At 70.6% G+C, this 42,236-nt stretch carries 36 protein-coding genes and 4 pseudogenes (1 of these 40 cut by a window edge); 13 read left to right on the forward strand and 27 right to left on the reverse strand.

Annotation, left to right across the window (positions count from 1 at the left end; genetic code table 11):
- On the reverse strand, positions 1-306 hold the 5' portion of the coding sequence (locus ACFVYE_RS13650; RefSeq protein ID WP_383978759.1) for a DUF4157 domain-containing protein. Its footprint begins 1,149 nt before the window's first position; the window shows 306 of its 1,455 coding nt (coding positions 1-306); its start codon is at positions 304-306; its stop codon lies off the left edge, out of view.
- A gap of 696 nt (positions 307-1,002) precedes the next feature.
- Here ACFVYE_RS13650 and ACFVYE_RS13655 point away from each other — a divergent pair.
- Together ACFVYE_RS13655 and ACFVYE_RS13660 are read left to right on the forward strand one after the other, a co-directional pair.
- A pseudogene (locus tag ACFVYE_RS13655) lies at positions 1,003-1,326 on the forward strand (IS5/IS1182 family transposase); the annotation flags it as partial.
- Positions 1,327-1,597: 271 nt separating this feature from the next.
- Positions 1,598-2,626 carry a hypothetical protein gene (locus tag ACFVYE_RS13660; RefSeq protein WP_383978762.1) on the forward strand — a complete coding sequence of 343 codons (1,029 nt, stop codon included), beginning with the start codon at positions 1,598-1,600 and terminating at the stop codon, positions 2,624-2,626.
- A 43-nt stretch (positions 2,627-2,669) separates the two neighbouring features.
- Here the strand turns inward: ACFVYE_RS13660 and ACFVYE_RS13665 are convergent.
- Positions 2,670-2,984: pseudogene (locus ACFVYE_RS13665) on the reverse strand (transposase); the annotation flags it as partial.
- Positions 2,985-3,142: 158 nt separating this feature from the next.
- Here ACFVYE_RS13665 and ACFVYE_RS13670 point away from each other — a divergent pair.
- Positions 3,143-3,907, forward strand: coding sequence for a hypothetical protein (locus ACFVYE_RS13670; RefSeq protein ID WP_383976380.1), 765 nt, complete (start codon positions 3,143-3,145; stop codon positions 3,905-3,907).
- Positions 3,908-3,926: 19 nt separating this feature from the next.
- Here the strand turns inward: ACFVYE_RS13670 and ACFVYE_RS13675 are convergent.
- Positions 3,927-4,572 (reverse strand): annotated as a pseudogene (locus tag ACFVYE_RS13675) (ParA family protein); the annotation flags it as partial.
- A gap of 252 nt (positions 4,573-4,824) precedes the next feature.
- Positions 4,825-4,998: pseudogene (locus ACFVYE_RS13680) on the reverse strand (transposase); the annotation flags it as partial.
- Positions 4,999-5,211: 213 nt separating this feature from the next.
- On the opposite strand from ACFVYE_RS13680, the gene ACFVYE_RS13685 reads away from it, so the two are divergent.
- Positions 5,212-6,441, forward strand: a complete 1,230-nt coding sequence (locus tag ACFVYE_RS13685; protein ID WP_389605660.1) for a glycosyltransferase — start codon at positions 5,212-5,214, stop codon at positions 6,439-6,441.
- A 190-nt stretch (positions 6,442-6,631) separates the two neighbouring features.
- Positions 6,632-8,785, forward strand: coding sequence for an RNA polymerase recycling motor ATPase HelR (helR, locus tag ACFVYE_RS13690; protein ID WP_389605568.1), 2,154 nt, complete (start codon positions 6,632-6,634; stop codon positions 8,783-8,785).
- A gap of 136 nt (positions 8,786-8,921) precedes the next feature.
- Here the strand turns inward: helR and ACFVYE_RS13695 are convergent, their stop codons facing one another.
- From ACFVYE_RS13695 to ACFVYE_RS13740, 10 genes are all read right to left on the reverse strand, one after another.
- Complete coding sequence (locus ACFVYE_RS13695) at positions 8,922-9,434, reverse strand: GNAT family N-acetyltransferase (RefSeq protein WP_383976376.1); 513 nt, start codon at positions 9,432-9,434, stop codon at positions 8,922-8,924.
- Positions 9,435-9,512: 78 nt separating this feature from the next.
- The gene (locus ACFVYE_RS13700; RefSeq protein ID WP_389605571.1) at positions 9,513-10,205 is read right to left on the reverse strand and encodes an ABC transporter ATP-binding protein; all 693 of its coding nucleotides are present in this window, start codon (positions 10,203-10,205) and stop codon (positions 9,513-9,515) included.
- Positions 10,198-11,115: an ABC transporter ATP-binding protein gene (locus ACFVYE_RS13705; protein ID WP_383976382.1), complete on the reverse strand. Its 918-nt coding sequence runs from the start codon at positions 11,113-11,115 to the stop codon at positions 10,198-10,200. Before ACFVYE_RS13705 ends, ACFVYE_RS13700 begins: the two co-directional genes overlap by 8 nt.
- Positions 11,116-11,192: 77 nt before the next feature.
- Positions 11,193-12,050, reverse strand: coding sequence for an ABC transporter permease (locus tag ACFVYE_RS13710; RefSeq protein ID WP_383976372.1), 858 nt, complete (start codon positions 12,048-12,050; stop codon positions 11,193-11,195).
- A complete protein-coding gene (locus tag ACFVYE_RS13715; protein WP_383976381.1) occupies positions 12,043-13,008 on the reverse strand; it encodes an ABC transporter permease in 966 nt (321 codons plus the stop codon). The genes ACFVYE_RS13710 and ACFVYE_RS13715 overlap by 8 nt, the downstream gene beginning before the upstream one ends.
- A 23-nt stretch (positions 13,009-13,031) precedes the next feature.
- The gene (locus tag ACFVYE_RS13720) at positions 13,032-14,636 is read right to left on the reverse strand and encodes an ABC transporter substrate-binding protein (RefSeq protein ID WP_389605573.1); all 1,605 of its coding nucleotides are present in this window, start codon (positions 14,634-14,636) and stop codon (positions 13,032-13,034) included.
- Positions 14,637-14,810: 174 nt separating this feature from the next.
- Positions 14,811-15,941, reverse strand: a complete 1,131-nt coding sequence (locus ACFVYE_RS13725) for an acyl-CoA dehydrogenase family protein (RefSeq protein ID WP_389605575.1) — start codon at positions 15,939-15,941, stop codon at positions 14,811-14,813.
- The gene (locus ACFVYE_RS13730) at positions 15,938-17,125 is read right to left on the reverse strand and encodes an acyl-CoA dehydrogenase family protein (RefSeq protein ID WP_389605577.1); all 1,188 of its coding nucleotides are present in this window, start codon (positions 17,123-17,125) and stop codon (positions 15,938-15,940) included. The genes ACFVYE_RS13725 and ACFVYE_RS13730 overlap by 4 nt, the downstream gene beginning before the upstream one ends.
- Positions 17,122-18,090 carry an NADPH:quinone oxidoreductase family protein gene (locus ACFVYE_RS13735; RefSeq protein WP_383979489.1) on the reverse strand — a complete coding sequence of 323 codons (969 nt, stop codon included), beginning with the start codon at positions 18,088-18,090 and terminating at the stop codon, positions 17,122-17,124. Before ACFVYE_RS13735 ends, ACFVYE_RS13730 begins: the two co-directional genes overlap by 4 nt.
- A 226-nt stretch (positions 18,091-18,316) precedes the next feature.
- Positions 18,317-21,001, reverse strand: coding sequence for a beta-N-acetylglucosaminidase domain-containing protein (locus tag ACFVYE_RS13740; RefSeq protein WP_389605580.1), 2,685 nt, complete (start codon positions 20,999-21,001; stop codon positions 18,317-18,319).
- 227 nt (positions 21,002-21,228) lie between these two features.
- On the opposite strand from ACFVYE_RS13740, the gene ACFVYE_RS13745 reads away from it, so the two are divergent.
- The 3 genes from ACFVYE_RS13745 to ACFVYE_RS13755 are packed head-to-tail and all read left to right on the forward strand — an operon-like array spanning position 21,229 to position 23,778.
- Positions 21,229-22,623: a rhodanese-like domain-containing protein gene (locus tag ACFVYE_RS13745; RefSeq protein WP_389605582.1), complete on the forward strand. Its 1,395-nt coding sequence runs from the start codon at positions 21,229-21,231 to the stop codon at positions 22,621-22,623.
- Positions 22,624-22,675: 52 nt separating this feature from the next.
- Entirely contained in the window at positions 22,676-23,035 is a 360-nt protein-coding gene (locus ACFVYE_RS13750) for a rhodanese-like domain-containing protein (RefSeq protein ID WP_383975791.1), read from the forward strand.
- Positions 23,032-23,778 carry a sulfite exporter TauE/SafE family protein gene (locus tag ACFVYE_RS13755; RefSeq protein ID WP_389605584.1) on the forward strand — a complete coding sequence of 249 codons (747 nt, stop codon included), beginning with the start codon at positions 23,032-23,034 and terminating at the stop codon, positions 23,776-23,778. Before ACFVYE_RS13750 ends, ACFVYE_RS13755 begins: the two co-directional genes overlap by 4 nt.
- A gap of 43 nt (positions 23,779-23,821) precedes the next feature.
- Here ACFVYE_RS13755 and ACFVYE_RS13760 read toward each other — a convergent pair whose 3' ends face one another.
- Positions 23,822-24,100 (reverse strand): metal-sensitive transcriptional regulator, encoded by a 279-nt coding sequence (locus ACFVYE_RS13760; RefSeq protein WP_389605586.1) that lies wholly within the window; start codon positions 24,098-24,100, stop codon positions 23,822-23,824.
- 100 nt (positions 24,101-24,200) lie between these two features.
- On the opposite strand from ACFVYE_RS13760, the gene ACFVYE_RS13765 reads away from it, so the two are divergent.
- Positions 24,201-24,773, forward strand: coding sequence for a rhodanese-like domain-containing protein (locus ACFVYE_RS13765; protein WP_383975783.1), 573 nt, complete (start codon positions 24,201-24,203; stop codon positions 24,771-24,773).
- A 104-nt stretch (positions 24,774-24,877) separates the two neighbouring features.
- Here the strand turns inward: ACFVYE_RS13765 and ACFVYE_RS13770 are convergent, their stop codons facing one another.
- The gene (locus ACFVYE_RS13770) at positions 24,878-26,173 is read right to left on the reverse strand and encodes an alpha/beta fold hydrolase (RefSeq protein ID WP_383975781.1); all 1,296 of its coding nucleotides are present in this window, start codon (positions 26,171-26,173) and stop codon (positions 24,878-24,880) included.
- Positions 26,174-26,279: 106 nt separating this feature from the next.
- On the opposite strand from ACFVYE_RS13770, the gene ACFVYE_RS13775 reads away from it, so the two are divergent.
- Positions 26,280-27,443 carry an ABC transporter ATP-binding protein gene (locus tag ACFVYE_RS13775; protein ID WP_383975779.1) on the forward strand — a complete coding sequence of 388 codons (1,164 nt, stop codon included), beginning with the start codon at positions 26,280-26,282 and terminating at the stop codon, positions 27,441-27,443.
- A 45-nt stretch (positions 27,444-27,488) separates the two neighbouring features.
- Here the strand turns inward: ACFVYE_RS13775 and ACFVYE_RS13780 are convergent, their stop codons facing one another.
- The 7 genes from ACFVYE_RS13780 to ACFVYE_RS13810 all read right to left on the reverse strand — a co-directional run bounded on the left by ACFVYE_RS13780 (position 27,489) and on the right by ACFVYE_RS13810 (position 35,799).
- A complete protein-coding gene (locus ACFVYE_RS13780; protein ID WP_383975777.1) occupies positions 27,489-27,764 on the reverse strand; it encodes a DUF2087 domain-containing protein in 276 nt (91 codons plus the stop codon).
- 116 nt (positions 27,765-27,880) lie between these two features.
- Complete coding sequence (locus ACFVYE_RS13785; RefSeq protein ID WP_383975775.1) at positions 27,881-28,906, reverse strand: hypothetical protein; 1,026 nt, start codon at positions 28,904-28,906, stop codon at positions 27,881-27,883.
- A 32-nt stretch (positions 28,907-28,938) separates the two neighbouring features.
- The gene (locus ACFVYE_RS13790) at positions 28,939-30,222 is read right to left on the reverse strand and encodes a transporter (protein ID WP_389605590.1); all 1,284 of its coding nucleotides are present in this window, start codon (positions 30,220-30,222) and stop codon (positions 28,939-28,941) included.
- A 4-nt stretch (positions 30,223-30,226) separates the two neighbouring features.
- Positions 30,227-30,814: a hypothetical protein gene (locus ACFVYE_RS13795; protein WP_383975771.1), complete on the reverse strand. Its 588-nt coding sequence runs from the start codon at positions 30,812-30,814 to the stop codon at positions 30,227-30,229.
- Positions 30,811-32,940 carry a hydantoinase/oxoprolinase family protein gene (locus tag ACFVYE_RS13800; protein WP_389605592.1) on the reverse strand — a complete coding sequence of 710 codons (2,130 nt, stop codon included), beginning with the start codon at positions 32,938-32,940 and terminating at the stop codon, positions 30,811-30,813. The genes ACFVYE_RS13795 and ACFVYE_RS13800 overlap by 4 nt, the downstream gene beginning before the upstream one ends.
- A gap of 100 nt (positions 32,941-33,040) precedes the next feature.
- Complete coding sequence (locus ACFVYE_RS13805; RefSeq protein WP_389605594.1) at positions 33,041-34,651, reverse strand: FAD-dependent oxidoreductase; 1,611 nt, start codon at positions 34,649-34,651, stop codon at positions 33,041-33,043.
- Between the two features lie 38 nt (positions 34,652-34,689).
- Complete coding sequence (locus ACFVYE_RS13810) at positions 34,690-35,799, reverse strand: LacI family DNA-binding transcriptional regulator (RefSeq protein WP_383977299.1); 1,110 nt, start codon at positions 35,797-35,799, stop codon at positions 34,690-34,692.
- Positions 35,800-35,998: 199 nt separating this feature from the next.
- Between ACFVYE_RS13810 and ACFVYE_RS13815 the strand changes: the two genes are divergently transcribed.
- A complete protein-coding gene (locus tag ACFVYE_RS13815; RefSeq protein ID WP_383977296.1) occupies positions 35,999-36,973 on the forward strand; it encodes an acetylxylan esterase in 975 nt (324 codons plus the stop codon).
- Between the two features lie 15 nt (positions 36,974-36,988).
- Here the strand turns inward: ACFVYE_RS13815 and ACFVYE_RS13820 are convergent, their stop codons facing one another.
- From ACFVYE_RS13820 to ACFVYE_RS13835, 4 genes are all read right to left on the reverse strand, one after another.
- A complete protein-coding gene (locus tag ACFVYE_RS13820; protein WP_389605597.1) occupies positions 36,989-37,942 on the reverse strand; it encodes an ABC transporter substrate-binding protein in 954 nt (317 codons plus the stop codon).
- Positions 37,939-38,616 carry an ABC transporter permease gene (locus ACFVYE_RS13825; protein ID WP_383977305.1) on the reverse strand — a complete coding sequence of 226 codons (678 nt, stop codon included), beginning with the start codon at positions 38,614-38,616 and terminating at the stop codon, positions 37,939-37,941. Before ACFVYE_RS13825 ends, ACFVYE_RS13820 begins: the two co-directional genes overlap by 4 nt.
- Positions 38,613-39,290, reverse strand: a complete 678-nt coding sequence (locus ACFVYE_RS13830) for an ABC transporter permease (RefSeq protein ID WP_383977292.1) — start codon at positions 39,288-39,290, stop codon at positions 38,613-38,615. The genes ACFVYE_RS13825 and ACFVYE_RS13830 overlap by 4 nt, the downstream gene beginning before the upstream one ends.
- 133 nt (positions 39,291-39,423) lie before the next feature.
- The gene (locus tag ACFVYE_RS13835) at positions 39,424-39,900 is read right to left on the reverse strand and encodes a winged helix-turn-helix transcriptional regulator (protein ID WP_383977289.1); all 477 of its coding nucleotides are present in this window, start codon (positions 39,898-39,900) and stop codon (positions 39,424-39,426) included.
- A 118-nt stretch (positions 39,901-40,018) separates the two neighbouring features.
- Here ACFVYE_RS13835 and ACFVYE_RS13840 point away from each other — a divergent pair, with 118 nt between their 5' ends.
- Positions 40,019-41,257 (forward strand): MFS transporter, encoded by a 1,239-nt coding sequence (locus ACFVYE_RS13840; RefSeq protein WP_383977286.1) that lies wholly within the window; start codon positions 40,019-40,021, stop codon positions 41,255-41,257.
- A gap of 122 nt (positions 41,258-41,379) precedes the next feature.
- Complete coding sequence (locus ACFVYE_RS13845) at positions 41,380-42,111, forward strand: flavodoxin family protein (RefSeq protein ID WP_383977283.1); 732 nt, start codon at positions 41,380-41,382, stop codon at positions 42,109-42,111.
- Positions 42,112-42,236 lie beyond the last annotated feature (125 nt).

The raw sequence follows: 42,236 nt of genomic DNA on the forward strand, positions 1-42,236 counted from the left end.
GCCGAGGCGGGATTCCATTTCCTGGCGCAGCGGTTCGTCCAGCGGCTTGCCCGGCGCGCGCAGCACGTCGTGCACGGCAGAGCGCTGCACCGGCTCCGCCGTGGGCTGTTGGTGGCCGCAGCCCGCGCCGTGCTGGTGCCGGTCCCGCTGGAGCATACGGACGACGGCCGCGTTGCCGATGGTGCGCTGCAGCTCGAGAAGCGCATCGGGCACCCGACTGCTCGGGGCCTCCCCCGGCCGCGCGACCGCACTCTGGGCGGGGCGCTGCGGCTGCTTTTCGTTCTTTTTCAGCTCTTGCGCGTGCATGGACTTCCGCTCGTAGGGCTGGCAGTTTCGCTGTGCTCTCCCTACCTACCTGGTGCAGCGGTCGCGGGTAAGGGATGCACGGGGCACGATGCGGTAGCCCGTACGGGCAGCGCGTCCGCCTGGCGGGTATCGGCGGGGGCTGCCCGGGGCGTGGGTACTACCAGCGCGCTCCGGGCCCGCTTCAGCTGGCGTGCCCGCTGCAGCGCCGCCTCCGCCTGCCGCTGACGGGGAGACGCACAGCCGGTCGGTGAGGTGCGAGACGGCCGAATCGGCGCGCGCGGAGTGGAGTTGGGCGTAGTGGTCGAGGGCGAGGTGGACGTGCGCGCATGCCTCGTCGGGGTGCCCGGCGTCGAGGAGCAGTCCGGCGAGGCGGGCCTGGGTGAGCGCATACGGGCGGCGCCTGCCGGGGTGCGTCGGCGGGCCGCGTCGCGCAGGGCGCTCAGCGCCTGCCGGCCGTCGCCGAGAGCCTGCAGGGTCCGGGCCCGTTGGTAGTCGAGTCCTGCCCGGGGATAGGCGGAGAAGAGGCCCGGAGGGCTGGCGAGCCTCTCCATACTCGGCCCGGTACTCCCGACGGTGCCGCAGATGTAAGACCTCGGTTCGGTCGAACCGAGGTCGGTCGGCTTTGCTTACGTGCCCAACATGCCCAACACCCATCGGATATCTGTCAGGCACGGGCCGCCAGGCCTACTTGCCCAAGCCATAGCGGACACCACCTGCTCAGCCACCACGATCCGCAACCGCCGTGACGAGTGGATCCGGCTGGGCTTCTTCGCCCGGCTTCGGCACATAGCCCTGGAGGCATACGACCGCATCGTCGGCCTCGTCCTGGACCGGATCGCCATCGACGGCTCGATCACCAAAGCGCCCGGAGGCGGAGAAGCCGTCGGAAGCTCACCGGTCGGCCGAGGCAAACAGGGCCTCAAACGCTCCGGAATGACAGACGGTTACGGAATCCCGCTGGGCCGGGTCCTGGCCGGAGCGAACCGCCATGACTCGCCACTGCTCGCCCCGACCCTGGACCTGAATGAGGCTCCCGAACTGAAGAACGCCGCGACCGCGAGGAGCACCAAGGGCTTTGCCCAGTTCACGGCGAACAGGGTAGGGCGATCAGGTCTGCCAGAGGAACGTTGCCGCTCCCTGTCGCGCCCCAGGTCGTTACCCACCATGCCCGGCCCGGTCCCGGAACGTGCACTTCTCGGCCTCCGCGATGGGTAGGATCACGCCGCACACTGAGCGGGCGGTTCGAGCCGCGCCGCGCACGGCACAGACCGAAACATCGGGGGTGCACGGCATGAGTACGAACGGCAATGGTTACTGGGGTCCGACGGGCGGACCCGGACCCGGCCCCGGTGGACAGCCGGGCCCAGGTCCCGGCCATCAGCCCTACCCCGGGGCCGGACACCACCCGTACCCCGGCGGTCCCGGCGTGGGGCCCTACCCGCCGCAGCCCGCGCCCGTGCCGCCGCAGGGGTACCCGGGACATCCGCAGAGCTGGGGCCCGTACCCGCCACAGCCGCACGGCGGTGGCCCGCAGCCGCCGCTCCCCCGCCCGCCCCGGCCGCCGCTGACGCGCAGGCAGCGGATCCTCAAGTGCGTCTACAACCCGTTCTACGCCGCCCAGCGGGCCTTCCGCCCCTCGCGCCCGGACGCCGTCGAGGACCTGACGGTGCGTAAGATCCAGATGTGGCGGACCGGGCTCGGCATCGCCGCCTGGCTCGTGCTGGTCATGTCGTACAAGCCGGTCGACACCGCCAAGGGCGTCGAGACCGTCGCGGGCGACAAGTTCGACCAGAGCTGGATCAGCACACTCGTCCTTGTGTGCGCCTTCCCGTTCGTGATCGCCCTGTTCGCGTTCGGCGCGCAGGGTGCGCTGCGCGGGCTCTACCTGCGTCGGTCCCTGAAGTCCTTCGGGGCGGTGGCGGCTCTGATGGGGTCCATGGCCACGTTTCCCCTCGCCGTCGCGCCCGATCCGGAGACCGCCGGCTTCCGTGACGCCATCGGGACCCCCGGCATGGTCGTCCTCATCACCCTCTGCGCGTGGTCGCTGGGCTTCGCCCTGTACGGGATCGTGCTCTGCCTCATGCACGTGTTCCGCACCGCCGACATCCACGAGGTGCTGCCGCCGATCCTCGCCACCTTGCTGGTGTGGGTGATGGCCGCCCTCGACGTGATCAACAACGAGAACGCAGAGGTTCCCGTCCTTGCCCAGATGGTGTTCCTGCTCGGCGCTCCGGTGTCGGTGACGGTGTTGTCGTGCTGGGAGCTGTACCGGCTGCGGAAGTACCACAACCTGACCGTGCGACAGGCCCTCGGCCGCTAGGTCATCTCCGTGTCGCCAGGAGCTCGCGCAGATAGACGTGGGGTCATGGTCGTCGGGTGGGGCGGTCGTCCCAGCGGTGAGTGGTCCAGGCGCGGCGGATGGTGCTACGCACGGTGGTGGTGTCAGACAGGGGGCCAGGGTCGTCCAACAGGTCCAGGGTCGGGGCGAGCAGTGGCGAGTCATGGCAGTTCGCTCCGGCCAGGACCCGGCCCAGCGGGATTCCGTAACCGTCTGTCATTCCGGAGCGTTTGAGGCCCTGTTTGCCTCGGTCGACCGGTGAGCTTCCGGCGGCTTCTCCGCCTCCGGGCGCTTTGGTGATCGAGCCGTCGATGGCGATCTGGTCCAGGACGAGGCCGACGTGATCACCAGGCCCTGTGCCTGCTCTGCTCCCGAGTGCCCCACCACGCCTGTCTGCGCGAGCTCTAAGTGATCAACGACCAGGATGGCCGACGGCACTGTGGATAGGCGCCACAAGTCGGCGCCGGGAGTGTCGATACGGCCCGATACCCTCCCGGTATGAGCGACACCGCGGAGACCGTGGACATCCCGGAGTACCTGGACACCGAGCTGGTCGCGGGCGAAGAACTGGCCCGTGAACCGGCCTTCTGGCTTGCCCACCTGCTGGTGACGATGGGCGACCTCTCCGCCGATGCAGATGAGTACGACGTCACCCCGGCGGCCTTCGAGGCGATGCTGGAGCGCCTCGGCGATGCCGAGCAGCCGTGGCCCGTGTTCCGCATGCCCTTCGGCGGCGGACACATGGCCTTCGCCGTCTACGCCAACTTCGAGGACGAGAACACCGTCGAATTCGCCGTACGCCACCCGGCATGGGGCCGCCTCGGGCATCTGGGGCAGTGCGGCCCCGAGTCGGCCGGGCCCGGCCTGTCCTGGGCGGAGTTGACCGCCATCGCCGCGAGCGTGCCGGAGAACGCGTCGGACACCGAGGGCCTCGTCGATCCGGCACAGCGCCTGCTGCTCCTGCTGCCCATGCTCGGGGACGCGGCCACGCCAGAGGAGGCGTGGGGTGTCGTGGCGCGGGCCCTCTCCCGTTGCGGAATACCAAATGACGTGGCCCCCCGGTTCGCGCGGGAACTGCTCGGAACCGACGCGGATGACCAGCATGTGGAACCGTCCTGGACGGTGGCCGAGGACAATCCGGTGCCCGTCTGCTCCTCTCGCTACAGCCCGCGCCAGGTCCCGATCGCCCTTGGAATCACCCTCGATCAGGCCCAGGCGCTGGCCGACGCGCTTCGCGGCGACAGCCGGACGGCACTGATCTGAAAGTGAGCGTGTCTGGGTTCTGCTCCTTCAGGTCTCCGATGGCGCCGACCACCCGCGGATCCTTTATGTCCATCCACGACTGGAGAGACGAGGTGGCGTTGTAGCCGCGCCGGGCGTCGTAGTGGTTCACGACGATGCCGAGATAGTCGAGTTCCAGGTGCATGTCGTTCCGCAGGTCCTCGATCTGCGAGGTGAGGACCCCATATGCGTCGGCGGAGCTGTCTTCGGCCTGGACGACGACGAGTTACACCGGAGCTGCCCGGGGCCTCTCCTTGGCGGCGTCCGTAGTAGGCGGCAGCGTCCGTGCTCATGCCCAGGCCGGGTGGGCAGTCGATGAGGATCGCGTCGTAGTCGCCCTCAACCGCGGACAGCGCCCTCTCGGGGGCGGCTTCCCGGGCCCGTACGCCGGACAGCTTGACGTCCAGGAGGAACGCGTCGGTGCATGCGGGCAGGAGGTGGAGGCGGCCCCCGAACCGGGGGTCTTCGATCGGGACGATGAAGTCGCGGAGTTGGCCCTTGGATTCTCCGGACATGTGCTTGGTGAGGCTGTCGCCCTCGAGCGGGAGCGGTTCGTGGCCGAGCTGCTTCGTGAGGTGCCCTTGGGGGTCGAAGTCGACCAGGAGGACGCGTAGTCCAAGACCGGGCAGGTCTTCGTAGTCGAGGGGGAGTTGGCCTCTGGGGCCATGGTGTTCACTTCTCCGCGGCGGGAGATGAAGGACTGATCCCACGTCTACGCAGTTCAAGATGGTTGGGCCCGTTTTATGGCGGTGGACCGGCAACGGACCGGTGTCCGCACCCCCTCTTTCGCGCGGACGTGAGACCCGTCCACGCACGCGCGGGGCCAGTCGATCGCGCCGGCGGCTTTCATTTCGGCGAGCAGGATGCGGTGCAGCCGGTCGAAGACCCCCCGCCCGCTGCCACCGCTCCAGGCGGCGCCAGCAGGTCTGCCCGGAGCCGAACCCCGGCTCGGGCGGCAGAAGTTGCCAGGCGATGTCGTTGTGCAGGACGTAACGGACGCCTGAAGGCAGAGCCGGTCCGGCGCCGGCCGGGATCCCGGAGCCTTGTCCGGCCCCCTTCGGCCCATGGGAGATTCTTCTGAGCCGACGTAGCGCCGTACGCGGCGCGCCACCGCTTCACGAGGAGGTTGTCCGTCCACAGCGGACGATCAAGGGAAAGGAGGAGTACCCACTCCTTTCCACTCTCAACATATAGCGCATGGGGGGCCTTGCGGCAAGGCCCCGGTCATGCCGCAGAATCGTCGGCCGAGGCCAGAACCTACGGAAACGGGAGAGTCACAAGTGCGGGTGTTGTTGTCTACGTATGGGTCGCGCGGGGACGTCGAACCGCTGGTGGGACTCGCGGTGCAGTTGCGGGCACTCGGCGCGGAGGTGCGGGTGTGCGCGCCGCCGGACGAGGACTTCGCACAGCGGTTGGCCGGTGTCGGCGTGCCGCTGGTACCGGTCGGCCCGTCGGCGCGCGCGCTGACGAAGGCTGCGCCGCCGTCGTCATCCCTGCCCCAGCGCGCGGCCGAGGTGATCGCCGCCCAGTTCGACGCGGTCACCGCGGCGGCCGAGGGATGTGATGTGCTGGTGGCGACCGGCATGATGCCGGCCGCAGCCGGCGCGCGGTCGGTGGCCGAGAAACTGGGCATCCCCTCTGTGTCCGTGACCTTCCAGCAGCTCACCCTGCCGTCGCCGCACCACTCGCCGCTGGCGTATCCGGGCCGGCCGTTCCCGCCGGAGGTGACCGACAACCGGGTGCTGTGGGACCTGGACGCCCAGAGCATCAACGCGCTGTTCGGTGAGGCGCTCAACATCAACCGTGCCTCGATCGGCCTGCCCCCGGTGGACAACGTCCGCGACTACGTCATCGGCGACCGGCCGTGGCTGGCGACGGACCCGGCCCTGGACCCGTGGCAGGAGACGCCGGACCTCCACGTCGTGCAGACCGGCGCGTGGATCCTGCCGGACGAACGCCCACTCCCGGACGAGCTGGTGGCGTTCCTGGAAGCAGGCGAACCACCGGTGTACGTGGGCTTCGGCAGCATGCCCATGCGCGCCTCGAAAGACATCGCCCAGGTGGCTGTCGAGGCGGTCCGCGCGCAGGGCCGCCGCGTACTCGCCTCCCGCGGCTGGGCCGACCTGGCCCTGATCGACGACCAGGACGACTGCTTCGTCATCGGCGAGGTCAACCAGCAGGCACTGTTCGGCCGGGTGGCCGCCGTCGTGCACCACGGCGGTGCGGGCACCACGACGACGGCCACCCGGGCCGGCGCGCCCCAGGTCGTGGTACCCCAGGCGGCGGACCAGCCGTACTGGGCCGGCCGGGTGACCGACCTGGGCATCGGCACCGCACACGACGGTCCGACTCCGACCTTCGAGTCCCTGTCAGCCGCGCTCAGTACGGCCCTGACCCCCGAGACCCGCGCACGGGCGACCGCCGTGGCCGGCACGATCCGCACCGACGGTGCGAGCGTGGCCGCCAAGCTTCTGCTCGACGCAATCAGCCGAGAAAGGCCGTCCATGTCCGTGTGAACCACGCGAGATCGTCGAGCCAGGACCCAGAACACGAGAACCTGCAAACTCTGGCGACCTGAACCGGCAACGGCCACGGGGTCCACGTCAGGCGGAGCGCTGCTCGTCCTGGCCGCCCGGTTCGTCGCGCCGGTCCAAACGCCTCGCTGCGCGCAATGGTTGCAAGCGGCCCCAGATCGGAGCTGATGACGTGAACCCCCTGACCACCAGCGCGTTCGACCTTCCCGACCACCTCTCCCCCAAGGCCGACCCGACGCTGATCGCCGGGGATGAGCAGCATTTCGCGGCCATCGCGGAGTGCCTCGAGCAGTCGATCGCCGAACTGTCCGACCGCCTCGATGCCGAGCGCAGGGCGCCCGGCGGCATCGGCCGGCAGGCGATGGACCGGGACATGGAGATCCACCGGCTGACCGCTCGCCTGCGCGCACTGCGTCGCTTCGGTCTGGACCTGTGCCTCGGACACATGGTCGGCGCGGACAGCCCCGAGCCCGTGTACGTCGGACGATTCGGCCTGACGGACAGCGCGGGTCGTCGGCTGCTGCTCGACTGGCGCTCTCCCGCGGCCGAGCCATTCTTCGGAGCCACCCACGGCAACCCGATGGGTCTGGCAAGCCGCCGCAGGTATCGCTGGACCGACGGCCGGATCAACGACTACTGGGACGAGGTGTTCACCTCGGACGGGTTTGTCGGGCACGCCGCGCTCGACGATCAGTCCGCCTTCATCGCCAGCCTGGGCAGCAACCGGTCGCCACGGATGCGAGACGTGCTCGGCACCATCCAGGCCGACCAGGACGCCATCATCCGCGCGGGGTCCCGCGGCGCTCTCGTCGTCGACGGCGGCCCGGGCACGGGGAAGACCGTCGTCGCTCTGCACCGCTCCGCCTACCTCCTCCACTCCGACCCCCGCCTCGGTCACCGTCGGGGCGGTGTGCTGTTCGTCGGTCCGCACCGGCCCTACCTGGCCTACGTCGCCGACGTCCTCCCCAGCCTCGGCGAGGAGGGCGTGCAGACCTGCACCCTGCGGGACCTCGTCGCCGAGGGAGCCGCGGCAGCGATCGAGTCCGACCCGGACGTGGCCCTCCTGAAGTCGTCCGCGAACCTGGTGAAGGCGATCGAGGCGGCCGTCAGGTTCTACGAGGAGCCGCCCACCACGGGGATGACGATCACAACCCAGTGGTCCGACATCTGGCTGAGCGCCGACGATTGGGCCGTGGCATTCGAGGCAGCAGGACCCGGTGCTCCGCACAACGAGGCGCGCGACCAGATCTGGGAGGAGCTGCTCACGATCCTGGTGGACAAGCACGACGGCGACGCCCCGGCCGAGCTGCTCCGCAAGTCGCTGCTGCAGAACAGGGAGCTGCTCACGACCTTCGACCGCGCGTGGCCGCTGCTGGAAGCGGCCGACCTCGTCGGAGACCTGTGGTCGGTTCCCGCCTACCTGCGGAAGTGCGCTCCCTGGCTCAGCCCCGGTGACGTGTCGCAGCTGCAACGCGGGGACGCCCAGGCCTGGACGGTGTCCGACCTGCCGCTCCTGGACGCGGCACGGCAGCGGCTCGGCGACCCGGAGGCGTCGCGACGCAAGCGTCGGCACGACGCCGCTGTCGCCGCCGAACGCGCGCGCAGGGCCGACGTCATCGACGGCCTGCTGCAGAACATCCTGATCGACGAGAGCGAAGGCGCGGTGGGGATGCTGCACGGACGGGACCTGCAGGACACCCTGGTCGACGAGACCGCACTGCCCAGCGTCGAACCGGACCTGCTCGCCGGCCCGTTCGCGCACATCGTCGTGGACGAGGCTCAGGAACTGACCGACGCAGAGTGGCAGATGCTGCTGCTCCGGTGCCCGTCCCGGAGCTTCACCATCGTCGGGGATCGTGCCCAGGCCAGGCACGGGTTCACGGAGTCGTGGCAGGAGCGGCTCGAGCGGATCGGGTTCGACCGGATCAACCTGGCCTCCCTGAGCATCAACTACCGGACGCCGGAAGAAATCATGGCGGAAGCCGAGCCGGTCATCCGGGCCGTGCTCCCGGACGCCAACGTGCCGACCTCCATCCGCAGCAGCGACGTCCCCGTCGTACACGGATCCGCTTCGGATCTGAGCTCGATCCTCGACACCTGGCTCGCCGCACATGCGGACGGGATCGCCTGCGTCATCGGCGATCCCACATTCCGGACGACGTCCCGCGTCCGGTCGCTGACCCCGGAGCTGTCCAAGGGGCTCGAGTTCGACCTGGTCGTCCTCATCGACCCGGAGGCGTTCGGCAAGGGCATCGAAGGAGCGGTCGACCGCTATGTCGCGATGACCCGAGCGACCCGGCAACTCGTCATCCTCACGAGGCGTTGAGCACCATGCGGTACGTGCGGTGGCGTCCAGCAGCCGCATCGCCTTTCGCGAGCCGGGCCATGCCCGGTGCCGTGGTGCCGTGGTTGCGCGGCGCGATCCCGACCGGGCGGTGGCTCTTCGCCGCTCCCCCGTCAGGTCAGTCGGCGTCGACGAAGCCCATCGTCCGGTTCATGGCGATCGCGCTTGCGTTCGCCGGATGGTGGAATGTGCGGACCGTGCGCGCTCCGCACATTCTGGCGAAGCCCATCCCGAACGTCTTCATGGCAATGGACACGCCGCGCCCTCGGTACTCGGCCTTCACTCCGGTCATCTCGTTGAAGACGAAGTCCCCATGGTCGGAGGTCGCCGCCATGCCGATCCAGGCTTCGCCGTCCAGCGCGATCACGACACCGCGCGGATCATACGAAGGGACCTCCAGCCGACGCTCGGTGTATTCGTCGAACGAGTAGAACTCGCCCCGCTCCGGGATGTCGGCGGCGCACTCCTTGTTCAGCTCGTACAGGGCGCGACGATGTTCAGGGGTGTCTCCCAATTCGGCAAGTGTGGTCAGCCGGATGCGGTCGGCGCGACACCTCGTCACGTACTCCTCAAATCGGCCGGCGTCGAACGCACTGACATCAAGTTCCAGCTTTACCCACTGATCAACCATGCTTCCCCTCCACCTGGATCCGCCGAATGCGGGGCGTGCCCCAGCACCCCCATTGTCGAATGCGCGAACGGCATGGGTTCATCCGGTCGGGCTCATGGACTCCTGGTCTGCGGCACGCCCGGAGATTCCCTGCCAGCCGACTGTACGGTCGCACCAGCGTTCCAGCAGCACCCGGTCGTGGCCGACGGCCAGCAGCCCGGCCCCGGACTCGCGTCGGTAGGCCTCGACCACCGCCACCAGAGCGGCCGTCGTCGACGCGTCGAGCATCGCGGTCATCTCGTCACAGATCAGCCAGTGCGGCCGCAGGACCAGCGCCCTGGCCAGACAGGCGCGCTGCAACTGGCCGTCGCTCACCTCGTGGGGACGCCGGTTCAGCAGTTCGGCCGTGAGACCGACAGCCGGTGCCAGCTCGGCCACCCGGTCCGTCACCTCCGCGCGCCGGCCGGTCGCCCGCAGCGGCTGGGCGATGAGTTCGCGCAGGCTGAGCCGGGGGTCGGCCGAGAGCCGGGGCTGTTGGAAGACGACACCGACCGCGGTGCGCTGCGCCCGCGGGGCGCTGTGCCGCCAGCCCCGTACCGGTCGGCCGTCGAGTACGACCGTGCCCGCGTCGGGGCGGTGCAACAGGGCGGCGACCTTGGCCAGGGTGGATTTGCCGCAGCCGCTCGGGCCGAGCAGTCCGACGGACTCCCCCGGCGCGATCGTCAGGGATGCATCGCGGACGACGGGGTCGCGGGGGTCGTATCCGGCGGTTATACGGGTGAGTTCAAGCATGGGCGGACTCCTCCGCGCCTGCCCGCACACCGTGGTGGCAGGCGAGACGGCCGTCGAACGGGGGCGGTTGGGAACACCGGTCGTCGGCGCGGCTGCAGCGGGCCGCGAACGCGCACCCGTCGGGGAGGGCTCCGAGCTCCGGCGGCATTCCCGGGATGGGGGCGAAGGCGCGCTCCGGCAGGGCGTCGAGGAGGCCGCGCGCGTACGGATGGCGTGGTCCCTGCTCTCCGAAGAACCGGTCGGCATCGGCGAGTTCGACGATGCGGCCCGCGTACATCACGGCGACCCGGTCGGCGATCCGCTCGGCCGCCGCCAGATCGTGGGTGATGATCAGCAGCGCCCTGCCCCCGTCGGTGTGGCGGCGCAGTTCGTCGACGGTTCGCTCGACCAGGTCGCGGTCGAGTCCGGTGGTCGGCTCGTCGGCCAGGAGGAGGGGTGCGTCGCCGATCAGGGCGAGCGCGGTCGCGGCGCGCTGGGCGAGACCGCCGGAGAGCTCGTGCGGATACCGGTCCAGGTGGCCGGCCGGGAAGGCGGCGCGCGCGGCGGCTTGCTCCGCCGCGGCACGCAGCACGGGCTTTCGGATGCCGGTCAGCTCACGCAGGGTCTCCTCCAGTTGGGCGCGCACCGTCCGGACCGGGGTGAGGTGGGCTGCGGGGCTCTGCGGTACGAGTCCGATGCGGCGGCCTCGTACCGTGCGGGCGAGGGTCCGTTCATCGGCGGTGAGGAGATCGGTCCCGTCACCGAGCACCGCCGAACCCTCGGTCTGTGCATTGCCGGGCAGCAGCCCCAGCAGCGCTGAGGCGAGTACGGATTTGCCGCAGCCGCTCTCGCCGACCAGGGCCAGGCATTCCCCCGCCGCGAGGTCGAAGCGTGCGTCGCTGACGGCCGCGATGTGCCGCCCGCCGCGCATCCGGAAGCGGACGGAGAGCCCACGGATGGAGAGGACCGGGGTCGGCGGGTGCGGGGTTCGCGGGTCCGGGATGGGCTTCACAGCATCAGCTCCGATCGGCGGCGGGGGTTGATCCGTTCCCGCCAGGCGCCGGCGAGGCCCGCCAGAGCTAGGGTCGGGATGATCAGGAACAGGCCGGGGAAGAGCGTCGGCCACCAGTCCCCGGCAAGCAGCGAACCGCGCGCCGTCTGCACGAGATTGCCGAGGCTCGCCTGGTGGGTGGGGAGTCCGAGCCCCAGGAAGGAGAGCGCGGACTCGTGCCACATGGCGTGCGGCACCATGAGCACCGCGGCGAGGCCCGCCTGCGGAAGCACTGCGGGCAGCAGATGCCGGACGATGACCCGCCCGCGCGAGGCGCCGCCGGAGATCGCCGCGTCGATGAACGGGCGCGAGCGCAGCGACAGCACTTCGGAGCGGACGATCCGGGCCGTCGAGAGCCAGTGGGTGAGGGCGACGGACACGATCACGGGGCCGACGCCGGGCCGGAACATGGCGACGACGAAGATGCCGAGCAGCAGATGCGGTACGGACGAGAAGGTGTCCACGAGCCGCATGACGATCCGGTCGGTCCAGCCCCCGAACGCGGCGGCGAGCGCACCGACGGCGGTCCCGATGACGGTGGCGGTGAGCCCGGCGACGATGCCGACGAGCAGCGAGACGCGGAGCCCGTAGACGCAGCGCAGCAGCAGGTCACGGCCGACATCGTCGGTGCCGAACGGGTGCTCCCAGGAGGGTGGTCGGAGTTTGGCCGCGAGGTCGACGGCCTGCTGGTCGAGCTGGACCAGCGGCGGTACGAGGAGTACCGCGAGCAGCACCGCGGCGACGATCCCGGCGGAGCTGACCTCGCGGATACGGCGGGTCGTGCGGCGGGCGGGTGCGAGGACGAGTTCAGCCATCGAAGCCCACCCTCGGGTCGGCGATCGCGTACAGCAGATCGGAGAGAAGGTTGCCGAGGACGACCGCCGCGGTGGCGAGCACCGTGAGCGCCGCGAGCAGCGGGAAGTCGACGGAGGTGGCGGCCTGCACGGTGGCAGCGGCGATGCCGGGCCAGCTGAAGACCGTCTCGACGAGCAGGGCGCCGGTGATGAGTTCGGGGACGCGGGAGCCGATGAGGGTGAGCATCGGCAGCATCCCGGAGCGCAGTGCGTGGCCGAGCAGCACGGTGCGTTCGCGCAGTCCACGGGCGCGTGCGCCGCGCACCGGGTCCTCGTCCAGTGCGTCGGCGACGCCCTGGCGTACGTAGAGGAAGAACCACGGCAGCTGGGAGATCCCGAGCACGGCCGCCGGGAGCACCAGATGGGTGGCGGCCTGGCCGAAGGTGACCGTGTCGCTGGCCGCGTCGGTGAGGCCGCCGGCCGGGAGCACATCAAGTTTCAGGGCGAAGAACCAGATGGCGAGCAGGCCGAGCCAGAAGGCCGGTGCGGCTTCGAGCGTGTACGCGGCGGAGCTGACGCACCGGTCGAGCAGGCCGCCGGGCCTGCGCGCGGCCAGCACACCGAGTCCCGTACCCAGGACGACGGCGACGGCGAAGGCGCTCGCGGCGAGCAGCACGGACCAGCCCAGGCGTTCGCCGATGACATCGGCGACCGGCTGGCGCATCACGCTGGAGTCGCCGAGGTCGCCGCTCAGCGCGGAGGTCAGCCAGTTCCACCAGCGGGTCACAAGGGGCTGGTCGACGCCGAGGTTGACCCGCAGCTGGTCGAGGTTCTCCTGCGAGGCGGTGAGACCGGCGGTGCCCGCGTACGCCTTGACCGGGTCGAAGGGGGAGGCGGCGGCGACGGCGAAGACACCGAACGTCACGGCGGCCAGGACGGGGACGGCGAGCAGCGCCCGCCGTCCCGCCATCCTGCCCATCGGCCCCCAGGGGAGGCGGTGGTTCACTTCTGCGGCGTCCAGTCCTCGACGTTCCACCACGGGCCGGATGCCAGACCGTGGTCGTGCGGTTCCACCTGGGTGGTGAGCGCGCCGAAACGGTCCTTCACCACGTAGAGATGGTCGATGTGGGTGAGGAAGGTGTAGCCGGGGTTCTTCACCAGTTCGCGCTGGACGGTGTCGTAGGCGGCCTTGCGCTCGGCCTCGTCGCCGCTCCTGCGGCCCGCTTCGAGGGCCTGGTCCACGGCCTTGTTGTCGTACCACGCCATGTTGTTGAAGCCGTCGCCCGCGAGCGAGGACTTCAGCAGGGTGTACTGGTCGAAGTCGGGGTCGGCGGGCGATCCGCCGCCCGCGAGGACCGCGTCCTGCTTCATGCGGGGCTCGATGACCTCCCAGGTCCCGGCCTCGGTGGTGATGTCGATGCCGGCCTTCTTCGCGTCGGAGGCGTAGGCGAGTGCGTGGTCCTGGCGGAGCTTGTCGCCGGTGAGGTACCAGAGCGGGAACGCGGCGCGTACGCCGTCCTTGGCGCGGATGCCGTCCTTGCCGGGCTTCCACCCCGCGTCGTCGAGGATCTTCTTCGCGGCGCCGAGGTCGTGGGTGCGTTCGGTGCCCTTGGCGAACCACTCGCTGTCGGTGGGGACGGGACCGTAGGCGGCCCTGCCCTCGCCGTTGAGTATGGAGTCGACCATGGCCTGCCGGTCGACCGCGACATCGAGGGCGCGCCGGATCGCGGTGTCGCCCGCGACCTTGTTGTGGGTGGGCAGGGTCACGGTGCGGTAGTCGTACGTCGTGGCGGCGTACGTGCGCGTACCGCTGTCGCGGGCGAAACCCTTGGCCAGGTTGGGGGGCAGGATCGCGCCGTCGAGCTCCCCGGAGCGCAGCCGGGTGGCGCGTACGTCGTCGTCCTTGATGATCGCCATGGTGAACTTCTTCACCTTCGGTGCACCGCCCCAGTAGTCGGGGTTGGCCTTGAAGCTCAGCTTCTCGCCCTTGGACCACTTGGTGAGAACGTATGGTCCGGTGCCGATGGGGTGGGTGGTGAAGGCGCCGGTGTTGACGTCCTGCCTGCCCGCGGCGTGTTCGGGGGCGATGGGCAGGACGGTGCGCTGGGCGAAGGGCGCGTAGGGGTACTTGAGCGTGAAGACGACGGTGTCGTCGCCCGTCGCTTCGACGCTCTTCACCGCGTCGAGTTCGGTCCGGGACGCGTTGTTGGTCTTCTCGTCCAGGATGGTGCGGTAGGTGAAGACAACGTCCTTGGCGCCGAACGGCTTCCCGTCGCTGAACTTCACGCCGCGGCGGAGCTTGTACGTGTACGTCAGTCCGTCGTCGCTCACCTCGGGCAGGGCGGTGGCGAGCGCGGGCCGCAGCTTCATGTTCCCGTCGAGGGCGAGCAGCCCGTCGAAGATCTTGGAGTTGCCGTCCTTGCCGTAGCCGAGGAGGGGGCTGAGGCTGTCGGGCTCGTAGGCGATACCGACCACCGCCGGGTCCCCGGCACCCGAACCGGAGTTGCTGCCGTCCGAGCCACCCGGTTGGGAACAGGCTGCCGCGGTCAACGACAGCACGGTCGCCAGTGTCGCGGCGACCGCTCCCCGTATCGATCGGGCCGTCATACTCTGCACATCCCTTATTGAAGATCCACTGTTATTGCGAGCCAGTCGCAATTAAACAACAGGTAAAGGGATGCCCGGTACCCCGCCGGACGGGGAAACGACGGAGCGGAGGTGCGTGAACACGCACCTCCGCTCCCAAGTCCCGCTGTGTCGCGTGCCGTTCCCTGCGTCCGGTTACGGCGCCGGCAGTTCCACGAGTTCGGCAATGGCCTCGCGATGGTGTCCGGCCGTGCCGTACGCGATCGAGTCGGCCTTGGCGCGCTTGAGGTACAGGTGCGCCGGGTGCTCCCAGGTCATGCCGATGCCGCCGTGCAGCTGGATGCACTCCTCCGCCGCGTGCACCGCGACCTTCGAGCAGTACGCCTGCGCGACGGCCACCGCCAACGGCGTGTCGGGGCTGCCGGTCGCGAGGGCGTCCGCGGCGTTTCGCGCGGCGGCGCGGGCCGACACGACCTCCAGCCAGAGCTGTGCCATGCGGTGCTTGAGGGACTGGAACGAGCCGACGGGCCGGTTGAACTGGTGCCGTTCGCGGGTGTGGCGGACCGTCTCGGTCAGGCACCACTCGGCGAGTCCGAGCTGTTCGGAGGCGAGCAGTCCAGCGCCCGCCAGCAGCCCTCGGCGCACGGCGGAGACCGCGGACGCACCGTCGGCCAGGCGGGTTCCGGCGGCTCCGGCGAGGTTGACGATGGCGAGCGGGCGGGTCAGGTCGAGCGGGACGAGCGGCTCGACGGTGACACCGGCGGAGCCGGTCTCCACCGCGTACAGACCGTCGGTCGTCGGCACCAGCAGCACATCGGCCGCGGCCGCGTCGGCGACGCCGGTCACCATCCCCTCCACCGCGCCGGCCACGACACCGGCCGGCTGCGCGGCGTCGGGCGCCGGGGCGGAGAACGGCACGGCGAGGACCGCGATCCTGCGTCCGGTGGCGAGGTCGCCGAGGAGTTCGGCGACCGGTCCGTCCTGTGCCGCAAGCGCGAGGAGCGTCTCGGTGGCGACGACCGCACTCGTCAGATACGGCGCGGGGGCGACGCTGCGGCCCAGCTCCTCCAGCACCACCGCGGCCTCCCGGTGGCCTGCACCCTGCCCGCCCAGCTTCTCCGGCACCAGCAGCCCTGCGGTGCCGATGCCGGCGGCGAGGGCCTTCCAGAGCTGCGGGTCGTACGGCGTGTCGGACTCGACGCGGGCGAGCACCGTCGGCGCGTCGCACCGGGCGGCGAGCAGCGAACGCACCGCTGCCCGCAGATCGTCCTCGGCCTCCGAATACAGCAGATCGGGTGCCTGGGTCTCTTCGGTCGGTGCGGTCATCGGGCCAGGTCCTTCCAGGCGACGTCCTTGTCGTTGCGCGGCTCGACGGGCAGGCCGAGGACGCGCTCGGCAACGATGTTGAGCAGCACCTCGCTGGTGCCGCCCTCGATGGAGTTGCCCTTGGAGCGGAGGTAGCGGTAGCCGGCGTCACGTCCGGTGAAGTCGACGAGATCCGGGCGGCGCATGGTCCAGTCGCTGTACAACAGGCCTTCCTGACCGAGGAGTTCGACTTCCAGCCCGCTGATCTCCTGGTTGAGGCGGGCGAAGGCGAGCTTCATGCCGGAGCCTTCGGGACCGGGCTGTCCGGCGACGAGCTGCTGGCGCAGCCGGGTGCCGGTGAGCCTGGCCACCTCGGCCTCGACCCAGAGGGTCAACAGGCGCTGATGGAGGTCGTGGGTGCGCAGTTCGGGACGCTCGCGCCAGGTGCGGGCGACCGGGCCGATCATGCCGCCCTCGCGCGGGATACGTGCTCCGCCGATGGAGACCCGCTCGTTCATCAGGGTGGTCTGGGCGACCTTCCAGCCTTCGCCGACCGGTCCGAGGCGCCTGCTGTCCGGGATGCGTACGCCGGTCAGGAAGACCTCGTTGAACTCGGCCTCGCCGGTGATCTGGCGCAGCGGCCTGACCTCGACGCCGGGGTCGGTCATGTCGCAGATGAAGTAGCTGATGCCGCGGTGCTTGGGCTGGTCCGGGTCGGTGCGGGCGATGAGGATCGCCCAGCGGGCCAGATGGGCGCTGGACGTCCAGACCTTCTGTCCGTCGACCACCCAGTCCTCGCCGTCGCGGACGGCGCGGGTGCCGAGTGCGGCGAGGTCGGAGCCGGCGCCCGGTTCGCTGAAGAGCTGGCACCAGACCTCCTCGCCGACCCACAACGGCCGCAGGAAGCGCTGCTTCTGCTCGTCCGTGCCGTAGCCGAGGATGGTGGGGGCCGCCATGCCGAGGCCGATGCCGATCCGGCGCGGATCGTTGTCGGGAGCGCCCGCGGCGGCGAGTTCGGCGTCGACGACGGTCTGCAGGGAGCGCGGCGCGTCGAGGCCGCCGAGGCCGGCCGGGTAGTGCACCCAGGCGAGTCCGGCGTCGAAGCGGGCCTTGAGGAAGTCGGTGCGGTCGGTGGTGGCCGGGGGGTGTGCGGCCAGCAGGTCCTGGGTGCGGCGGCGGAGCTCGGCCGCGTCGGGGGTTGTCATCGGGCGGCTCCTGCCGGGAGGACGACGATCCGGCCGGTGCTGATGCCGTCGGCGACCCGCTGGACGGCGACCGCGGCCCCGGCCAGCTCGACCCGCTCGCTGATCAGCGGCTTGATGAGGCCCTGAGCCGCGAGCCGGGTGAGTTCGTCGTGGCAGGCGCGGACCGCGGCCGGGTCCTTGGTGTTGTACAGGCCCCAGTGGAGTCCGAGGATCGAGTAGTTCTTGACGAGGGCGTGGTTCAGCGCCGGGGTGGGGATGACGCCGCTCGCGAAGCCTACGACGATCACCCGGCCCTCGAAGGCGATGCACTTCACGGACTTGGCGTACGCGTCGCCACCGACCGGGTCGTACACCACGTCGGCGCCGCGTCCGCCGGTGGCTTCCTTGACCGCGGCGACGATGTCCTCGCTGTGGCGGTCGATGACCAGGTCGCAGCCGAGCTCTGTGGCGATCTTCGCTTTCCCGGCGCCGCCGACGACACCGATGACGGTGGCTCCGGCCGCTTTGCCGAGCTGGACGGCCGCGCTGCCGACACCGCCCGCCGCGGCGTGGACCAGGAGGGTCTCGCCCGCCTGGAGGTGCGCCCTGCGGTGCAGGCCGAACCAGCCGGTCTGGTAGCCGATGTGCAGGGCAGCGGCCTCGGCGTCGTCGAGGGCGTCCGGGGCGGGCAGGAGGGCCGCCTCGTCCGCGACGACGTACTCGGCGAATCCGCCGTTCGGCAGGGCGGGGGTGGCGAGCACCCTTTGTCCGTCCGCCGTCCTGCCGCAGATCTCCACGCCGGGTGTGAACGGCAGCGGCGGCCGCACCTGGTACTGGCCGCGGCAGAGCAGCGCGTCGGGGAAGTTGATGTTCGCCGCGAGCACCTCGATGAGCACCTGCCCGGCGCCGCTTGTGGGCCGGTCGGTCTCTTCGAGCCGCATCACCTCGCTCGGCTCGCCGTTCCGGTGCACTCGCCATGCCTGCATGAGGGGCCTCCACAACACTGTCGGCATTACCACTGCTCCAGCGCATACTAAGCGGTCGCTTGCCCCTCTGGGAACAACCTGCCGGTGCCGGCTTCGGCCTGAGGCGGACATGGCTGTGCCAGGTCCGGCCCGAACAACTTCGGGCCGGACCTGGCGTGGGACGGGTCCACGGGCCCGACCGGGGAGGTGGACGGCGCAATCCCGCCCGCACTCCGCCCGTCAGGCCTCAGTCCCGGCCGGCCACCACCACTTCGGCGATCTGCGGCGCCGCCGACCCCGCGCTCCAGACCAGGCGTACCGCGTCGGCCGTACGGCCCGCGGTGGGTACCTCGGTGTACGGGCCGACGAGCGCGCCGACGGTCTGCCATGTTCCGTCGGTGCCCCGCAGCTGGATGTCGGCTCGGCCCGCCGACCCGGCCGGCTGCAGGACGGTGACGGACCGCACGGGACGCGCGGCGACGAGCCCCACCTCCAGCGACTCCCCGGCCTCCGGAGCGCGTGCCGCCCGGTAGACGGTGCCGGGGTCTCCGTCGGACGCCGCCCGCAGCGAGGATCCGGTCGCGGCGGGCGGTCCGCCGGTCACTGCCCCGTCCTCGGTCACGACGCCGAACTCCCTTACGACGAGCCAGTTGTCCTGGCCCGCGGTCGCCCGTGCCCGCACATAGCGGGCCTTGGTTCCGGCGGGCACGGCCGCGGTGACCTCCGGCTTCCCGGAGAAGGCGGTGAGCTGCTGCCAGCTCTGCCCGTCGGCCGAGTACTCGAGCACCCCTTCATGGAGGTAGTCGTCGGTACTGCCCGGCTTTGCCATGGCGAGGGTGATGCCGCCGATGTCCCGCGCCCGGCCCAGGTCCACGGTGATCTGGTCACCTGCGGCGGGGGCGCCGTCGCTCCAGAAGTAGGTGGAGTCGTCGCCGTCCAGCATCCGCGCGAGCGTGTTGCTCTGGTACGTGCCCAGGCTGGTCGATGCCGAGGGCCGCCCGCTCACCCCGAGGATCCGGTCGTGCTCGGCGTTCGCCGCGTCGATGAACCGGTCCAGCACCCCGTCGCCGACGGCGACCGGCACCTTGCGGCCGTCGAGGCCGGTGTATGTGAAGGACTTCGCCGCGGTGACCTGTGCGGGCAGCTGCTGCCGGAGCTCCCAGGCCTGCGCCCCCTTTCCGGCTCGGGCCGCCTCGACCATGCGCAGGGCGGTGCGGGCGGCGGTCGCCCAGGACTCGGTCGCATCCAGCCAGGGGCCGGAGTCGGCGATGAAGCCGCGGTCCGGGAGGCTGCTGCGCAACCGGTCGGGCGCGGAGCCGAGCGCTCCGAGCACCGAGGAAAGCCGGGCGGCGTCACCGGACTTCCAGTACCCGGCGAACTCCGCCGCCAGTTCGGGGGCCTGGTCCTTGTTGAGTGCCGAGCTGTAGTTGACGTCGGCGAAGGCCCGCAGCGCCTTCTCGGTGCGGGGGTCGCCGCCCGCGTACTCCTTCAGTCCCTCGCCCCATGAGGCCCGGGGGTCGTACGCGGCGTCGTTCCAGGCGTAGTCGGAAACGGTATGGAGCGCGATCTTCGAGGCGTACGGCTGGATCATCGGGTTGGCGGTGATCCCGGCCAGCTTGCCGGGCAGGCCCTTCTCCCGTCCGTTGAACGGGCCGAGCAGCAGCCGGTTGGTCGCATAGTCGTTGACCGGGTAGTTGTCCCACGTCAGGATCGGGTGGTTGAAGACCGTGCGGGCGGCGTCGGCCTGTGCGACGGTCATGGTCGGCGCGACGACACCGACACCGGTCCATTCGACGAGGACATCGGGGTCGAGCTGCTCGGACAGCGCCTTCTTGTACGGCGAAGCGGAGACGTCGTAGTACTCGGTGGGGACCATCTGGAGCGGCTGGGCGCCCGGGTGGGTGGAGATGAACTCCTTGTTGACCCGGTTGAGCAGATAGGCCTGCGCCGCGCCTGCCGCACCGCCGCCGGTCCCCCACTTCGCCTTGTCCTCGGCGCAGTTCCAGTTGGTGTAGCTGATGTCGTCGAGCGGCACGGCGAAGGTCCGTACACCGATGTCCCAGATCGTCTGGAACTTGTCGACCAGCGCCTTGGCATCGGCGTCCGAGCTGTAACAGACGGAGAGGCCGGGCGAGAGCGCATATGTGAACTCCACATGCCGCTGGACGGCCCGGTCGGTGAGCTCCTTGATCTGGGCCAACCGGTCGGCGGGGTAGGCGTCGCGCCACTTCGCGCGGAGATACGGGTCGTCCTTGGGCGAGTACACGTAGATGTTCATCTTGTGCTCGCCGTAGTAGTCGAGCTGGTCGAGCCTGGCCTCGTGCGACCACGGGGTGCCGTAGAAGCCCTCGATGACGCCGCGCAGTGCGGTGCCGGGCCAGTCGCGTACCGCGAGTCCGGCGACCTCGGCACCCGGATGCTTCGCCCGCGGCAGGACCTGACGCAGGGTCTGCGCGGCGTAGTACGTGCCGGTGGTGTCCTTGCCGGCGAGGACGATGCGACCGGCGCCGATACCGAGGACATAGCCGTCGGCGGGCAGCGCGGACGGGCCGTCGAGGTGCTGGGCGGCGAGCGCGGCGGAGTCACCGACATGGACGGTCAGCCCGCTCCTGCCGGGTCTGTCGCTGCGTACGACGCGCTGTGCACCGGCCCGGCGCAGCGCGGTCTCCACCACCTCGAGGGATGGCTCGTCAAAAGTCGCGCCCGCCACCAGGGTGACGGTGGGGCTGATGGTGATCCGGTCGGATCGGCTCTTCACGGACTGCGGGGTCGGCGTGATGGCAGGGGTCCGCCGACCCGCCGCGGCCTTTGCCGGGGTGGTGGTGCGGGTGCTGTCGGCTGCCTGGGCGGGCGGCACGGCGGTCAGCAGACCGCCGGCGAGCAGGGTCGCCGCCGCGCCTAGCGCGGTGAGACGGGGTGGGCGAGGCGTCACTGGTCCTCCATTGATCACTCAAGTCACCGGAGTCGCACAACACAACAACACCGAATTCAACATCGTGTCGCCTGCATGTCAATGGTCTGGACAACATCAACACGTGGACCTGGGGTTTTGTCAGTGCCACCCACGTCTCACGCTCAGTCGAAATACCCCCTGGGGTATCAATGTTACTCTGAACGACAGATACCCCCCTGGGTAAACCGAACGGAAGGAGCCGTGTCGTGTTCTTCGTCGACACCATGGAGACAGCGGGCCTCGGCAACCGCAGTTATCTGGCGGGCGGTAAGCGGGCCGCCGTGGTCGTGGATCCGCCGCGCGACATCGACCGGGTCATCACCGCGGCCGCCCGGCGCGGTGTGCGGATCGCCCTGGTGGTGGAGACGCATCTGCACAACGACTATGTGACCGGTGGCCTGGACCTGGCGCGCGTCACCGGGGCGCGGTATCTGGTGCCCGCAGCCGCGGAGGTCTCCTTCAGCCGGGTGCCGGTGGCCGACGGTGACACGGCACCGGTCGACGACGGGCTCACCCTGCGCGCGCTCGCCACTCCCGGGCACACCCCGCACCACACGTCCTATGTGCTGGAGGAGAACGGTCGCGCCGTCGCCGCCTTCACCGGCGGCTCGCTGCTGATCGGCAGTGTGGGCCGGCCCGATCTGGTGGAGCCGCGGCTCACCGCCGAACTGGCCCGCGCCCAGCATGCCTCCGTGCACCGGCTCGCCGATGAGCTGGAAGACGCCGTCCCCGTTCTGCCGACGCATGGCTTCGGCAGCTTCTGTTCCTCCTCCCAGTCCGCGGGCGCAGCCACGACCGTCGGCGACGAGCGGAAGCGGAACGACGCGCTGATCAAGGACGTGGACACCTTTGTCGCCGAACTGCTCGCCGGTCTGGACGACGTACCCGCCTACTACGCGCACATGGGGCCGGCCAATGCGGCGGGCCCCGATCCGATCGATCTGACCCCGCCCGGCGCGGCCGATGCCGCGGAGATCTCCCGGCGGCTGGCCGCGGGCGAGTGGGTGGTGGATCTGCGCAGCCGGGTGGCGTTCGCCGAGGGGCATGTCGCCGGATCGTTCAACTTCGAGGGCGAGGGACAGCTCGCGACGTATCTGGCCTGGCTGATCCCTTGGGGGAAGCCGGTCACCCTGCTGGCGGGCACGGTCGCCGATGTCGCGCATGCGCAGCGGGAGCTGTCCCGTGTCGGTATGGGCCGGCCGGTGGCCGCGGCCACCGGCGGTCCCGAGGACTGGGTACGCGAGCCGGCAGAGCTGCGGTCGTTCCGCAGGTCCGACTTCGCGGGTCTGGCGGCCGCCCGGGCGCGCGGCGAGGACTTGGTGGTTCTCGATGTGCGCAGGGACGCCGAGCACAGCGGCGGTGCCGTCACGGGGGCGGTGCACATTCCCGTCCACGAATTGCCCAGGCGACTGGACGAAGTGCCGCCGGGCGTCGTGTGGGTGCACTGCGCGGGCGGGATGCGGGCGGCGATCGCGGCGTCACTGCTGGATGCGGCAGGACGGGATGTGGTGGCCGTCGACGACGGTTTCGGTGCGGCGGTACAGGCCGGTCTGAGCCTGACCGTCCCTGCTTCCACCGCTTCCCCGGCTTCCGCGGTCTGACCGCACGACGTCCCTACGCCGCGCCCGAGGAGTGTTTTCCTTGTCTTCCCTGATGTCCTTCTTCCATCGCGGCCCCGGCCGCGTCACCCCGGCCGAGGCCGCCCGGCGGACCGCCGAAGGTGCGGCGGTTCTGCTGGATGTGCGTGAATCGTCCGAGTGGTACGCCGGGCACGCGCCGGGTGCGATCCATCTGCCGCTGAGCCGGCTCGCCGAGGGCGCATCGCTGCCGGACTCGGCGACGGGCCGTCCGGTGGTGGTGATCTGTCGCTCCGGCAACCGGTCCCGGCAGGCGGCCCGGATCCTCGCCGACGGTGGCTCACAGGCCGTCGACGTCGTGGGCGGCATGATCGCCTGGGCCGCCGCGGGCCTGCCTGTGCGCGACCGGCACGGAGCTGCGGGCGCCGTCGCATGACCACGCTGATCCTGGCGTCGGCCGCCGGGGCGGTGGTGGGTCTGGCGCTCGGCGGGCTGGGCGGCGGCGGAAGCGTTCTCGCCGTCCCCGCGCTGATCTATCTGCTCGGCTTCACCCCGGCCGCCGCCACCACCGCCGGCTTGCTCATCGTCGTCATCACGTCCCTCACCGGGCTGGTCGCCCATGCCAGGGAAGGCAAGGTCCGCTGGCGTACGGGAGGGCTCTTCGCGGCAGCCGGAATCGTTCCGGCCGCGGTCGCCGGGGCGCTGTCGGTGCGGATTCCGTCCGGGGTGCTCACTGCGGCGTTCGCCGGGCTCGCGGCGTTCGCCGCGGTACGGATGCTCCGCCCCCGGTCCGAGCCCGCGTCACAGGACCCCGTGCCCGCCGGGCGGGCCGCGCGGACGGGCGCCGGGCTCGGTGCCGTGACCGGTTTTCTCGGCGTGGGCGGCGGGTTTCTCGCGGTGCCCGCCCTGGTCACCGTGCTGGCCGTCCCGATGACCGCGGCGGTCGGTACCAGCCTGCTGGTCATCACGGTGAACTCCACGGCCGCCCTGGCCACCCGCCTCGCCACGCCCACCGCACTGGACTGGGCGGCGATCGCCCCGTTCACGGCGGCGGCGGTGCTCGGGGCCTGGGACGGGCAGCGCCTGGCCGCGAGGGTTTCCACAGCCGCGTTGCAACGGATCTTCGGCGCGGTACTGCTGGCCGTGGCCGTGTTCATGCTCGTCGACGCCGTGGTGTGAGCCACGGCATCACCCCCGGCCACCAGCCCCCGCGCCTTCTGGCTCAGGCCAGCGAGAGAAAGAGTTTCTCCAGTCGCGCCCGCATCCGGTCGCGGTCCGCGGGCTCACTGCCGCCATCGGCCATGCAGTGCTGCAGGCCCGTCGCGATGATCGCGAAACCGGCCCGGTCGAGCGCCCGGGAAACGGCCGCTATCTGTGTGATGACGTCCTCGCAGTCCCGGCCCTCCTCGATCATCCTGATGATCCCGGCGAGCTGGCCCTGTGCGCGGCGAAGCCGGTTGAGGACCGACTTCAGTTCGTCGGCCGCCATGTCGAGTTCCACAACACCCTCCTCCTGATACCCCGAGGGGTATTCTAACCTGAATGGGGAAGGAAGGACCGAGTCCCTCCTCAGCCCCGGTGAACGAAAGGAAACACTGCTCGTGACCAGCCCCGTCTCCCTCTCCCCCGCCCAGGCCGCGGCCCGTCTCGCGGAGTTCACCGTCATCGATGTGCGGGCCCCCGGCGAGTACGCCTCCGGGCACGTTCCCGGTGCTCTGAACATCCCGCTGGACCGCCTCCACGAGGCCGTGCCCGCGCTGAAGTCCGCCGCGGCCCGCGGATCGCTTCTCGTGGTGTGCGCCTCCGGCGTCCGCTCCACCCGGGCCTGCGACATTCTCGCAGCGGCCGACATCGACGCCGTGACCCTGTCCGGCGGCACCTCGGCCTGGGAGGGCGAGGGCCGCGACCTCGACCGTCCCGCCGGCACCCGGGCAACCTGGCCGATGGAGCGTCAGGTCCGGCTCGCCGCCGGTTCGCTCGTGGTGGCCGGCCTGCTCGCCGGGATGCGCTTCCCGGCCGCGCGCTGGATCTCCGCCGGCGTCGGCTCCGGGCTCGTCTTCTCCGCCGTGACCAACACGTGCGGCATGGCGGCGGCCCTGTCGAAGCTTCCGCACAACCGGGCCCCGCACTCGGCCGCGAACCTGGACGCGACGCTGGATGCCCTCCAGAGCTGAGCCGCCCCGCAACGGGACGAGCCCCCCGTACGGTAAGAGCCCTCCGTAGCGGAAGGAGCCGGTCACGCACCCGCGCGACCGGCTCCTCCCGTTGCGGGAACGGATCAGACGTCCTCCCGGACCAGGGCAAGCAGCCGGTCCAGTACGCGCGGTCCTCCCGCACGCAGCCCGTCGTGCTCGAACTCGTTGGTCACCCAGGTACGCAGACCGCGGATCGACTCCGCCGTGCTCAGCGCGTGCCCGGTGTCGACATACATGTCGTCGTGGTAGACGGCTGCGGCGACCGGCACCTCGTTGGCGGCCAGCCGCTCGGTGTCGTACAGCGGCGCCCAGTCGGTACGGGAGGCCAGCAGCTCGGCCGTCTCGCGCAGCGGGCGCAGCGCCGGGTCCACCTCGAAGTGCCAGGGGTGGATGCTCTCACCGGTGAAGAGCACCGGTCCGTCGCCCTTGAGCGCCGTGGCCGCGTCGAACCGGGGGAATTCGGCACGGACCCGCTCGGCGGCCCAGCCGGTGGGCTGTTCGCCCTGACCGTAGATCGACTCATGCATCAGCGCGTACAGCGGATGTCCGGCGAACGAGTTGGCCGTGCGCAACGCTTCCTGGAAGGTGTCGGAGAGTTCGGTGCCGAGCGGTGTCCGGACGAAGGCGTTCTCCAGCAGGTAGTGCAGCTGGTGGCTGCCGTTGCCGCCGCCCAGCATGATGCCGAGGGACTGGAACCCCTCGGGTGTCAGACGGTGTCCCGCGCTTTCCGGGCGGTGCTCGGCGAGGTGCGCGGTGATCTCCCGGGCGCGCTCGACATCCTGCGGGTAGCGGGCGTAGTGGGCGGCGACCTTGCGCTCGATCCGCGGGTAGGCGGCCCGGTAGACGTCGTCGGCGTGCGCGTCGAGCGAGGGCAGTCCCCCGGTGATGAGGACGGCCTTGAGCCCTTCTGGAGCGGCCGACAGATAGCGGACGGCGCAGAAGCCGCCGAAGGACTGGCCGAGTACCGTCCACGGTTCGCCGCCGGTCAGCTGCGGGCGGATCAGTTCGCAGTCGCGCACGATGTTGTCGGAGCGGAAGTGGGCGAGATAGTCGGCCTGCTCGCGCGGGCCGCCGCGCAGCGGCAGGGTCTGCCGGTTGGCCGGGGTGGAAAGGCCGGTGCCGCGCTGGTCGAGGAGCAGCACACGGAACTCCTGCACGGCCCGCCCCAGCCATGCCTCCGTGCCGATGAAGCGCCGGGCGCCGAAGCCGGGGCCACCCTCCAGATAGACCAGCCAGGGCAGCTCTTCGCCGTCCTTGCCGCTCGCCACGGCCTCCCTGCCGAAGACCTCGATCTGCTCACCGCCCGGATCGGTGTGGTCGAGCGGGACCGTGAAATAGCGGTCGGTGAAGACGATGCCGGGGTGCCGGTAGCTGCTCACAAGGTGCTCCTGAATCAGATGTTCCACGGACAGTTCAGCACATGGCCGTGACACGGACAGTCGCGGCCCGTGTGCGGCACGCCCGGGGGCCTCCTACCGTGCAGGCATGATCCGGTTCGAGCAGGTCGGCAAGGTCTATCCGGACGGTACGAACGCGGTCGACGGCCTTTCCTTCGAGGTCGCCGAGGGGGAACTCGTCACCCTGGTCGGACCGTCCGGCTGCGGCAAGACCACCACGATGATGATGGTGAACCGGCTGATCGAGCCGTCGTCGGGCCGGATCCTGGTCGACGGCGAGGACATCTCCCGCGTCGATCCGGTGAAACTGCGCCGCCGGATCGGCTATGTCATCCAGCAGGTCGGCCTCTTCCCGCACCGTACGATCCTCGACAACACCGCGACGGTCCCCTCGCTGGTCGGCTGGAAGCGGGCGAGGGCCCGCGAGCGGGCGGCCGAGCTGCTGGATCTGGTGGGCCTCGACCCGAAGACGTACGGCTCCCGCTACCCCGCCCAGCTCTCCGGAGGGCAGCGTCAACGGGTCGGCGTGGCGAGGGCGTTGGCCGCCGACCCGCCGGTGCTGCTGATGGACGAGCCGTTCGGCGCGGTCGACCCGGTGGTGCGTGAGCGGCTGCAGGACGAATTCCTGAGTCTTCAGGCGACGGTCAGGAAGACGGTCCTGATGGTCACCCATGACATCGAGGAAGCGGTCCGGATGGGTGACCGGATCGCGGTCTACGGGGCGGGGCGCATCGAGCAGTTCGACAGCCCGGCGGCGGTGCTCGGGTCTCCCGCGACCTCGTATGTGGCGCGGTTCGTGGGCGCCGACCGGGGTCTGAAGCGCCTTTCGGTCACCACGATCGAGCCGGACGATCTGGAGGAGCCGCCGGTCGCCCGGCTGAACGAGCCGGTGAGGTCGGCGGCGGCCCGCCTGAACAGTGCGGGTGCCCGCTGGGCGGTGGTGCTGAACAGCGAGGGCGACCTGCACGGCTGGGTGCCGGCGGCCGCGCTGCGGATCGCCGGGGAACACGCCACGGTCGGCGAGCTGGCCCGCCGGATGGACGCCTGGGTGCCGGTCGGTGCGCCGCTGAAGCAGGCGTTCAGCGAGATGCTCCAGCACGACGCCGGGTGGGTCGCGGTACTGGACGGGTCACGGCTCCTCGGCGTGCTGACTCCGGCCGGACTCCACGAGGCGCTGCGCCGCTCGGTGGACGCCGATGCGCAGGGAGTGGGCCGCGGCGAGGTGCAGTTCGACTCGGTGGCGGACGCTTAGGGCGCGGGCTGTGTGTCGCACGCCACGCGCCGGTCAGGACTCGCCCTACCGCCCGCGCCGGTAGCTGCTGCCGTCCTTGGGGCGGACCAGCAGACCGGCGACGACCAGGTAGCGGCGCAGCGCCGAGCAGTCCTCGTGCACCGTGAGCAGTGCCTCGTTGACCTCACGTTCGGTGTAGGTCCGGTTCCGCTCGAAGAGCGTCTCGGTGAGGTGGACCAGCAACTGCTCACGGCGTGCCGTCTTACGGGGGATCGCCGTCAGACGGCCGTGCGAGAAGAGCGCCGCGACCTGGTGCGAACCGCTTGAATCGTTGTCAGGCATGAGAGGGAGCGTCGCAGGCCTCCGGCCTGCGGGCAACGTGTTTTCGCCACGCCCGCGGGCCGGATGGCGGATGGGGCCCGCCCGACCCCGCTCCGCCGGGCAGGCCCTGAGCCGGTCTAAACCGCTCTGGCCACCGCAATGGCCCCCTGGAGCCGCTCGCCCGCCTCGTAGACCATGTACGCCGCCCCGTCCTGCGTACCGAAACTCGGCGCCGCGCTGCGCCCGTTGTCCGGCGCGCCGGAGAGCGAGTCGTGGAAGAGGCCCAGGTGGTCGCGGCGGGAGAAGTCGTTTCCGACCTCGGTGATCAGGAGGTTGCCGCCGCTCTCCTTGTCGGTGTTGTAGACGACGTACGCGCTGCCGTTCCGGGTGAGCAGATGCGGGCCCCCGACATTCACGGCACCGACGTCGGCGTGGCTGACCAGTGGTTTCTGGTCGAACGTCCAGTCGCGGCCGTCGGCGGACCAGCCCCAGTGGATGTCGCGGTGATTGGAGGTGTTGTTCAGCATGAACAGCATCACGTAGCGGGCGCCGCGCGAGGGCAGATCGTGCCGGAAGACCCGGGCGTACGACGTCTCCGTCGTCCCGGCCGGGAGCATCGCCGTGGTCAGCACCACCTTGTCGTACGTGAAGTGGATGCCGTCCTTCGAGCGGGCGAGGCGGGTCGTGGTGTTCTCGCCGTGGAAGTAGAGCCACATCTCCTGCGCGCCCTCGTTCCACAGGACGTGTGGCGACGAGACATGGCTGACCTTGTAGTGCGGCTGCCATTCGTCGGCCACGATCGGGTTGGCGGGGTACTCGGTGAAGGGGCCCTCGATGTTGTCGCCGTAGGCGAGGCAGATGCCACCGGGGGCGTCGTGCGGTGCGTAGTAGAGGTAGTACCGGCCCAGCGGCGCCGGCACCCGGCCCGCCGCTCCCCTGATGCAGGGAAAGATGATCTCACCGGTGGGGTTGTACTTCAGCTGCGAGGGCTCCAGCAGCGTCTTGACGTACCGGTAGTCGGGGAAGCCCGCGGGCGCGGCGGCCGCGGTGCCGGTCGTGGTGACGCCGACGGCGAGGACCGTACCGGCGGCTGCGGCCGAGCGCAGGAAGAGGCGTCGGCCCATCTGCGGATCGCTCTCGGGGTGGATCTGCGGTTCGTTCATGGGTGAACTCCGTTCCAGGAGTGGTGAACGTGTCAGAGGTAGGTGGCGGCGGTCACGCAGAAGCCGCCGAGGGCGACGGCCCAGACGTACGGCAGCGTGCGGACCATCACCTGCTGTGGCGTGACGCCCGCGTACTGCGCGCTCCACACCGTCTGGGTGCTCGTGGGGTCGGCGACGCCGAACACCTGGTTGTACGAGGTGGCGAGGCCCAGCACCGCGGTGGCGGGGTAGATGCCCGCGGCGATCAGGACACCGGCGATGCCCGCGCCGAGGCCGAAGACATTGAGCGGGCCGCGGTAGAGGCACAGTGGTACGAGGACGGTGAAGACGAGCACGAACAGCACGGCGTTCTGCGGGCTGACCGCCTTGACGAGGGGTTCGAGCGCGTCGATCGCTCCGGGCAGTTTCACGGCTGCGAGCAGGATGCCGATGGCGATGAACAGGGCGATCGGTGCGGCGGCGACCTCGAAGCCTCCGTAGAGGGTGCGCAGCAGCCGCTTGTTCATCTCGCGCGGCCGGGTGGTGGTGACCAGGCAGTACAGCACGCCCGCGAGCAGCGAGGGAATGATGGCCACTTCCAGACCGAGGGCCAGGATCAGGGGCACGACCGGGGTGAGCAGCGCGTACCAGGGGGCGTCGCCGAGCCGGGCGCGCCGGCCGGAACGCGGCTTGGCTGCGAGGGACTTGGCGGACCAGGCATGTTCGACACCGCGGCGGCGGGACTCGATGAGGACGAAGAGGACCGCGGCGGCCAGTGCGAACGGGAACAGCTTGACCATGAAGCCCCGGACGGTGGGGACGGGCAGTTCGAGCGCGGTGGAGAAGAACTGCCAGACCGGGAGCTCGAACGGCATTCCCGCCGCGATGCCCATGAGGATCGTGCTGGCCGCGGTGACCTTGGGGATGCCGACGGCGATCATCGCGGGGATGCCGATGATTCCGGCAAGCATCGCTGCGGGCGCGGAGCCTGTCACCGTACCGACGAGGGTGGACACGGCGAGGACGCCGAGGGCCACCACGACCGGGCGGTCACCGCCGAATTCGACGATCTTGCGGACGAGGGTGCCCGCGATGCCCGTCTCGTCGAGCAGCTTGCCGAGCCAGGAGCCGAGCAGGATGGCGATCATGGTGGCGGCGAGAGCCGGTGCGCCCTCCTGGAGGACCGTGTCGAGGACGCTGTTCTTGCCGGTGAGCGGGGCGCCCGCGACGAAGGCGATGACGACGGCCAGGACGACGAGCGCGAAGGCCGTGGGGAGTTTCCGGGTGAGCATCGCGGCGACACCGGCCGCCATGACGAGGAGGATGACGACGCCCATGGCGTTACTTCTCTCTTCCGTGCGGGGCAGTGGTGGTGAGGCCGCCGACTGCGGCGAGCGCGGCGGTCAGCAGCAGCGGGCTGCGGCCGAGTCCACAGGCGGTACGGGCGTAGGCGTGTGCGGCGATCTCCTCGGCCCCGGCGACATGGCCGTACAGCCGCCTGCGTCCGGCGTGCAGCAGGACATGGCCGAGCGCGCGTTTCAGCTCCGTCTTCGCCGGGCCGTGATGGAGCTGTTCATGGACGGCCTCGTGCGCGAGGGCTGCGCCGCGCACCGAGCCCGCCGGGTACCAGTGGCGCCAGCCGCGCTCGTCGATCAGAGCTTCGGCGCGGGCGAGCGTGTCGGTGTACAGCTCGACGGTCGCGGGGCGTGAGGTGTAGCGGGCGAGGAGGCCGTGCTCCAGTCCGCCGTCGCGTTCGACGACGCGGGCGCGGGACGGGACAGGAGTGAGCCGGGCGCCGAACTCCGTTGCCACGGTGGCCCAGTGGCGCAGCAGGTCGCGGTCGCGGCCTTCGTGTGTGGGTGTGCCGGCCAGGAGTTGTACGCCGAACTCGATGTCGTCCGTGGCGGAGAGGTCGATGAGCGCGCTCATGTCCGTACCTCCACGACCGCGACGACGGACTCGTCCGCCGAACGGGTGCCGAGTTCGCTGCGGGCAAGGGCGAGCAGCGGCTGCGGGTCCAGGACGCCGGAGAGGTCGGCGATGCGGGAACCGAGCAGCAGGCGCAGGGCGGGCGCGCGGACACCGCCGTCGCCGTACGAGGTGGCGTCGGCGACCAGCCGGGCCAGGGTCTCGGGGGCGCTTCCCACGGTGGTGGTCTCCACCAGGGCGTCGGGGGCGTGCAGCCGGACGACACCGTCGGCGTCGACGACCCGCACCGGGTGCCGGGCCGTGCGGAACCGGCGGCGGATCTCGGTGCCGTAGACCGTGTGGGCGGGGGTCCTGGCCAGGACTCTCACGGTCGACGGATCGGCTTTGAGGCTGGCCGCCGCGGCGTGCAGCCGTTCGTCCTCGTCGGCGCGGTGTGCGCGGTCCTGGGTGCGCAGTTCGGTGGCGCCGGTGGCCACCGCCCGTACGGTGCTGGTCTGCGGGTCCACGGTCACCTCGACCTCCACCCCGTCCGCCGCGGCGCCCTGCGCCACGACGGCTGCCTCGGCCTCGGCGCGGACGGCGAGGATCTGTTCCTGGCCGGCGCCCGGGATGATCCGCTCGATCTGCTCACGGACCAGGGCGAGGGCGACCCCGATGGGACTGATGACCTCGCTGTGCCGGGCGATCCGGCCCTCCTGGCCGGTGACGGAGGCGAGATGGGGGGTGACGGATGCGGCGCCTCCGCCTCCTCCGACCAGTACCGCGGTGTCCTTGTCGAGCCGGTAGTCGCGGATCATCGCGTCGGTCACGGCCCTGACCTGTTCGGCACCTGCGTCGAGGAGCCGGGCGGCTGCCGCCGCGACGTCGGTGGAGAGTACGGCGGCCAGCGGGGCCAGGGCGGCACGGGCCACGTCCTGGTCGCAGCGGGCGAAGTCGCCCTCGGGTACCCGGCCCAGCGCGTTGGCCGCACAGGTCATCGTGATCGCGTATCTGCCGCCTGCCGCGTCGATGACGGCGTAGTCGTCGGGGTCGCCCTCCATCGGCCGGACGGTGGTGATGCGCGCGTCGCGCAGCTCGTCGAGGGTGGCGAAGCAGGCGTACGGCAGACCGGCGATGTGCGCGCTGCGCGGCCCGGCTCCGATCACCTTGCCGCCGCCGATCCGGACCATGGAGCCGCCGCCGACCCCCACGGTCCGCACATCGAGCGCGGAGAGGTACGACGCCTTGCCGAGGATGGTGGCGTGCCGGACGGCGACCTTGCCGCGGCGGACGACACTGATGTCGGTGGAGGTGCCCCCGGTCTCCAGGAACAGGCCCTCGCTGATCCGTTCCTGCATCAGCGCACCCGCCACCCCCGCGGCAGGTCCGGAGAGCACGGTCAGCAGCGGGCGTCTGCGCATCTCGTCGAGCGACATCACACCGCCGTCGCAGCGCATCACCATCAGAGGTGCGCTCACCCCGGCCTTGGTGATCGAGGCGTCGACGAGGTCGGCGGTGGCGAGCATGCGCGGCAGGATCGCGGCGTTGACCACGGCGGTACGGGTCCGTTTGGCGAGTCCGTACAGAGACGTGATCTCGTGCGCGGCCGTCATCGGGAGGCCGTGCGGGCGGGCCGTATCGAGGACCGCCTGCTCGCCCTCCGGGCGGTCGACGCTGAACGGCTCGCTGGCGACGAGGACTTGGGCGCCGTCACGCGTGACGGCGTCGACGGCCCGCCGCACCTCGTCCGGGTCGGCGGGGTCGGCCACATGTGCGTAGGAGAGCGGGAGCCTCTTGCCCGGGGTGAGTTCGAGCCTGCCGAGCGAGGCAAGGCGGCGCGTGAGCGCACCGCCGGGACCCGCTCCGATGCCGATCAGTCCGACGGTGGCGACATCGCCCTCCAGCAGGGCGTTGGTAGCCTGTGTCGTGCCGTGCGCCAGGAAGGCGACGTCCTCGGCGGCGCGGCCGGTCTGCACAAGCAGCCGGTCGAGCGCTTCGACGATGCCGTGGGCGACCCCGTCCTCGTGGTGGTGGCTGGTGGGTACCTTCACCTGCCCCAGCAGTTCGAGGGTCGTGGCGTCTACGGCCACGGCATCGGTGAAGGTTCCGCCCACGTCGATGCCGACGCGGATGCGGTGGGTGGTCATGGCTGGGCACCTCCTTGTGCGAGTGGGTTGATGCGCGGGCGGGCCGGGTGGGACAGGTGGAGCTGTCCCACCCGGCGTTTCACCGGTTCGGGGCCGGCGGTCAGTAGCCGCGTACGTCGGGCCAGTGGCGCTGGACCCCGTCGCGGTCGAGCAGCCGCGCGAACGCCTCGTACCGCTTGTCCTCGGACCGGACCTGCTCCGGTTCGACGCCTTCGGCGAGACAGTGGGCGGCCAGCGCACCGGCGACCTCGCCGATGTTCCACTCGACCGGGTGGAGCCGGTAGCAGCCGTTCGTGATGTGAGTGGTGCCGATGTTCTTGCCCGCCGGCAGCAGATTGCGGACGCGGCGCGGCACGAGGGCGCCGAGCGGGATCTCGAACGGCACCGAGCCGATGTCGATGTAGTTGTCGCCTCCGGTGGAGGGGTGCAGATCGATGCGGTAGCTGCCGACTCCGACCGCGTCCCGGTGGCGTGTCCCGCCGTGCGGACCGACGAGGTCGATCGCCACGTCGTGCTCGGTGACGGTGGTGACGGCCTTGATCCGGCGGGACTCGCGTACGTACGGGGCCTTGGCGAGGCCGTCGTCGCTGCCGGTGATGTCGGGGCGGAGCCGCAGTCCGGGGAAGCCGGTGCCGCCGTCCTGACGCGGAGCCTCGGTCTGCAGCCAGTACAGGAGCGAGAGCGACAACTGCCGTGCCTCGGCGACCGCTTGGACGGACACCTCTTCACCGGCGCCGACGAGCGGCTTGAGCCAGTAGTCGTTGAGCGGCCAGTTGACCAGCGTGATGTCGGAGTCGAAGGCGCCGGGGCGGTGCATCCCGCCGGCGAGGATGCGGCGGAAGCCCCACAGTTCCTTGTCGCCCGCGTCCGCGCTCTGGTCGGCGCTGACGGCGAGCGGGTCGATGTCCGGGTTGGGGACGAAGGTGCGCGGTACCGATTCCAGGGAGCGGGGGTCGGGCGCCTGGAAGCCGAGGAGGGGGCCGGGCCAGAAGTCGGGGCGGTAGGAGCTCCAGAACCCGTAGTCGGCGGGGCGGTCGATGGTGTGGTTCTCGCCCTCGTGGTGGGAGAGCGCGAAGCAGACGGTGATGCCCTGCTGGTTGAGCGGCTGGGCCTGTTCGGGGGCGTGCGGTTCGTCGAACTCGCTCTGCGCCTCGGCGCCGATGGCGTGCTCGACGCCGCCCAGTTCGAGGAGTTCGCCGGTCTCGGTGGCGTCGATGACGTAGCGGGCGGTGATGGTGGTGCGGTCGCCGGTCCGGAGATTCTCCAGGGTCACCGCCCGGATGACATCGTTGTCCGCCTCCGCCGTCACGGCCCGGTGCTCGGTGAGCAGCGTGAGCCGGCCCGCCGCCCGGTGCGGGGCGAGCATCGCCTCCAGCACGGTGAGCGCGATGCGTGGTTCATGGCAGAGTTTGCTGACCCGGCCGGCGCCCGGGTTGAGGTCGGTGAGGGCGAGGGCTTCGGAGCGCATCGGGTACCACTGGCGGTAGTACGCCCGGATGCCTTCGCGCAGTCGCCGGTACGAGGCGGTGGTGCCGAACTGCTCCACCCACGGGTGCTCGTCCGGTGGGACGGCCTGGGAGGTGAGCTGGCCACCGATCCAGTCGGTCTCCTCGGTGAGGACGACGGTGCGTCCGGCGCGGCAGGCGGCGAGCGCGGCGGCGACGCCGCCGAGTCCGGCGCCCACGATGAGGATGTCCGGTTCGGTTATCACAGGTCTCCTTGTGCTGTACGTACAGGTGGTGCGGTCGGTCAGCTCTGGTGGGCCGAGGGCGGTGGTCCGGCGGTGGCTCCGGGCCGGAACGCGCAGGCCACCAGGGGTTCGGTGGCCTCCTCCCCCGCGACCAGCGCGGCGAGCATCCGTACGGCCGCCGCGCCGAGTTGGGTGCGGGGGATGTCGAAGCCGGTGGGTTCGGGGCCGTCCGCGAGGTCGGCGGGCGGGCTGCCGAGGAGCGCCAGCGAGGCGTCGCGCGGGCAATCGATCCCGGCTTCGGCGACGGCGCGGCTCAGGGCACGCCAGGCGGCTCCGGTGTCGGTCTCCTCGGCGACGAGCGCGGTGACGCCCTCGGCGAGCCAGTCCCGCAGGCGTTCGGGGGTGAGGTCTCGTTCCGGGTCGGCGGAACGGAAGACCGTCTCGGGGCCGCCGGGGAGCCCGGCCGCCTCCAGCCCCTTGAGGAAGCCGTGTTCACGGTCGGTGGAGGCGGGTGCCTCGTCGTCCTCGCGGATCAGCAGCATCCGCCGGTGCCCCAGTGCGGCGAGGCGGGCGACGACCTCGCGGCCGGCGCTCACGTAATCGGCACCGACCCAGGCCAGGCCCTCCAGTTCGTCCCGGCGGCCGAGATGGACCACCGGGAAGCCGTCGGCGACCAGCCGCCGCAGCTCCTGGGCCGGCGCGTGCCGGCCCAGGAACAGACAGCCGTCGGCGAGGCGGACCCGGCTCAGCGCGTCGGGCCCGGCGGCCCCCGCGCCGCCGGTGCTCGAACCGGTGAACAGCACCAAGTCGTAACCGCGTTCCGCGGCCTCGCGCTCCACGCCCACCAGGAACGGGTAGTACGAGTGCTGCACATCGGTCGGGAACGTCGCGGTGAAGCTGAAGACCCCCAGCAGGTTGTTGCGCGCCGCCGCGAGTCTGCGGGCTGCCGGGTCGGGGACATAACCGAGGCTGCGGGCCGCCTCCAGAACCTTCTGCCGGGTCTCCTCCGAGATCGTGGCGCCCTGCTTCTTGTCCGCGAGCACGAGCGAGACCGTGGCCTGTGAGACCCCGGCGAGCCGTGCGACCTCGGCCTGGCGCGGGCGGGCCGTGCGACCTGCCGGTGCGGGTGAACGGCCGGGCCTGGCCCGCTTCCTGGGTTCCTCCACCATGGCTCCTCAGATCAGGTAATGCGTATTAGTAATGCGCATTAACGAGTACTGTGCGGGCCGGTCCGGTGCCCGTCAAGCGTTCGGACACAACTTCTTCCCGGCGCGAGGGCACCCTCCTCCGCGCGCCGCCAGCACCCGTACGGTGTGATCGACCATCCCCACGGGTGATCACTCACTCCTGCGAAGAAGGCGGTTCCGCATGTCCCTGTTCGATCTGCCCCTCGACGAACTGCGCGACTATCGCAGCCGTTCGGTGGAGCCGGAGGACTTCGACGCGTTCTGGTCCAAGACCCTCGACGAGGCCAGGTCCCACGACCTCGACGCCCGGTTCGAGCTGCGTACGGGCACGGGGCTGAGCACCGTCGACGTGTACGACGTGTCGTTCGCGGGCTTCGGCGGTCACCCGGTCAAGGGCTGGTTCGTCCTCCCGGCGGGCACCACCGAACCGCTGCCGGTGGTCGTGGAGTTCATCGGCTACGGCGGCGGGCGGGGCCTGGCCCACACCCATCTGCTCTGGGCGTCGGCCGGTTTCGCCCACTTCGTGATGGACACCCGGGGCCAGGGCAGCGGCTGGCTCGTCGGCGACACCCCCGACCCGGTGGGCAGCGCGCCCTCGTATCCCGGTTTCATGACCCGGGGCATCGAGGACCCGCACGCGTTCTACTACCGGCGCGTGTTCACCGACGCGGTGCGTGCGGTGGAGGCGGCGCGCTCGCATCCGCTGACCGATGCGGCGCGTACCGCGGCCGTCGGTGTGAGCCAGGGCGGCGGCATCACGCTCGCCGTCGGCGGGCTGATACCCGACCTCACGGCGATCGCGCCGGACGTCCCGTTCCTGTGCGACTTTCCCCGCGCGCTCACCGTCACCGACCGCAACCCGTACCGCGAGGTGGGCAGCTACCTCAAGACGCACCGGGGCCGGGCCGAACAGGCGAGGGCCACTCTGTCCTACTTCGACGGGGTGCACTTCGCCGCACGCGGGCGTGCACCGGCGCTGTTCTCGACGGCTCTGGAGGACATGACCTGCCCGCCCTCGACCGTCTTCGCCGCCTTCAATGCGTACGCCCACCAGGACAAGGCCATCGAGGTGTACGACTTCAACGATCACGAGGGCGGTGGGCCGTTCCAGGAGGCCGCGCAGCTGGGCTGGCTGCCCGGGAGGCTGACGGCCTGATCCGGAAGAAGGACCCTATCCGCGCGGGATGAGGTTCCTGGACTCCAGGTAGGTGCGTGCCACGTCCTCGGGCAGCCGTCGCCAGCTGTCGACATGCTCGTTGAGCCGGGCCAGGTCGGCGGTCGTCAGTACGGTGTTGAGCTTGCCCAGCGCCCGGCGTACGCCTTCACCGCCCGCCCGTGACCGGTTGACGACGGGGACGAGGTAGTCGGCGTTCTGCAGGTGCTTGTCGTCGGCGAGCAGGACGAGGCCGAAGTCGTCGAGGGTGGCGTCGGTCGTGGTGGTGAGGACCATCTGGTCCTGACCGTTCTGGACGGCCTGTTTGGCCTGGGTGGTGCCGACACCCTTGGGGTCCACGGCCGTGATGCGGATGCCGTACTTCTTCTTCAGCCCGGGTGCGCAGTAGGGGCGTTGTACGCATTCGTCACCGGCGGCCAGACGCACGGGCAGTCCGGATCTGCCGAGGTCACTGAGGGTCTTCAGGTGGTGTTTCGCCGCGTACGGGGCGGCGACCGCGAAGGCGTTCTGGTCGACGGCGCGTCCGGGGTCGAGGACGGTGAGGCCACGGGGTGCGGCGAGGGCGCGCAGGGCCTTCATCGTGGCGGCGAGGCCGGGCGAGCCGACGGGGGCTGCGTCGGCACCGTTCTTCTTGGCGTTCAGCCAGTCCGCGAAGGTGGCCGCGTACTCCGGTACGACGTCGATCTGGCCGCTCTCCAGCGCCGGTTCGTAGATCTCACGGTTGGTGACGGAGATGATCTTCGTGGAGTAGCCGGCCCGGTCGAGCAGCAACGCGTACATCTGGGCGAGCAGATCGCTCTCGGTGAAGCCCGCGGAGCCGATGGTGAGGTGTTTGCTGTCCCCCGGCGGTGCGGTGAGTTCGCCCTGGTTCTCCAGGGAGGGCCCGGTGGTGCAGGCGCTCGCCGACAGCAGGAGCGCGAGGAGCACGGGGAGGGCCCTTCGCGGCCTCATCCTGGTTCCTCGCCGCTGAACCGGTCGGGGGCCAGGCGTTGTGCCGCTTCGAAGAGCCCTTCGACGATCAGAGCGAAGACGGCTACGAGCACCGCCCCGGCGACCACCTGCGCGGTGGAGGCGAGGTTGAAGCCCGCGGTGATGATGCGGCCGAGTCCCCCGCCGCCCGCCAGCGCCGCGAGGGTGGCGGTGGCGACGAGCTGGACGGCGGCGATCCGTACGCCGGTGAGAATCAGGGGCAGGGCGAGCGGCACCTCCACTCCCAGCATCAGCTGTCTGCCCGTCATGCCCATTCCCGTGGCCGCCCGTACGACATCGCGGTCGACCTCTCGCATGCCGACGTAGGCGTTGGTGAGCAGCGGCGGTACGGCAAAGAGGACGAGGGCGATGATGGTCGGCCACTCGCCGTGCCCGCCGATCGGGGTGAGGAGCAGCAGCACCAGCACGGCGAAGGTGGGGACGGCCCGGCCGATGTTGGAGATGTTGACGGCGAGCGCGCCGCCCTTGCCGAGATGGCCGAGGACCAGGGCGATGGGCAGGGCGATCAGACAGCTGATGAGCAGGCAGACGACGGTGAGGAACAGATGCTGGCCCAGACGGTGCCAGATGCCGCCGTCACCGGACCAGTGCGCCGGGGTCGTGAGCCAGGACCAGGCGGCGGCGAGGGTGTTCACGACCGCCTCCGGGTCCACGGGGTCAGGATTCGTTGCGCGAGAAGAAGCAGCACATCGGCGGCGACGGCGATGACGACGCAGAGGACGGAAGCGGTGAGCACCTGGGCCTTGAAGTACGTGTTCATCCCGGAGTAGATGAGGTTGCCGAGGCCGCCGTAGCCGACGATCGCACCGACCGTGACCAGGGAGACCGCGGAGACGGTCGCGATACGCAGTCCGGCCATGGCGGCGGGCAGGGCCAGGGGAAGCTCCACAGCGACGAGCAGACGCACGGGGCCGTACCCCATGCCACGTGCGGCCTGCCTGGTCTCCACGGGCACGGCGCGCAGTCCGGCGAGGATGTTCCTCACGAGGAGGGTGAGCGAGTACAGGACGAGTCCTGCGACGACGAGCGAGGCGGAGAGTCCGTACACCGGCAGCAGCAGCGAGAACATGGCGAGCGACGGCACGGTGTAGAGGATGGTCGTCACACCGAGGACCGGACCGGCCGCCCAACGCCGGCGACGCGCCGCGAGGGCGAGCGGAACGGCGAGGACCAGTCCGAGGAGTACGGAGACAGCGGTGAGCTGCAGGTGCTGGACGACCGCGTCCCAGAGAATCTCGCGACGGCTGGTCAGGTAGGCACCGCAGAGCCACTCATTGCGCGCGAGGCAGTCGTCGGGAGGCGCGGTCACCCGTCCATTGGAGCGCGGGAAGGCGGGCGGACGCGCGTCCTGATCGACTGTCCGGGGGCCGTGTGGGGGCGTACGCGCGTGACGCGGACGGTCGGGGAGGTGGCGGCACCTCCGGGCCGTGCGCCGCGTCGGTCTATTCGGACGCTGCTGCCGAGGCCGCGGGGCGTTCGACCTTCTTCACCGTGATGTCGTCCGGTCCGAGCTGCCGCCCGTCGGCCGAGTGGACCTCCAGCGCCAGGGGCGGACGGCCGTGCCGCAGGTCGACCATCTCCGAGTGCGGTTCGCCGGGATCGAAGAAATGGCCCTCACCCCACTGCCGCAGCGCGACGATGACCGGGAAGAGATCCCTGCCCTTGGACGTCAGCACATACTCGTGGTAAGCGCTGCCGTCGGCCGCCGGCGCCATGTCGAGGATGCCGCCCGCGACCAGGTCGCGCAGGCGCGACGCGAGGATGTTCTTCGCCACGCCCAGGCTGCGCTGGAACTCCCCGAAGCGGCGACTGCCGTCGAACGCGTCGCGGACGATCAGGAGCGACCACCAGTCGCCGATCGCGTCCACCGAACGAGCCACCGGGCAGTCGCTCTCGTCGAAGCGTGTCCGCTTGACCATGCCGTCCTTCCTCACATTATCGGTTGCAACATGCTACCAGGTGCGATTACGGTCAGCCTGGTAGCAACATGCAACCAACATGATCGAGGGGTGCCACGTGGCCGGCAGCGAGAGAACGATGAGATCCGCGAACGTGAACGGGGTGGCACCGGCTCCCTCCCTGTCCGGACGCACGACACTGCTGTTCGCGGTCGCGTCCGGCGTGGCGGTGGCCAATGTCTACTTCGCGCAACCCCTACTGGTCACCCTGAGCCAGGACTTCCGGATCAGTGCGGCGACCGTCGGTATCGTCGTCACCCTCACCCAGATCGGGTACGGCCTCGGGCTGTTCCTGCTCGTGCCCCTGGGCGATCTGGTCGACCGGCGGCGCCTCGTCGTGACCCAGCTGGTACTGCTGGCGACGGCACTCATCGCGACCGGGACCGCGGCCACCGCACCGATCCTGCTGACCGCCCTGGCCGCGGTGGGCTTTCTCGCCGTGGTGACGCAGACCCTCGTGGCCTTCGCCGCATCGCTGTCCGCCCCGGACCGACGCGGCCGCGCGGTCGGCCTGGTCACCAGCGGAATCGTCATCGGAATCCTGCTGGCCCGCACGGTCTCCGGTGCACTGGCCGACCTGGCGGGCTGGCGAACGGTCTACCTCACATCGGCGGCACTGACCCTCGCGCTCACCCTGTCCCTGCATCGTGTGCTGCCACGACGCGCCACACCGCCCACCTCCATGCGATACATGCAGCTGCTGCGTTCGACGCTCGTCCTGTTCGCCGAGGAACGCGTACTCCGTGTCCGAGCTCTGCTCGCCCTGCTGATCTTCGCCGCGTTCAGCACCCTGTGGAGCTGCGTCGCGCTGCCGCTGAGCGAACCCCCGCTGTCGCTGTCGCACACGGCGATCGGAGCGTTCGGGCTCGCGGGGGCGGCGGGCGCACTCGCGGCCGCTCCGGCCGGGCGCCTGCACGACCGCGGTCTCGCCGGGTGGACAACCGGCGTCGCGCTGGCCCTGCTCACCGTGTCGTGGCTCCCCCTCTCCCTCACCCGGCAGTCGCTGTGGGCACTGGCGATCGGCGCGGTCGTCCTCGACCTCGCCGTGCAGGCCGTCCATGTCACCAGTCAGAGCCTGATCTACGCGGTCCGTCCCGACGCGGGCAGCCGTCTGATCGGCGGTTACATGGTCTTCTACTCGGTCGGCAGCGCTGCGGGCGCCCTCGCCTCGACGACCGTATACGCGATGGCCGGATGGGGTGCGGTGTGCGTTCTCGGCGCCGCGATCAGCACACTCGCGCTCCTCGTCTGGGCGGCGACCCGCAATGAAACGCCGGCGGCAGGCACGAGCGGAGCTCCGAGCGCATCCGCCGGATGACCGGGAGCCGGACTTGCTGCGTATGGGGGGCACCCGCCGCGCCTACCGCCCGGTACGGCCGCACATGACGGTAGACCGGGGTTCAACGCCCCTTCCCTGTATACATACCGAGGAGCCCCCGCATGTCGTCGCCCGGCCGCACCGATGACACCTACCGCTTCGACGATCTGCGCGCCCTGTACCTCAACTGCACGCTCAAGCGCTCCCCGGAGATCAGCAATACACAGGGACTGATCGACCACAGCCGCGCGATCATGGAGGAGCACGGCGTCACCACCGAGGTGGTCCGGGCCGTCGACCACGACATCGCGACCGGCGTCTGGCCGGACATGAGGGAGCACGGCCGGCAGACGGACGCCTGGCCGGAGCTGTACGAGAAGGTGATGGCCGCCGACATCCTGGTGCTGTGCGGGCCGATCTGGCTGGGGGACAACAGCTCGGTGATGAAACGAGTCGTCGAGCGCCTCTACGCCTGTTCCAGCATCCTCAACGACAAGGGCCAGTACGCGTATTACGGCCGGGTGGGCGGCTGTCTGATCACCGGGAACGAGGACGGGGTCAAGCACTGCGCAATGAATCTGCTCTACAGCCTCCAGCACCTCGGCTACACGATCCCTCCGCAGGCCGATGCGGGGTGGAGCGGTGAAGCGGGGCCCGGCCCGTCGTATCTGGACCCGGGGTCGGGCGGTCCGGAGAACGACTTCACCAACCGCAACACCTCTTTCATGGCCTGGAACCTGATGCATCTCGCCACGATGCTGAGGCGTGCGAACGGCATCCCGGCCCACGGCAACCAGCGCTCCGCGTGGGATGCGGGCTGCCGCTCGGACTGTCCCAACCCGGAGCACCGCTGACCGCGCCCCGGCTGACGAGGCCGCGTCCGGGGGAGGCGGGGGGGGCGGGGGCGCGCGCCCCCCCCACCCCCACGTCGGTATGTATTTATAGCTGCTGGTGCCATGGGTAAAAATAGTAAAAGACC

Source organism: Streptomyces sp. NPDC058239 (assembly GCF_042882185.1).
GTDB lineage: Bacteria > Actinomycetota > Actinomycetes > Streptomycetales > Streptomycetaceae > Streptomyces.

What these genes read in the sequence shown, in the direction of transcription:
- ACFVYE_RS13730 (WP_389605577.1), bottom strand. Translation starts at nt 17,125, where the DNA reads ATGACAACCCCCGACGCGGCCGAGCTCCGCCGCCGCACCCAGGACCTG.
- ACFVYE_RS13660 (WP_383978762.1), top strand. Translation starts at nt 1,598, where the DNA reads ATGAGTACGAACGGCAATGGTTACTGGGGTCCGACGGGCGGACCCGGA.
- ACFVYE_RS13780 (WP_383975777.1), bottom strand. Translation starts at nt 27,764, where the DNA reads ATGCCTGACAACGATTCAAGCGGTTCGCACCAGGTCGCGGCGCTCTTC.
- ACFVYE_RS13820 (WP_389605597.1), bottom strand. Translation starts at nt 37,942, where the DNA reads ATGAGGCCGCGAAGGGCCCTCCCCGTGCTCCTCGCGCTCCTGCTGTCG.
- ACFVYE_RS13755 (WP_389605584.1), top strand. Translation starts at nt 23,032, where the DNA reads ATGACCACGCTGATCCTGGCGTCGGCCGCCGGGGCGGTGGTGGGTCTG.
- ACFVYE_RS13835 (WP_383977289.1), bottom strand. Translation starts at nt 39,900, where the DNA reads ATGGTCAAGCGGACACGCTTCGACGAGAGCGACTGCCCGGTGGCTCGT.
- ACFVYE_RS13840 (WP_383977286.1), top strand. Translation starts at nt 40,019, where the DNA reads ATGAGATCCGCGAACGTGAACGGGGTGGCACCGGCTCCCTCCCTGTCC.
- ACFVYE_RS13735 (WP_383979489.1), bottom strand. Translation starts at nt 18,090, where the DNA reads ATGCAGGCATGGCGAGTGCACCGGAACGGCGAGCCGAGCGAGGTGATG.
- ACFVYE_RS13725 (WP_389605575.1), bottom strand. Translation starts at nt 15,941, where the DNA reads ATGACCGCACCGACCGAAGAGACCCAGGCACCCGATCTGCTGTATTCG.
- ACFVYE_RS13810 (WP_383977299.1), bottom strand. Translation starts at nt 35,799, where the DNA reads ATGGTGGAGGAACCCAGGAAGCGGGCCAGGCCCGGCCGTTCACCCGCA.
- ACFVYE_RS13670 (WP_383976380.1), top strand. Translation starts at nt 3,143, where the DNA reads ATGAGCGACACCGCGGAGACCGTGGACATCCCGGAGTACCTGGACACC.
- ACFVYE_RS13700 (WP_389605571.1), bottom strand. Translation starts at nt 10,205, where the DNA reads ATGCTTGAACTCACCCGTATAACCGCCGGATACGACCCCCGCGACCCC.
- ACFVYE_RS13800 (WP_389605592.1), bottom strand. Translation starts at nt 32,940, where the DNA reads ATGACCACCCACCGCATCCGCGTCGGCATCGACGTGGGCGGAACCTTC.
- ACFVYE_RS13845 (WP_383977283.1), top strand. Translation starts at nt 41,380, where the DNA reads ATGTCGTCGCCCGGCCGCACCGATGACACCTACCGCTTCGACGATCTG.
- ACFVYE_RS13815 (WP_383977296.1), top strand. Translation starts at nt 35,999, where the DNA reads ATGTCCCTGTTCGATCTGCCCCTCGACGAACTGCGCGACTATCGCAGC.
- ACFVYE_RS13705 (WP_383976382.1), bottom strand. Translation starts at nt 11,115, where the DNA reads ATGCGCGGCGGGCGGCACATCGCGGCCGTCAGCGACGCACGCTTCGAC.
- ACFVYE_RS13750 (WP_383975791.1), top strand. Translation starts at nt 22,676, where the DNA reads ATGTCCTTCTTCCATCGCGGCCCCGGCCGCGTCACCCCGGCCGAGGCC.
- ACFVYE_RS13790 (WP_389605590.1), bottom strand. Translation starts at nt 30,222, where the DNA reads ATGGGCGTCGTCATCCTCCTCGTCATGGCGGCCGGTGTCGCCGCGATG.
- ACFVYE_RS13795 (WP_383975771.1), bottom strand. Translation starts at nt 30,814, where the DNA reads ATGAGCGCGCTCATCGACCTCTCCGCCACGGACGACATCGAGTTCGGC.
- ACFVYE_RS13720 (WP_389605573.1), bottom strand. Translation starts at nt 14,636, where the DNA reads ATGACGGCCCGATCGATACGGGGAGCGGTCGCCGCGACACTGGCGACC.
- ACFVYE_RS13695 (WP_383976376.1), bottom strand. Translation starts at nt 9,434, where the DNA reads ATGGTTGATCAGTGGGTAAAGCTGGAACTTGATGTCAGTGCGTTCGAC.
- ACFVYE_RS13715 (WP_383976381.1), bottom strand. Translation starts at nt 13,008, where the DNA reads ATGGGCAGGATGGCGGGACGGCGGGCGCTGCTCGCCGTCCCCGTCCTG.
- ACFVYE_RS13775 (WP_383975779.1), top strand. Translation starts at nt 26,280, where the DNA reads ATGATCCGGTTCGAGCAGGTCGGCAAGGTCTATCCGGACGGTACGAAC.
- ACFVYE_RS13710 (WP_383976372.1), bottom strand. Translation starts at nt 12,050, where the DNA reads ATGGCTGAACTCGTCCTCGCACCCGCCCGCCGCACGACCCGCCGTATC.
- ACFVYE_RS13785 (WP_383975775.1), bottom strand. Translation starts at nt 28,906, where the DNA reads ATGAACGAACCGCAGATCCACCCCGAGAGCGATCCGCAGATGGGCCGA.